Below are 55,237 nucleotides of genomic sequence, written 5' to 3'. Positions count from 1 at the left end.
TTGAGCCCTTCCCGCTCTGCATCCGGCAGCTTGCGGAACGTCGTGCCAGCGCGGTTGAGCAGCGTCTCCCAGCTGACGGCGCCCAGCCACTGCTCGAGCCGCTCGCGGCTGACGCCCGCGGCCTTGTAGTCGTGAAAGCCGTAGGCGACGCCACGCGCGTCGAGCCAGGCCCGCGCCTTCTTCATCGTGTCGCAGTTCTTGATGCCGTAGATCGTGACCGCTTCGGCCATGTCGCGTCTGCCCTTCCGTTGGTCCGCCAGCCTTGTAGCGGAGCCCATTCATGGCGCCAAGGGCGGCGGGCAAAGCCGATCCGTCAGTGCGTGGCCGCCGCCGCGCCGAGCCGCTTCCAATAGATGAGCGTACCGGTGAGGCCGCCGTGCGGCTTCAGCGCATAATCCGGGATCTCGCCGGCGAGCGTGAAGCCCAGCCCCTCGTAAAGCGGCGCCGCACCGCCATCGGTCGCCGTGTCGAGCACCAGAAGCGTACGCGCCCGCTCGATAGCCAGGCGCTCGGCCGCTTGCATCAGCATCCTTGCGATGCCGCGGCCGCGATGGCTCGGCCGGGTCATGAGCTTGGCGATCTCCGCCCGGTGCGGCTGGTTGGGCGGGCATTGCAGCAGCAGCGTTACCGTGCCGACCAACTCGTCGCCGTCGAAGGCGCCGAGCACGATCCGCTCGCCCCGGCCGGCCGCCTCGAGTGATCCGTTCCAGAAGCCGTCGGCCGCCGCCGGCGCCAGCGGGTGCATGAAGCTGACCGAGCCGCCATCCGCCACGACCTCGATCAGGATCCGGCTCAAGGCCGCGCGCACCTCGGGCGATGCACCCAGTTCCGCGATCTTCAATTCCGCCATGTGCTAGCTCCGCGCCAGGAAAACGACATAGGTGCAGGGTTCGGCCGCCTCGTTGGCGAAAGTCACTTCCGACGGCGGGCCGAAGCCCAGGCAGTCGCCGGCCGAGAGCTCGTGCCGGTCGCTGCCTTCGATGAGGACGAGCGCGCCGGCCTTGACCCAGAGCGCCTGGCGGATATGGGCGTATGAGGAGGCCGGCAGCACGACACGCTCGCCGGCCGGCAGCTCGACCTCGACGATCTCGAGCGGATGGTCGGGCCGGCTGAACACCTGCCGGCGCCGATAGCCCGTCGCCGGGTCACGCCAGACCGGCTGCTCATGGGCGCGCGACAGGCGCCGTCCCTCGCCTTCCGCGCGGAGCAGCAAGCCCGCGAGCGTCAGGTCGAAGGCACCGGCGAGCCGGACCAGCACGACCGCGGTCGGGCTCACCTCCTCGCGCTCGATCTTGCTGATCGTCGCCTTGGAGACGCCGGACCGTTCCGCAAGCTCGGCCAGCGACCAGCCGCGCATGTCCCGCTCTAGCCGCAGGCGACGGGCGATCTGCGCGCCGGAATCGTCTACTAAAGTATCCATACGTTTCTTTTAGTAGACGACGCTGCCGGGCGCAAGTGCCAGCTATCAGTCCGTGGCGCCTCCTCGCAACGACCAGCGGCCGAGCGGGATATGGACCGTCTTGCCGAGCCGGCTGCGGATCAGCACGAACTCATGGACCGTCCAGCGCACAGGCTCGACGGCGCTCGTGTCGACATAGCGCGCATCGTAGAGCAGGGTCAGGTGCGGCGTGAATGAGCGCTGAACCCAGCGGCCGAGGCCGTGACGCGCCAGCGCCTCGCCCAGCGTCTGGTAAAACGCCATCAGCGGCAGCAGCGGCTCGTCGCTGCGCAACACGAACGGCAGCTTGGCCTTTCGGCCGATGAAGCTGCCGGCCCGATCGAAGAGGACGCCGAACGGCTCAGCCACGACGCTGGCGGCAGCCGCGCACGCCCGCGCGACCACCTCTTCCGGCGGCGGCCCGGCATAGGCGCCGAGGTTATGCAGCGAGACATGGAATCGGTCGGCCGCAAGCGGCGAGCCTTTCAAGCCATGAAGCCCACGCAGGCGATCGGCAATCTCTGTCGTTCGGCGAGCGGCCGATGGCTCAGGCAGGAGCGCGAAGAACAGCCCGTCGGTCGGGTCCCCGCCGAGGCCGGGCAACCAGAGTTGTTCAGGACGATGTTTGACAGCCAACATGTCATAGAACATATCATGAACATAGCGACTCGGGAAGCATCCCCGGTCGCTCAGTCGCCGCTCAGCACTCCGGCACGTTGACCGCGAGGCCGCCGGTCGAGGTTTCCTTGTACTTCCGCTTCATGTCGCGCCCGGTCTGGCGCATGGTCTCGATCGCCTGGTCGAGCGACACCCGGTGCGTGCCGTCGCCGTGCAGCGCCAGCCGCGCCGCGTTCACCGCCTTGACCGAGGCGACGGCGTTCCGCTCGATGCACGGGATTTGTACGAGGCCGCCGATCGGGTCGCAGGTCAGGCCGAGATTATGCTCGAGCGCGATCTCGGCCGCGTTCTCGACCTGCCGCGGCGAGCCGCCGAGCGCCGCCGCCAGGCCGGCGGCTGCCATCGCCGAGGCGGAGCCGACCTCACCTTGGCAGCCGACATCGGCGCCGGAGATGGACGCGTTGCGCTTGATGATCGAGCCGATCGCTGCCGCGGTCAGCAGGAACGTGTGGATGCCGGCCTGCGACGCGCCGGTCACGAACCGGTCGTAGTAATGCAGCACGGCCGGAATGATGCCGGCCGCCCCGTTGGTCGGCGCGGTCACCACCCGCCCGCCGGCAGCGTTCTCCTCGTTGACCGCGAGCGCATAGAGATTGACCCATTCCATGGCGCGCAGCGGATCGCCCTGGTCGACGCTGTCGCGCTCGATGAGCGCGGCATGGAGCCCGGCCGCCCGGCGCTTGACCGCAAGGCCGCCCGGCAGGGTGCCGCTGCCGCGCAACCCGCGCTCGACGCATTGCCGCATGGCGGTCCAGATCCGGTTCAAGCCGTCCTCGATCTCGGCCGCCGACCGGAGTGCGGCCTCGTTGGCGCGGGCAAGCTCGGCGATCGACCGTTGCTCCCGCTCGCTGAGCGCCAGGAGCTCCTCCGACGAGCGGAACACGAACGGCACGGCCGGCCCCGCCGTCGCATCGGCCGCCTCATCACCCTCGGCGCGGATGAAGCCCCCGCCGACGGAATAGTAGGTGCGGCTGAGCACAGGTTCGCCGTGCCGCCACAGATGGAACGTGAGCCCGTTCGGGTGGCCCGGCAGGAATTCCAGTTTGTGGAAGATGATGGCGTTCGCAGGATCGAAGCCGATCTCGACATCGGCAACCCGAATGCGCCCGGTCGTTCTCGCCCGATCCACGAGCCGCGGCAAATCGTCCGGATCCACAGTTTCGGGCGCGGCACCCGAGAGACCGGCCGTGACCGCGACATCCGTGCCGTGCCCGACGCCGGTGAGTGCCAGCGAGCCATAGAGATCGCAGGAGACCGCATCCACGGCGCGCCAATCGATCCGCTCGCCGCTCCACCGCAGGAAATCGCCGGCGGCGCGCATCGGGCCGACCGTGTGCGAGCTCGACGGACCGATGCCGATCCGGAACAGGTCGAAAACGCTGACGAACGGCGCTGTGGTTTTATGGTTCTTCGAACTGCGCGGCATTCTGACCCAAGTCCTGCGTTACCCGACAGGGCACGCTAGGTAGCACCTTGCGATCGCGCCGGCCACCCGGGTTTCGCCCACTCGAGTTTCACCCACTCGAGTTTCACGGGGCCGGCAGCCAACTCACCAGGCGAGCGTGCGCCGGCCGACGACAGCTCCGAGGCCGGCGACGAGCGCAATCGCCGTAGTGTACCAGATGGCGACGAACAGGCCGCCGTCGTTCTTGCAGGCGAGCGCATAGGCCGCGGCCCCAAGCGCACCGGCCAGCAGGCCGGCGGCAGCCCCGGCCCGGCCCGGCCGGGTTGCAGCACCGCTCCGGAGTGCCGCCAGGATCAGGCCCAGCGCGGGCAGCGAGACGAGCACGATCGCGCCGACGCAGATCGGCACCGAAACGTCCGATCGCCCGAACGACGACAGCCCCGACTCGTCCGTGACGCCACCGATGAGCAGCAGCGCCGCACCGGGCAGCAGTGCCGGCAGCCAGCGCCCCGAGCCCCACCCGTTGCCCCACTCCTCGCCCCCGGGCCGCACCGCGTCGCGCGCCAGCAGGAAGCCGCCGGCAGCCAGCGCGAGTGCGCTTGCGACCTTGTGCAAGAACGGTGCGCCCTGCACCGTCCCCGGCAGCTGGGCGCTGACGCCGAACAGCAGGAAGACCAGGGCGATCGCAACGCCGAGCGACAGCACAGCGATCGGCAGCAGCCAGCGCATCGACAAGAACCGCGCCCGCGGCGGCGCACCGGCCTCGCGGGCGAGGTCGCGGATCAGGCGATCCGTCTCAGGCCGGCTCATGCTTTCCCCCTGATCGGCACGGCCTGTTCGAGGTTCGCCGCGGCGGCGAGACGCCGCAGCGCGCGATGGAGTGTGACGCGGATCGCGCCCTCGCTGGTGCCGAGCCGCTCCGCCGTCGCACGCACCGTTGCCCCCTCGATCGCGAGCGCCTGCACGACCGCGCGCTGGCCCATCGGCAGCGCCGCCACATGGCGGTCGACGTCGACGAGCGCGCGATCGGGATCTTCCGCCGGGGCGGCAAGCAGGTCGGACCATTCCTCGATCGGCAGGTCGCTCAGATAGCGCGCTTCGCGCCGCGACCGGCGCCCGGCATCCATCAGCTTGTAGCGGACGATCGCGTGCAGCCACGGCAAGAACGGCCGCTCCGGATCCCAGGTATGCCGCTTGGTGTGAAGGCCGATCAGCACTTCCTGCACCAGGTCCTCCGCCTCGTGCACGCCCATCCCGCGCCGGGCAAGCCGGCCGCGGATCAGGCGGCGCAAGACGTCGGCCACCTCTTCCAGCAGGCGCCCGTAGGCCGCGGCGTCGCCACGACGCTCGGCGCGCATGGCCTCGGCCCAGATCTGTTCGCGCGTATCCATGAACCCTCGTTCGCCCAAAGCGGGACGGTCGTTACATGGGGCGGCGAAATTTTTCGGGCTGCCCCCGGCCGATCACATCACCGTGAGCGCTGTTTCAATCGGCCGCACTGCACCGAAAACCATCAGGAGAGCGACGTGCTCCGATGCAATCGACTGATGATGAGGTTCGCTGACATGAAGAGTTTTGGCATTCTGGCCGCCGCCGCCATGACCATGGTTTCGGCACACGCCTTCGCGGCTGACGCCTCGACGGCGGCCGCCGCGAAGCCGCCGATGGTGCGCAACGTCGTGCTGGTGCACGGCGCCTGGGCCGACGGCTCGAGCTGGGGCGACGTGATTGCCCGGCTGCAGGCCGCGGGCCTGCATGTCACGTCCGTGCAGAACCCGCTGATCTCGCTCGCCGACGCGGTCAAAGCGACCAAATGGGCTCTGGCGCAGCAGGACGGCCCGACCGTGCTGGTCGGCCATTCCTGGTCGGGCACGCTCGTGAGCGAAGTCGGCACCGACCCGAAGGTGACGTCGCTCGTCTATGTCGCGGCGCGGGCACCCGACGCCGGCGAGGACTTCCCGGCGCTGCAGGCCAAGTTCCCGAACACGCCGGCGCGCGCCGGGGTCGAGAATCACGACGGCCTGACGGTGCTGAGCGAGGACGCCTACCTCAAGTACTTCGCCGGCGACGTCCCGGCCAAGCGGGCGCTCGCGCTCTACGCGACGCAGCAGCCGACCGCGGCCAGCTTGTTCGCCGAGCGGACGGACGCCGCCGCGTGGCACGACAAGCCGACGTTCTACGCGGTCTCGACCCAGGACCAGACGATTTCGCCCGAGTTCGAGCGGTTCCTGGCCAAGCGCATGCACGCCAAGACCATCGAGGTGCCGGCGAGCCATCTCTCGATGATCTCGCACCCGAAGGAGATCGCCGACCTGATCCTGGCCGCGGCCGGCCGGGGCTAGCAGGGCCTCGATGCCGTGCGAGGGCATCACGCGTGCCCTCGCACAAGCCTTCAAGACCGCCCCTGCCGCCGGGCCTAGCATCGCGACGCACGGCAAGGGAGGTTCCCATGACCATCGGCTTCATCGGGCTCGGCAACATGGGCGAGGCCATGGCGCTCAATCTCGCCAGGGATCTGGCCAAGGCCGGCACGCCGCTCCTCGTCTGGAACCGGTCGGCCGGCAAGACCGAGCCCGTCCGTGCCGCCGGGGCCGAGGTGGCGGCGACCAAGGCAGCACTGTTCGAGCGGGCGCGCACCGTTATCCTGATGCTGGCGGACGGGGCCGCGATCGACGCCGTCCTCAGCCGCGGCACGGACGCGTTCGAGCCGACCGTCGCGGACCGCACGATCGTCCACATGGGCACGACCGAGCCTGCTTATTCGCGTGCGCTCGAGGCCGACATTGTCGCGGCCGGCGGCCGCTATGTGGAGGCGCCGGTCTCCGGCTCGCGCAAGCCCGCCGAGGCGGGCGAGCTCGTCGCCATGCTGGCGGGCGATCCGGCGGCGGTCGAGGCCGTGCGGCCGCTGCTGGCACCCATGTGCCGGGAGACGGTCGTGTGCGGGCCGGTGCCGACGGCGCTCACCATGAAGCTCGCGGTCAACCTGTTCCTCATCACCATGGTGACGGGCCTGGCCGAGGCGTTTCATTTCGCCGACCGGCACGGGCTCGACCTCGCCCGCTTCACGGCCGTGCTCGATGCCGGCCCGATGGCGAGCGCCGTGTCGCGCGTGAAGCTCGGCAAGCTCGTCGCCCACGACTTCTCGGTCCAGGCGGCGATCACCGACGTGCTGAAGAACAGCCGGCTGGTCGCCGAGGCAGCCCGGACGGCGCACATCGCCTCACCGCTGCTCGACGTGAGCCACGCCCTCTACGGCGAGACCCTGGCCTTGGGCCACGGCGCGCTCGACATGGCCGCCGTCGTGCACGCGATCGAGACACGGACGGAGCGCGGCGCCGCGTGAGCAATCGGTTGAAAATCGCCGATCCGATCAGCCTGCACTTGTCAAACCGGCCGCTTTGCTGGTTCCGTAGCAGCGGAGCAGCTGGTCGGCAAAAGGCAACGGCATGTCGAACATTCTTGCGAGCATCGTCGCGGGCGCGCTGGCGGGCGTTGCGTCTTGTCTCATCCTGCTTCGCCTGAAGCTCGGCTCGCCATCTCGCTTCGAGATCGGCGACACGGCGGCGCCCGCCCCTGAGCCGCCACCGCAACCGCCTGTAATAAGCGCGCAGATCGACACCGCAGATCCGCCTCCCGCGCCGGCCCCGCTCGCCATCGCGCTGCCCGCGCTCAGTCGAACGCTGTCGCCGCTTGCTGAGGAGGTTGGCCATCCGCGCGAGTTGCTGGATATGCCGGAATTCCAGGCCGTCGTCGCGGCCTTCCGGCGTCCCGACGCCACGGTGGCGCTCTTGAGCCAGCATGCGCTGGGCGCGAACTGGCCGCTCGCCTGTGCCGCCTTTCTGGCGCTGGCCGAACGGCCCGAGCGGCAATCACTTGCAGACCCGGTCGTTCGCCATCTGCCGGCCGCTCGGCCTTATGTGCTGATGTATGCCTTTCAGTTCCTGACCTCGCTCGACCGGCGGCCGCCGGTCGGCGCTGCGGTATTCAGCGCGCCACCCTGGTGGCAGGGCAACGTCGTGGTCTCGGCCTTCATCCACGACTATTTCGCGCGCAGTGCCGAACTGGGCGACCGCGCCGCCTTCGGCGACCTTCTCGACAAGAAGCCGGACCTGGATGTTGCCGCGGTCGTGGGCATTCTCCAGAAAATCCAGCACCCGTTCGCGGCCCAGCTGCTTGTGGCCTTGAGCCACTGGCGGGACACGCGGATCGACCGGGACTTTCTCAGCACCGTCGGTGCGCTTTGGGATCCGGCCGAACACGATCCGCTATTGGTGCTGCCGCCCGCCTGGCAGGAGCCGCTCGCGGCCGCCTCAGCGGCCGTGCATCAGCCTCGTCCGCGCTCGATACTGGTCTGCGGCGATCCGCGCACCGGCAAGACCGCTTTCGTCAAATTGCTGGCCCACCAGCTGCAGCAGGACGGCTGGACCGTCTTCGCCGCCGGCGGCAACGAGCTGATGGCGGACCAGATCTATATCGGCCAGCTGGAAGGCCGCATCCGCAAGGTCATCGAATCCCTGCATGCCCGCCGGAAGCTGGCGTGGTACGTGCAGGACCTCGGCCAGATGGCGGACAGCGGGACCCACAAGGGCCAATCGGCCAGCATTCTCGACCAGATCCTGCCCGCGATCGCCGCCAGCAATCTTGTCATCATCGGCGAAAGCAGCCAGGCGGCGGCAACCCGCCTGTTCCAGGCGCGACCTTCATTGAGGTCGCTGATGGAGATCCTGCCGCTTGAGCCGATGGATGAGGCCGAGACGGCAGCGCTCGCCATGGAAGTCGGCGGCCGCATCACTGAGGAGAGCGGTCTCACAGTGCCTGAACCGGCTGTGGCGGCGGCAATGGATCTGGCACAGCATTATCTCGGGAGCAGCCAGTTGCCGGGCGTTGTGCTGGAATTGCTGAAGCGTGCCGCCAACCGGTCGCTTACCGCCGGCGAGACCGTGCTCACCGCCGGCAGCGTCGTTGCGACCCTGTCGCAGATTTCCGGACTGCCGACCGTCATTCTCGATAACGGCCAGCGCGCCGATCTGGCCGAGATCCATGAGTTCTTCGGTCGCCGCGTCATGGGCCAGGCCGAAGCGGTCCAGGCGATGGTCGACCGCATCGCGATGTTGAAAGCCGGCCTTACCGACCCGGGCCGCCCGATTGGCGTCTTTCTGTTCGCCGGGCCAACCGGCACCGGCAAGACGGAACTGGCCAAGACGCTTGCAGAGTTCCTGTTCGGATCGCCCGACCGCATGGTTCGCCTCGACATGAGCGAGTTCCAGGCCGTCGAGGCGACATCGAAGATCCTCGGCCGGCGCGGCGAGGTTGGCGGCGAGTCGCTGATCGACCGCATCCGCAAGCAGCCCTTCTCCGTGGTCCTGCTCGACGAGTTCGAGAAGGCGCACCCGAATTGCTGGGACCTGTTCCTGCAGATCTTCGACGACGGCCGGCTGAGCGACGCCAACGGGTCCGTGGCGGATTTCCGCCACTGCATCATCATCCTGACCTCCAACCTGGGCGGGACGGCCCATCGCGGCAGCGGGCTCGGGTTCCGCCCCGATCCGGGCACGTTCACCGATGACCAGGTGCTCCGCACCGTCGGCCAGACGTTCCGGCCGGAATTCGTCAACCGGCTGGACAAGGTCATCGTCTTCCAACCGCTGTCGCGCGACTTGATGCGCGGCATCCTGCACAAGGAACTCGCCCGCATTCAGGAGCGGCGCGGCCTGCGTGAGCGGGCATGGGCGGTCGAATGGGAGGCCTCGGCCATCGAATTCCTGCTCGACCGAGGCTTCTCACCCGAGATGGGCGCCCGCCCACTGAAGCGCGCGATCGATCAGCAGCTGTTGGCGCCGCTTGCCGCGACCCTGGTCGAGCATCGTTTCCCGGCGGGCGACCAGTTCCTCTTCGTCCGCTCCAACGGCAAGGCGATCGAGGTCGAGTTCGTCGATCCGGATGCCGAGCCGCCGGCGAGCAGCGCCACGGAGCCCGAGGCCGATGGCAGCCTAGCGCTGCCGTCGATCGTGCTGCGCCCGACCGGCTCCGGCGCCGAACGTGCCTCTCTGACCGCGTACTGGCGGGAGATCGATGACGAGCTTGCCGGCGATCCATGGAGGGCGAAGGTCGATGCGCTCCGCCTGGCACTCGCGGACCCGGAGATCTGGTCGCGCGATGATCGTCATCACGTCTTTTCCGGCTTGGAACTGGCGGACCGCATCGGCGAGGCCGCACGCACAGCCGACCGCCTGTTCCAGCGCTATGCCGCAGCCAGCGGACACCCGGACCGGGCCTCGCGCGAGCTGGCGGGACGGCTGGCGCTGCAGCTCTACAATCTGCGCCAGGGCATGGACGACTTGGCCGCCGATGCCCCGATCGACGCGCTGCTGCGCGCCGATCCGGCACTCGACATCGGCGGCGAAAGCGGCGACGCGTCCGAATGGTCCAGCCGGCTCACCGACATGTATCGCCAATGGGCGGAAAAGCGCCGCATGCAGCTGCAGGAACTCGGGCCCCGCACCGGCAAGGCTGCACCGATCCTGCTCGTCACGGGCTTCGGCGCCTTCCGGACGCTCTCGGCCGAAAGCGGCCTGCATGTGCTGGAGGATGATCAGGGGGCGGACAGCGCGCGCCGCATCACCGCCCGGGTAACCGTGGTCGCCGGGCCGGACCAGGATCTGCCGGCGACGGATGCGTTCGCCGCGGCAGCTCAACTGCTCGCGACCTCGCCGGCGACGAGCACCATCGTGCGACGTTACCGCGAGGATCCGGCGCCGCTGGTCCGCGACATCGCCAGCGGCTGGCGATCGGGCCGGCTTGCGGCGGTGCTCGGCGGAGACTTCGACCTGATTGGCGCCATCAAGCGCCGGCAATCGGCGGCGTGATGCGCCGCCTGGCTCACTCGCTCGGTCGATGGAGGCGGCACAGGGCTGAATTCCTGACGATTCTGCGAGCGTGCCTTGCAGGAGGCTCATCGCGCCGGTCTTGACCGTTTTAGACGTCGCGAGCCTCATAGCAATTGGTCAGCCCCTGCCCCAGGCAGCTATCGCGTTCCGGCAGCTACTCACGACCATCTCGAAATCCGGACCTCACCAAAGATATGCGGAGGAGAAAGCATCCCGTGATCATTCGTTCCTGGCGGGCCGTCGCTGGCTCAGACGAGGTGCTGGCCGCCTATGCGGACCATCTCCGGAGAACCACCTTCGCCGAGATGGCCGAGTTGCCAGGCCATCTGGGCGCCACCCTGGCTCGAAAGGTGAAGGGGATCGATAATGAACTCGTCGTCATGAGCTTCTGGGAAGACATTGCGTCGGCCGGCCATTTCATGAAGGGCGATTTCGACGACGCGGTCGTGAAGCCGAGCACCCAGAAGCTGCTCAAGTCCTTCGACCTGAAGGTCGAGTATTTCGAAACCTTGGTCTCCACGGGCATTGTCGGCGGGCACGACATCGCGATCGGGGCAGCAGACGGGGCCCGATCGCCAGTCGAATGAGAAAGCTAAGGGTCGTGAGCTGCGATCATCCCTGACCCGACCTGAGATTCCATCTCAAGGATTTCCGCAGAATCGCCACACGCTACGGCCGGCTCGTGCAAAACTTTCACGCCGCCGTCTGCATCGCTGCCGTCATCTGCTGCTAGTTGTAAGTCCCAGCTCTAGCTCTCTTCTGCCTCGTCGGGGTTCTGCCGGCGCTTAATTTTAACAGTGTCGCCTTTGCACAAAATTTTGACGATCGCGTCTTTGTCGATAATTTTCACCTCAGTAAATTGATTTCCCTCTCCAACCACAAACGCCACGGAAGATGCGGAAAGGTATCTGCGCAGTTCGAGCGGAATAATTGCTCGTAGTCTGGGGTGAAAATCATTGGGATTGGCGTGAAAAAAAATCAATGCCTTTAGCACACCCGATTCAGCAAGATTATTTGTTTCGAACAACTGCAAGGCAAGCTTTCCCACAACCACCTCTCAGTCTTGATCAATCAACCGTTGAAAGTGCAGTACTTACTAGCAATACTACCTAAAGATGTCAATGAATCCGAGGCATTCTTTTGATTGGGCAGAGTCGTTCAGAGGATTTCCGGATCGGCCGCTTTCATCGACGATGCGACCGCGCGCTGCCGCGCAGATCGCAGCGATGCTCGTCGACGGCAAGGCGGCGGTACATCCCAGCTAAATAGAGAGGCCTATGTCGACACCAGACCTTCATCCGGACGTCATCAAGCTGATCGACCGGATGACCGGCCCGCCGCCCAGCCATCACCGTTTTTCGGGCGAGCCGATCGATCTGACAACGCTCGATGCGCTCGCTCTGGGCGATTTGTGGGCTGTCGCCCATTCGGTGTCGCTGTGGGAGAATAACCGGCGTGTGGAGAGTCTCGCCGCCAGCACCGCCTGGGCCGTGCTGGGCCGCGGCAGAGAAATGAAGCCTGCCTTTCGCGGCGCGGCCTGCCGGGACTATCTCGACCTCCTCGCCCGCGAGGCCGAGGCGGCGCCGGAAAAAGCTTTCGGCACTCTCGCGATCTATACTTGGCGGAAGGTCTGCTTCGCGCTCAGGCGCTGCACCGATCTCGCCTTCGATGGCCTCGGCCCGGCCGCCAAGCGCTTTCTGGCCGCGGCCGACTGGCGAGCCATGCCGCACCTCGCCGTGGCTTTGGCGCGGCTGGTTGGGGGAGAATTCGAAGCACAAGCGCTCGAAAAGCTCGCCGGCGACCTGGCGGGCTCGCCGCTCCTCGTCGATGAGCTGCGCGCAGTCGCTGCCCTCGATCTTCCGGCGATCCTCGCGGTTGCCGATGTCGCGTACCCCGACATCGGTGCAGACGCGTCGGCGACCGACGACACCCACTATTCGCTGTCCGATTATCCGAACTATGTCGCGTTCGCCGAAACCGGCCTGAAGCAGGCCGCGGCGCATGTGCGCAAGATCCACGATTCCGAGCTGCCCTATGCCCCGGACAAGGCCTTCACGCTCGAGGACTCTGCCGTCATCGCCCGGCTGGCGCGCGTAGCGCTCGACCGCGACGAACCCTGGCTGCCGTCGGTCCTGGACGAAATGTTCCGCAAGGTGAGCCTTGCGCCCACGGCCGCCAAGACGGTGCCGTCGCAATCTGTCGCCATCGCCCTCGGCCACGCCGTCGAAGCCTTTCCGACGCCCGAGGCGGTCGCGACGTTGCGCCATGTGCTGCGCGACCTTCGGCATGCCGGCGTGGAGAAGAAGCTGCAACGCAATCTGCGCGGCGCCGAACGCGGCCTGGCCGAGCGGCCGGAGATCGCGCTGCGTTTGCCGTTCGATCAGCCGATCTCGAAATCGCAGCTGACCACATTGACGCGCTGCCTCGAAGCCGGCCTCGCCTTGTCCATGGTGCTCGACTACGACGATTGGCGCGTGCGCCTGGCTGAGCACGCTTCCCTGAAGGCCCTGACCGGAACCCTGGTGTGGCGCATTCTCGGCGCGACCAGTGGCAGCACCGCCGTGCTGCCCGTCTTGGAGCGTGACCGTCTGACGCTTCGGGATGTCGCCGGCACGATCGTCCAAGCCGGGCCGGGCTCTCGCGTGACGCTCTGGCACCCCTCGGATGCCAGCGCGGAAGAGCGCAGCGCCTGGCGCGACCGCTTGGCGGCGCTGCGGATCAAGCAGCCGTTCAAACAAGTCTTCCGCGAGCATTATCCTGTGCCGCCCGATGATCTCGGGGAAACGACGACCGCGATGTTCTCCGGTCATATCGTTTCGATCGTGCCCTTTCTTGGCCTGGCGCGACGGGAGCGCTGGCGCCTCAAGTATGATTGCCTCGCTCGCTCCTTCGGGCGATGGACGGCGCAGCTCACTCTCGCCGACCCTATCTATCCCGGCTGCGTCGGGGCGACGACCACCGGAAATCTCAGCGTGTCGACATCAGGCGGCATGAAATCCTTGCCGGCCCGGCCCGGGGATCTGCCGGCAGCGACGTTTTCCGAAATCTTGCGCGCCGTGGACCTGCTGGTCAGTACAAGCGGCTTCGCCGTGACGGCGGAAGACGAGGAGCGACATCGCGAAGCTCGGCTGCTGCATCTGGCCATGAGTCCGCCCAGCGCAATGACGGAGGTGCGCAAACAGGCTCTCGAATGCGCGCTCTGCGGCCTGGACGGCATGGCCGGCCTGGAATTCGACGCGCGTCACTTGCGGCTCGGTGCCTATGCCATTCACTTGACGACCGGCCGGGTGACTTGTGCGGGCGAGCCTGTCACGATTGACGTGCCCAAGCGCTCGAATCTGGTCGCGGTCCCTTGGCTGCCTCACGACGAGAAGCTCCTGGAGATGATCTGCTACACGGCGATCGAGATCGCGCGCCGCGGCAAAAGCTAGCTATCGGGTTTCATTGGCGCTCAATATACTACTGCTCCGAGAAGTGCTGCCGGGATGGAAACGTGGCGATTGATCTGAAGGCAATTGAACAGCTTGCCACCGATCAATCCTCGCTCAAGGCAGCGGCGGGACTCGCCAAGCCCGGCAAATGGTCCGGCGTGGGCATGAGCCGGGACGGGGCACTCGTCTGGGGCGAATGTTCGGGCTCCGGCGCCAATCCCTATCGCGTGATGGCGGACCTGCGCAACCTGGGCAACAAATGCACCTGCCCGTCGCGCAAGTTCCCGTGCAAGCACGTGCTCGGCCTGTTGTGGCTCCATGCCGAAGCAATCGTGCCGTTCGCCCCGGCCGACACGCCCGAGTGGGTGAGCGACTGGCTCGGCCGGCGGCGCACGAGCGCAAGCGCTCCCAAGACGGCGAGCAGCGATGCGCCGGTCGAGGCCAAGGACGTGCGGGCGGCCCAGGTCGCCGAACCGGAAGTGCCCGAGGACCCGAAAGCGGCGGCGCGGCGCGAAGCGGCGGCCGCGAAGCGGTCGGAGGATACCGAGCGCGCGATTCTGGATGCGCTCGACGCTCTCGAGCAATGGGTCGGTGACCAGCTGCGCCTGGGGCTTGCTGCCTTCATCGACGACGCGACCGCGCGATGCCGGCGGATCGCGGCAAGGCTGGTCGACGGCAAGGCGGCCGTGCTGGCCGGCCGGATCGACGAGCTGCCGGGCCGGCTGCTCGCCCTTCCAACAGGCGATCGGCCGCGCGGCGCAGTGGTCGAGTTGGGCAAGCTGGTGCTGCTGGCGCGCGCCTTCCGCGCGGCACCGCGCGACGCCGAAATCCGGCGTGCCGTCGCAACGTCGGAATCGCGTGAGACGGTGCTGGCCAACCCGGATACGTCCCGGGTGAACGCGTGCTGGGAAGTACTGGCCGAGCAGGCCCAGACGCGCCGCGACGGGCTCGTGTCGCAGACGACCTGGCTGCTCAACCTCGGTGAGGCCGGTCCGCGTTTCGCGACGCTGCTCGACTATTTCCCAGCGAGCGCCGGGCGGCGCGGATCGGTATTCACGCCGGGCGAACGGTTCCGGGGCGAGCTCGCCTTCTATCCGTCGCAGCAGCCGCTACGCGCGCTGCTCGTGGAGCGGGACACGGCGGAGGAAGCGGCTGCACCGGATTGGTCAACGCCAGCGTGGCCGACGACGGAGGCAGCGGTCGTCGATGCCCTCAACAGGCCGCTCATCGCCGAGCCCTGGACGCTTGAGGTGCCGGTGCTGCTGCCGGCCGGACGGATCGCGCTCGACGACACGGGCCAGGCCTGGTGGCGCGCGGCGGACGGTGCCGCCATCCTGCCGGTCGCGGGTGATGCCGAGGGGCTGCTCCGCGGTACCGATCTCATGCAGACAGCCGCTCTCTGGTCCGGCAACCGGCTCGCGATCCTGGCCGCGCAGACACGCTGGGGGCGGATCGGCTGCCATGGCTGAGGCGATCTATGACGCCATGGGTGCGGTGCTGACGCGCTGGACGATGGGGGCAGCGGCGGCCCCCGCTGCGTCCCCATGGCGTGCCGAGCTTGGCGCCGAGCCGGCCGAGGCCGAGTTGCGGCTGCTGGCGCTCACCGGTCAGTTCCTCGGCGTCGCGGTAACAGCCGATCCGCCCGTAGGCCTGCGCACGCTGCCCGATGTTCCGGGGCTGGCGCTACCGACCGTGCCCGAGGCGTTGCGCCCGCTCGTGCGCCGCATCCTGGCGGCGACGAAAGCGACTGAGCTGCTCCCGTTCCTCGCCGCGCGCGGCTGGACGGCCCATCCGGCCGACTGGATGCCGGCGCCAAACGACGAGGACATCCCCGACGTCTACGCGCCGTGGCGCGACTGGGTGGCCGCAGCGGCGGCCGGCTCGGCGCGACGCCGGGTCGAAGACGGGCTCACCGCGGAGAATTGGGACGACTATTGGCCGGCGGCGCGCAAGGCGGCGCTCACCGAGCTCCGGCGGCGCGATCCGGGCGCGGCGCGGGCGCTGCTGGCGGTGAAGTTGGCCAATGAGGGCGCCGATGTGCGGCTGCGCCTTGTCGGCCTGTTGGCGGTCGGCCTGTCGGACGCCGATATCCCCTACCTCGAGGACATCACGGCGACCGACCGCGCGCCCAAGGTCAAGGCGCTTGGCGAGTCCCTGCTCGCCCGGCTCGGCCGCGGTCCGGCAGCCGGCGCGGAGGCCGCCGAGCTCGCCGGCTTCTTCCCGGTGCAGGTGAAGGGCCTGCTGCGGCGCTCGCGCGTGATCCAGTTCGAGACCTTGAAAACCCCCGCGCAGCGGGTGCGCCGGACAGCGCTGTTCGAGGTCGTCGATATTGCCGCCTTTGCGCGGGCGCTCAAGATATCCCCCGAAGAGCTGATCGCGGCCTGGACCTGGGATGTCGACCGCCAGGCCGACGCCGCGTTGGTGGCCCTGGTCGCGCGGACCGGAACGGACGCACTCGTGACGCGCGCCGCCGATGCGGTGAGCCAGTGCGACGCGGTCGGCCTTCAAAACCTGGCGGCCCTGGCGCCGAGACTCACGGCCGGCCAGCGATCGGCACTTGCCGCCAAGGTCTTGCACGCGAGCAGCTGCAGCTTCGATATGGCGAAGGCCATCGCGGGTGCCATGGCGCGGCTGGACGATCCCCTGGCCGCACCCGCCGGCGCGGCACTGCTCGAGGCGCTTGGACACGGCGACGCGGGGCCGGCCGATCAGGTTGCGGAGCTCTATGGGCTGGGCCTCGTCGCCTCCCGCATGGGGGCACGACGGGCCCTGGAGCGCCTCAACGGCGCGGGGCTGCTCCAGGGCGACCCACGCCTCGACATGCTGCGGCTCAACGCCGCGTTGGATGATAACGGAGCGAGGGAATGAGCGAAAAACTGCGGTTGCCCGCCGAGGACAGCTATGCGGCCGAGCTGAAGGCGCTCGCCGCCGGCGACAGCGGGCATCGCCCACCGGGCTGGGCGCTCTCCCCGCGGCTGGTCGTAACCTATCTCATGGGCGGCCGGGCGGCCGACGGCACGGTGATCACGCCCAAATATGTCGGCGACCGGCGGCTGATCGAGACCGCCGTCGCGACGCTTGCCACCGATCGCGCGTTGCTGCTGCTGGGCGTGCCGGGCACGGCCAAGTCCTGGGTGTCCGAGCACCTTGCGGCGGCGGTCACGGGCGATTCGACGCTCATCATCCAATGCACGGCGGGCACCGACGAGAACCAGGTCCGCTATGGCTGGAACTATGCCCAGCTGCTGGCAAACGGGCCGAGCCGCGCCGCACTCGTCCCGACCCCGCTGATGCGCGCCATGGAGGACGGCAAGCTCTGCCGCTTCGAGGAGCTGACGCGTATGGGCAGCGACGTGCAGGACACGCTCATCACCGTGCTCTCCGAAAAGATGATGCCGATCCCGGAGCTCAATAGCGCGGTCTATGCGCAGCGCGGGTTCAACGTCATCGCCACCGCCAACAACCGCGACAAGGGCGTGAACGAGCTGTCCTCGGCGCTGAAGCGCCGCTTCAACGTCGTCGTCCTGCCCCTGCCCGACAGCGCCGATCAGGAAGTGGCCATCATCGTCAAACGCGTGGGCGAGATGGCGCAGAGCCTCGACCTGCCGGCGCCGAAGAATGTCGCGGACGAGGTGGCGCGGGTCGTGGCGATCTTCCGCGAATTGCGCTCGGGCTCGACCGAGGACGGCAAGGTGGCGCTAAAATCGCCCTCGGGCGGGCTGTCGACGGCGGAGGCGATCGCGGTGATGGTCGGCGGGATCAGCCAGGCGACCTTCTTCAACGACGGCAAGCTCACGCCCGAAACGCTCGCCGCCAACGTGATCGGCGCCGTGGTGAAGGACCCGGTGCAGGATGTCGCCGTGCTGGGCGAATATCTCGAGACGGTGCTCAAGAAGCGGCGCGGGTTCGAAGGCTATTACGCTTCGCTGACCGACCTGATCTGAAAAGATGGCCGGCCAAGTCTTCCTGTTCGGTATCCGCCACCATGGGCCCGGATCGGCGCGGCGGCTGGTGGAAGCGCTCGATGCGCTCAAGCCGACAACCGTGCTGATCGAGGGGCCGGCAGATGCGTCGGACCTGCTGCCGATGCTCGCCGATCCGGACATGGCGACGCCGGTGGCGCTCCTGACATATGCCGAGGACGATCCGGCCAACGCCAGCTTCTTCCCCTTCGCCGATTATTCGCCGGAATACCAGGCCGCGCGCTGGGCCGTCCGGCATGGCTGCGCACTCCGCTTCATCGATCTGCCGGCGTCGGACCGGCTGGGTGCCGTCGGCGGCGGGATCGAGAACGAGCGGGCGGCCAGTGCCGACGACGATCCGATCAGCCGCGACCCGATTGGGGCGCTGGCGACGGCGGCCGGGTATGACGACGGCGAATCCTGGTGGTCCGACGTGATCGAGGAAAATCCCGCGTCCGGTCCTGTGTTCGCGGCGGTCGCCGACGCGATGGCGGCGCTCAGGGCGGAAGCCGGGCCGCTCTCCGCCCGCGAGGCGGCGCGCGAAGCGCATATGCGGATCGAGATCGGGAAGGCCGCGAAGGAGCACGAGGGCGCGATCGCGGTGGTCTGCGGCGCCTGGCATGTGCCGGCGCTCGCCGAGCGGCGCAGCCTCGCGACCGATCGCGAGCTCATCAAGGGACGGCCGAAAACCAAGATCAAGGCGACCTGGGCACCCTGGACCGCGCCGCGGCTGGCGCGGGCCAGCGGCTATGGCGCCGGCGTTACCGCACCCGGCTGGTGCGCGCACCTGTGGGAAACGCGCAACGACGCCGATCGCGCTGCGGTGTGGCTCGCCAAGGTGGCGCGCGTGCTGCGCGATCGCGGGCATTTCGTGTCGACCGCGTCGGTGATCGAGGCACAGCGGCTGGGCGTCGGACTTGCCGCGCTCCGCGACCGCCCCGCGCCGGGCTTCGAGGAGCTGCGTGAGGCGGCGATCGCTTGCCTGTGCCACGGCGAGCGCGCGGTCTGGGACGATGTCGCGGCCGAGCTGCTGATCGGCGCGGGTGTCGGATCGATCCCTGCCACGACGCCGCTGGCCCCGCTGCTCGAGGATCTGCAGCGCCAGCAGAAGGCGGCGCGGCTCAAACCGGAGGCGCTCGATCGGCCGCTGACGCTCGACCTGCGCAGCGAAAGCGGCCTCATGCGCTCCACCCTGCTGCATCGGCTGAACGCGCTCGACGTCGCCTGGGGCGAGCTGACGGATGCCGGGCGCAGCCGCGGCACCTTCCGCGAGAATTGGCAGCTCCGCTGGGAGCCGGAATTCGCGGTCCGGCTGGTCGAGAATCTCATCTACGGCTCGACCATCGCCGAGGCCGCCGCCGGGCGCGTGATCGAGGCGATGCGCAAGGAGCCTGAACTGGGAGCGCTCGCAACGCTGGTGCGGACCGCGATGATCGCCGACCTGCCGCGCGCGGCCGAGTTCGGCATCGCGGCGCTGGAAGCGAAAGCGGCGCTGACCGGCGACTGCCAAGCCCTGCTGTCAGCGCTCCCACCGATGGCCGAGATCCTGCGCTACGGTGAGGCCCGCGCCGGGACGGCCGACCATCTGACCGCCTTGATGCCGCGCATCGTCGTGCAGGCGGCGCTGGCATTGCCCTATGCCGCACGCAACCTCGATGCGGAGGCCGCGGGCAAGCTGCGCGCCGCGCTGCTCGCCGCGGATGGCGCGGTCCAGCTCGCCCAGCTCGAGACGGACGTCGTGGCGAACTGGCGCCATACGCTTGAGGTACTGGTGCGCGACGATCAGGCGACCCGGCTGATCGCCGGCACGGCGGCGCGGCTGCTCTACGAGGTCGAGCTGCTCACCGCCGATGACGCGGCGGACCTGCTGTCGCGGATGCTGTCGCCAGGCACGCCGGTCGCCGAGGCGGCGGGCTTCTTCGAGGGTTTCTTCGAGGGCGCCGGCCGGCGGCTGATCCATGATGCGCCGTTGCGCGCAGCGGTCGACGCCTGGCTGATGACGCTGGAGGAAGCAGCCTTCACCGGCAACCTGCCGCTGTTCCGCCGCGTCTTCGCGGTGCTGGACCGGGCCGAGCGACGGCGGCTGATGGACGCGCTGTTCGACCGGAGCGGCGGCGGCGCCAAGGGCTATCGATTGATGCCCGGGGCGGCGGAGTTCTGGCCGAAGCATCAAGCGCGCGTGCTCGAACTGCTCAACGCCGGAGCCCCGCAATGAACGAGGTCGACGAACGCCGCCGCCGCTGGGCGCTGGCCCTCGGCACCGATGCCGAGGGTGCTGACGGTGGGCCTGCCCTCACCGACAGCGACCGGCGCATGTCCGACGCGCTCACCGCGCTCTATGGCTACGGCGACGAGGCGCCGAAGAAGGGCCGCGGCGGCCTCGGCGGATCGGCGCCGCGCGTTGCGAAATGGCTGGGCGACATTCGCGAATTCTTCCCGGCCCCCGTGGTGCAGGTGATCCAGAAAGACGCGTTCGAGCGCAAGGGTCTGCGCCAGATGCTGCTCGAACCCGAGTTCCTCGCGACGGTCGAGGCGGATGTGAACCTGATCGCCGATCTCATGGCACTCCGCGGCGTGATGCCGGAGAAGACCAAAGAGACCGCACGGATCGTGATCGCCAAGGTGGTCGCCCAACTGATGGAGCGGCTCGAGCGGCGCACGGCCGACGCGATCCGCGGCGCGCTCGACCGTTCGCGCCGCACGAACCGCCCGCGCTTTGCCGATATCGACTGGCCGCGCACCATCCGGGCCAATCTCCGCCATTACCAGGCCGAGCATCGCACCGTGGTGCCGGAGCGGCTGATCGGCTTCCAGCGCCAGCAGCGGCGCATCGTCGACCTCGACGAGGTGATCCTGTGCGTCGACCAGTCGGGGTCGATGGCGACCTCGGTCGTCTATGCCTCGATCTTCGCGGCGGTCATGGCGTCACTGCCGGTCGTCGCGACCAAGCTCGTGTGTTTCGACACGTCGATCGTCGACTTGACGGCGGAGCTCGCCGATCCGGTCGAGGTGCTGTTCGGCGTTCAGCTGGGCGGCGGCACCGACATCAACCGGGCGATCGCCTATTGCGCAGACCGGATCGAGCGGCCTGCCAAGGCGCATCTGATCCTGATTTCCGACCTCTTCGAAGGCGGCGACGCGGTGGCGCTGGTCGATCGGCTGGCGCGGCTTTCACTGATCGGCGTCAATGTGATCGTGCTGCTGGCGCTGACCGATACCGGCCGTCCGGCCTATAACCCCACACTGTCGGCGACGGTTGCAGCCCTTGGCATCCCGGTCTTCGCCTGCACGCCCGACCAGTTCCCGGATCTCATGGCGACGGCACTCCGGCGCGGCGACATCTCCGGCTGGGCCGCGGAGCAGGACATCAAGCTGATCCGCTCCGAGGCATGACGTCACCGCCCATTGCGCCGCCACGGCACGGGGGTCAGTGAACGGTGCAGCATGTCGACGAAGCGCTCCAGGCGCGCGGTACGACCGGCCCGCGGGCCGAGCAAGGCAACGACGTCGGCATCGGGCAATCGCCAATCCGGCATGATCTCGACCAGACGCCCTGCCGAGATATCGTCCGCGACGTCCCATTCCGAGCGCTGAACGATGCCGAGACCGGCGACCGCCCAGGTCTTGATCACCTCGCCGTCGTTGCTGGCGAAGTCGGGGCGCATGCGGATCGTGACGGTTTCGCCGCCCAGGTGCGTAAACCCCCAGAGCGTCACGTCGGCCCGATCTTCCCGGATCACGCCGCACGCATGGCGATCGAGCTCCCCGGGGCTGCGCGGAATGCCGCGTGCGGCGAGATAAGACGGCGCTGCGCAGAGGATGCGCCGATTGGGCGCAAGGTGCCGGAGCGCCAGCGCCGAGTCCGCAAGCGGTCCGACCTGCACCAGCACGTCCCAGCCGTCCGAGCGGATGCGTCCGGCCGGATCCTCGCTGAGGATCAAGTCCAGTTCCACAGCCGGGTGGTCCTGCCGCATCCGCGCCATCACCGGCGCTACATGGGCGCGGCCGAATCCGAGCGGCGCCACGACGCGCAACGGGCCCGCAATCTCGCCCCGCCGCGCGGCGAGCGAGGCGGCGAGGACTTTCATCTCTTCCAGAATGGCGGCACTCCTGGCGGCCAAGGCGGTCCCTTCGGGCGTGAGATGCAGCCGTCGGCTCGACCGGTCGATCAGCCGGACGCCGAGCCGCTGCTCAAGGCTTTTGAGCCGCTGGGTCACAGCCGGCGGCGTCACGTCCAAGGCGCGTGCCGCTCCGGCCAGCGATGGCGCCGCCGCGACCACCGCGAAAAATTCGAGGTCCTGCGAGGTCAACATTAAGATTGATCTTAATCTAAGATACGTCCTCCGTAAATTCACGCTGCACGTGGATCAGGGTAAGGTCGGATCGCAAAAAGATTCGAGGAACCCGCCATGTCCGCGACCTCTTCGCTCTCCGCTCTGCCCACGCCATCGCTGCTGCTCGACGAGCGCAAGATGCTGGCCAATATCGCCCGGCTGCGCGACCGCCCGGCGCTGGCCGGGGTCGCGCTGCGGCCGCACCTCAAAACTGCGAAATCGGTCGAGGTGGCACGCCGGGTCCTCGCCGGCGGCAACGGGCCGGCGACCGTCTCGACCCTGCGCGAGGCCGAAGTGTTCTTCGCCGCCGGCATCAGGGACATTCTCTATGCGGTCGGCATCGCGCCGCAGAAGCTGCCACGCGTCGCCGCCCTGCGCGCGGCGGGCTGCGATCTGACGGTGCTGCTCGATTCAATTGAGCAGGCCGACGCCGTTGTCGCCGCCTCCGCAGCGGCCGGGGCACCGATCCCCGCCCTGATCGAGATCGATTGCGACGGTCACCGCGGCGGTCTTCCGGCCGACGATCCGCAGATCATCGAGATCGGGCGCCGGCTGCATACCGGCGCGTTGCTGCACGGCGTCCTCACCCACGCCGGCGAAAGCTATGGCGTCCTCGGCGCCGCGGCGCACGCGGCCTTCGCCGAGCGCGAACGCCACGCGGCGGTCAGTGCCGCCACCCGGCTGCGCGAGCACGGGCTCCCCTGCCCGATCGTCAGCGTCGGGTCGACCCCGACGGCCTTTGCCGCAACCGACCTCGACGGCGTGACCGAGGTGCGGGCCGGCGTCTATATGTTCTTCGACCTCGTCATGGCCGGCATCGAGGCTTGCCGGGTCGAGGACATCGCGCTCTCGGTGCTCACGACCGTCATCGGCCATCAGCGGGATCGCGGTTGGATCCTGGTCGACGCCGGCTGGATGGCGCTCTCGCGCGACCGGGGCACCGCCGCCCAGACCGTCGATCAGGGCTATGGCGTCGTCTCAGATATCGACGGAAACGTGCTGCCGGATTTGATCGTGACGGCGGCCAACCAGGAGCACGGCGTGATCGCGCTACGGGCCGGCAGCACGGCGGGGCTTCCGGCGATGCCGGTCGGCACGCGCCTCAGGATCCTGCCGAACCACGCCTGTGCCACGGCCGGCCAGCACGGCGCCTACGAGGTCATTCCGGCCGAACCAGGCGCCCCGCTCGTGCACTGGCCCCGCTTCGGCGGCTGGTGAGCGCCGCTATCGCGCCACGAGGGCGGCGATGAAAAGCATGCAAGCGGCGGCCAACGCCACCGTCCGCACGTGGTTCCAGGCGGTCCAGTCCTTGAGGTAGCGCGCCCAGAGGGCGGCGCCTTCGCCGCCTGATGGATCGACTGCGGCGAGCGCGTCATTGAGCGGCGCGTTGAACATGATCGTGACGACGAACATGCCAAGCACATAGACGACGCCGCCCGTCAGCATCGCGCTCGATCCGAGCTCGCCCCAGCGGAAAGAGCTGAGAAGCTGCTCCCCAAGGACCTTTCCGCGCTCGACGCGTAGGCGCTAGCCGAGCCCGGCGGCTTGCACAAGCAAGACCACCCCTGCCCCGACGATGACCGCACCGATGGCACGCGCGACGCGCTCCCCGGCCGGTGCCAGGCGTTCGGCGGTGATGGCGGTCGCCACGAAAGCCATGGCCCACAGGTTCATGATCCCGGTGACGAGCAGGATCGCCGTCAGCCCGGCACAGCAATAGCTGCAGTGGAGGCCGAGCCGCAGGCCATATCGCCAGGCCGTGCCGGCGTCCGCCGGCAACAGACGGGCGCACCCCGGCGCCTGCCGGCAGCAGGCCAGGCGGCGGGCCTTCCACCGGGTGAGCTGGAGCGCGCCTGCCATCAGGACGAGGGCACCGACCGCAAGCGGGACGGCGCGCGCCAGTGCCGGCTGCTGCATCGCGACCGCCGCCAGGACTGCGCCGAGCGGAAAGGTGGCGAGACCCAGCACGGCCCACACGAAGAAATACCCCACGCCGACCAACGCCGTCAGCAGGCCGAGCCGCGTCTCGCCCGTCAGCCCCACGGCCCGGCGGTAGCGCCACAACATGGGCGCCAGAGACGGCAGCATCATTGCGGCCATCATCACGATCCACATGCCGAGGAACGACGCGGCAGCACCAGGCCATGTCTGGCCACACATCAGCAGCCACGCCATCGACAGCGTCCAGCCGCCCGGCATCGGCATCTCGCCCATCGCCGACATCGACACGCTGCCGGCGATCGTCGCGGCCACACTGGCGGCGAAGAGCAGCGCCGAAATGCCGAAAAGGGCTTGCTCGGAAGCTCGGTCGGAGGCCGTCCGGGCGGCACGCCTGAGATGATGGGTGCCGCATATCGCGTTCGTCATGATGCTGCCTCGGTTTCCTGCAATGCGTGCGGGATCTCCGGAGCACGTCAGTACTGATCGTGCCGGCGTACCCACGTCATCGGGAATTTGAAACCGTCCTCGTCGCGGCCTTTGGGTACGAGATCGAGGTAGTGGTAGGCGCCGTTCAGCATGTCGACGCCGCGCGAGTAGCAGGAATAGGTGTGAAACAGCTCGCCGCTCTCATTCCTGCAGAAGACGCTGATGCCAACCTCGTCCGACAGAGTATTCGGCCGGACTTCATAGTTGTAATAGGCCTTGCCGGCGGCGATCTGTTCGGGCGCGAAGGACGCGTGATAGTCGAAATTGAAATCGCTGCCATGGGACGAGACCCAGGGAAAGCGCCAGCCCATGCGCTTCTTGTAGGCGACGATCTTGGCGAATGGCGCGCGCGAAATGGCCGTCAATGTCACGTCGCGATGATTGAGGTGGATCGGGATGCCATTGAAATTGTCGGCCCAGAAGGAACACGACTTGCACCCCTCCTCCCAATCGGGGCCGAACATGAAGTGATAGACGATCAGCTGGGAGCGCCCGTCGAAGAGATCGGCGAGCGAGAGAGCGCCATTCGGCCCCTCGAACCGGTAGGGCTTTGCCACGCGCTCCCAGGGCATCGCCATCCGGCGGCGCGTCAGCTGATCACGCTCGCGCGTGAATGCCTTCTCGGCCGCGAGCAGCTCGAGGCGGGCCTTCAGCCATTCCTCGTGAAAGACGACTTGATGCGGCATAGCTAGCCTCCTGTTTGTCGGGATCGGCTGCGCGTGGGGGCGGCCGGCCCGTACCGACGCCCCCACGGCCTGACTTAGCGCTGGGGGCTCAGCGCTGGCCGTACTCGTCGTGGCGACGCCACCAGACACCCATCTCGTTGCGTCCCTTGGGCGCGCGGTCGAGCCACTGGTAGGCGCCCCAGAGCCCGTCCAGTCCGCGCGCATAGGTCGAATAGGTGTGGTAGATGACGCCGTCCTCACGCACGAACGCGCTCAGGCCCGGCCGATCGCGCGTATAGGTCGGCGCGTCGGTACCGCAGGTCGCCGCGAACTGGCGGACGGGCTCGGGGACCGATGCCTCGTCCATCTTGTGGCCGCCGCGGCGGTAGTTGTATTCGATGCGCCCTTCGCGCTGCTCTTCCTCGGTGAACGAGACGTTGAAGTCGAAGTTGAAGTCGCCGCCGCTCGACGACGCCCAGGGAAACGTCCAGCCCATCCGCCGCTTGTATTCATTCAACTTCGCAAGCGGCGCCCGCGACACCGCCAGGAGCATCACGTCGTGGTTCGCCAGATGGACGGCGAAGCCGTTGAACCCGTCGGCGATCATCGAGCAGGACGGGCAGCCGGCCTTGTAATCGGGTCCGAACATGAAATGGTAGACGAGGAGCTGCGAACGCCCCTGGAAGAGGTCCGCCAGCGAGGCGCTCCCCGTGTCGGTCTCGAACCGGTATTCCTTGTCGACCCGGACCCACGGCAGCGCCTGCCGCCGCTGCGCCAGCTCATCGCTATGCCGAGTCAGCTCCTTCTCCGCCTCGAGCAGCTCGAGCCGTGCTGCCAGCCAGTCTTCCCGTGTCCCGGTCATATGTGTCGTCATTGCTCTTCCCTCCTTCAATGCCGTTCGTCGTGCGCACCGTTTCGCGACGACAAACTGGTTGGTGGTCGTGCAATAGATTGGGGATCGGGCGTCGGACGGTGGGAGTGACAAGTGTGACGGGATTCCGATGGACTCGCTGATCACGGCCGCGGCGCGAGCCCTCGCGGCGGGCGACCCGTTGGGCGCGCTCAACCGGGTGGCGCTCCGCGATGACGCGCCGGCGCTGGCACTCCGCGGCATCGCGATGGCGCAGCTCGGCGATCTCGTTCGCGCGAAGGCGCTGCTGCGCAGTGCGGCGCGTGCCTTCGGTCCGAGAGAGGCTGTGGCCCGTGCGCGCTGCGTCGTCGCCGAGGCCGAGATCGCGCTCGTCTCGCGCGACCTTACATGGCCCGCGAAAGCGCTCGACGCGGCGCGGGCGACGCTCGAGGCGCACGGCGACCGGGTCAATGCCGCGCATGCACGCTATCTCGAGGTCCGGCGCCTCCTCCTGATCGGACGCCTCGACCAGGCCGAGCACCTGCTCGCCGATCTCGATCCCACGCCCTTCCCGCCCGCATTGCGGACCGCCCATGAGCTGGTCGTAGCCGGGATTGCGATGCGCCGCCTTCGGACGGAGACGGCGCGCGCGGCCCTCACCCGAGCCGAGGATGCCGCGCGCCGCGCGGGGATCCCCGGGCTGACAGCGGAGGTCGAAAGCGCCGCCCGTATCCTGGCGACGCCGGCGGCGCGCCTGATGGCGCGCGGCATGGAGCGCCCTCTTCTGCTCGAAGAGGTCGAGGCATTGCAGACGACGAGCGTGCTCGTCGTCGACGCGTGCCGTCATGTCGTGCGAAACGCCGGCACGGTGGTCTCGCTCGCGCGGCGCCCCGTGTTGTTCGCGCTCGCCCGCGCGCTGGCCGAAGCCTGGCCCGGCGACGTGCCGCGAGGTACGCTCGTCGCGCGGGCGTTCCGCGCGAAGCATGCCGATGAATCGCATCGCGCGCGGTTGCGCGTCGAGGTCGGGCGATTGCGCGCGACGCTGCGGACGTTGGCCGGCGTCAGCGCCACGAAGCGCGGCTTTGTGCTGGTGCCGCGTCACGCGGGCGAAATCGTCGTGCTGGCGCGGCCGGTCGAAGAACCGCATGCGGCCGTGCTCGCCTTCCTTGCCGACGGGGAGTCATGGTCGAGCTCGGCACTGGCCCTGGCACTCGGCGCCAGCCAGCGCACTGTGCAGCGGGCCCTCGACGCGCTGGCAGCCGCCGACAAGGTGCAGTCGTTCGGCCGCGGGCGCGCACGGCGCTGGATGACCCCGCCGGTGCCGGGTTTCACGACGACCTTGTTACTCCCCGCCCCCCTGCCGGGTGACTAGGGTGCAAGCATGCAGCGATAGGGAGAAACCCATGAAACGCTCAGCAGCCGAGATCCTCCGTGAGTATGGCCCCTTTCCGGGTGTCGACCGCGTGCATGGCGTAACCTACGACGGTCAGAACGTCTGGTTTGCCGCCGGGGACACGCTGAACGCGCTCGATCCGGAGAGCGGCAAAACGCTGCGCACGATCGACGTCGCAGCCCATGCCGGCACGGCCTTCGACGGCCAGCACCTGTTCCAGATCGCCGAAGATCGCATCCAGAAGATCGATCCCGAAACCGGCCGCGTGCTGACCACGATCCCGGCGCCCGGCGGCGGCGGCGACTCGGGCCTCGCGTGGGCCGAGGGGACACTCTGGGTGGGCGTCTATCGGGACCGGAAGATCCACCAGGTCGATCCCGAGACGGGGGCGATCCTGCGCACCATCGAAACCAGCCGCTTCGTCACCGGCGTCACCTGGGTCGACGGCGAACTCTGGCACGGCACCTGGGAAGGTGACGAGAGCGATCTCAGGCACATCGATCCGCGGACGGGCGAGGTCCTGGAGCGGCTCGAGATGCCGCTCGGCGTCGGCGTGTCGGGGCTCGAGTCCGACGGCCACGATCAATTCTTCTGCGGCGACGGCAGCAGGAGCAAGGTTAGAGCGGTCCGCCGGCCCAAGCGCGCCAGCACCGGGTCATCGCGATAGCCGGAGCCCTCGTCGGTCCCGGCGGCATCTTGTTCCGAAGAACCTCATGATATACATTTGGCCAACTGTATATCCGAGAGGCACGCCATGCAGGTCGCGAAATGGGGCAACAGCCTCGCCGTCCGCCTTCCGGCCGCCGTGGTCGAGGCGCTCGACCTCAGGGAAGGCGACGAGATCGAAGTCCATGTCGCCGACGCGCGGCATTTCGGCATCGCGCGCAAACCCGGGCGCGAAGAACTGCTGCAGCGGCTGCATGCCTTCCGCGGCCGCTTACCGGCCGACTTCAAGTTCGACCGGGACGAGGCGAATGCCCGGTAGCTTCTTCGATACCAATGTCCTGGTCTATCTCGCCTCTGCCGATCCGGTGAAAGCCGACCGGGCGGAGCAGGTGATCGCCGTCGGCGGTGCCATCAGCGTGCAGGTGCTGAACGAACTCACCCAGCTCGCGCGGCGCAAGATGCAGATGCCGTGGGCCGACACGCGCATGTTCCTCGCGATCCTGCGCCGCCTGCTGACGGTCCATCCCCTGACGCCCGGAACGCACGACACGGGGCTGGCGCTGGCCGAGCGATACGGTTTTTCCGTCTACGACGCCATGATCGTCGCGTCAGCCCTGCATGCCGGCTGCGACACGCTATGGTCCGAGGACATGCAGCACGGCATGGCGCTCGACGAGGGCTTGCGGATCGTCAATCCATTCGCGGGCGCAGCATAGCGTCTACTGGGCTGACCGATCGTCCTCTTCCACCACCGCGATCACCGGCTGGCCTTGAACACCTCCCACCGTGCTTCGCGCTCGGCCTTATAGGCGGGATTGAGCTCGGCGATCAGATCCGCGCGACTGAGCGGCTCGCCGCAGCTTTCACAGACGGGGCCGAGCCCTGCCGCCCCACCGCAGGTTCGGTGGGTGTAGTGGACGGCGCGGCCTTCCTCCGGCGCCTTGCACCAGGTCTCGCCCCAGGCGCGCAGCGCCAGTACCACGGGATAGAAGGCCTCGCCCTTCGCCGTCAGGTGATACTCGTGCCGCGGCGGCCGCTTGCTGTAGGCGCGCCGCTCGACGAGCCCGTCCGCCTCCAGCCTTTTGAGGCGCGTCGCGATCATTTGCGGCGTGGCCCCGGTCTGGGCCTGGATCTCCTCGAAGCGATGATTGCGCATGAACAGCTCGCGCAGGATCAGCACTGTCCAGCGGTCGCCCACGATCGTCTCGGCGCGGAAGACCGGGCACAGGGTGTCGGCAACAGAATCGTTCTCGCTCATCGTCACTTTCTTTTTCATAGGTACTTGATACTATGATTTTCATAGCAAATATGGAGTGCCGCTGACGCCGACGCAACGGCCCGCGTTGCGGCTCTAGGAGATGACCGATGACCGAGACCACCTACCCCCGTGAAGGAACCGCCTTCCTCCTGGTCGACCCGTACAACGACTTCCTGTCCGAGGGCGGGAAGGTCTTCCCGCTGATCAAGCCGGTCGCCGACGACATCGGGCTGATCGACAACCTGCGCCGGCTGGACGCAGCCGTCCGCGCGGCGGGCATCCAGGTGGCCATCGTCCCGCACCATCGGTGGGAACCGGGCGACTACGAGCATTGGGACCATCCGAGCCCGTCGCAGCGGCGCATCATGCAGACCCACGCCTTCGCGCGCGGCGAATGGGGCGGCGACTGGCACCCCGACTTCGCACCGAAGCCGGGTGACATCGTTGCCCAGGAACACTGGGGGCAAAGCGGCTTCGCCAACACCGACCTCGATATGCGCCTCAAGCAGCAGGGCATCACTCACGTGATCGTGGTCGGACTGCTCGCCAACACCTGCATCGAATCGACCGCCCGCTTCGCCATGGAGCTGGGATATCACGTGACCCTGGTGCGCGACGCCACGGCAGCCCTCAAGCCGGAAATGATGCATGCCGCGCATGAGCTGAACGGCCCCACTTTCGCCCACGCCATCCTGACGACCGCCGAACTGATTGCGGCCCTGCCGCAGGGCTGATGCCCGGCACGGCGTGAGAAGCACGCCGTGCCGCTCATTTGTATCCGACTGTATTGGCCGGGTTGCAACGGCACTTCGATACAATTTCGGCCGATCGGGACACGTGCGGAATACGTCGGGCGCGCCATATGCAGCTACCGACATTTCCCGCCTCGAAAGAGAAAACGCCATGCTTATCGGATCAACGTCCTTCACCCGACGCAGCGTGCTCGCCGGCATGGCGGCCGTGGGCGCCTCGAGCCTCATTCCGGCGGGCGTGCGCGCCGCGACCGACGGCAGCGCCATCCGCCCCTTTCACGTCCACGTTCCGCAGGCCGCACTCGACGATCTGCGCCGGCGCCTGGCCGCGACCCGCTGGCCCGACCGGGAAACGGTCCCGGATGATTCGCAGGGCGTCCAGCTCAAGGTGATGCAGGACCTCACGCACTATTGGGCGACCCAATACGACTGGCGCAAGGCCGAGGCGCGGCTGAACGCGCTCCCGCAGTTCATCACCGAGATCAACGGGCTCGATATCCATTTCATCCACGTCCGCTCGAAGCACGAGAACGCGCTGCCGCTCATCGTGACGCACGGCTGGCCCGGCTCGGTCATCGAGCAACTGAAGATCATCGATCCGCTGACCAACCCCACGGCCCACGGCGGTAGCGCCGCGGACGCGTTCCACCTGGTAATACCGTCGATCCCGGGCTTCGGCTTCTCGGGCAAGCCGACCACGACCGGCTGGGACCCGGCCCGCACGGCAAAGGCTTGGGTCGTGCTGATGAAGCGTCTCGGCTATACGCGCTTTGCCGCCCAGGGTGGCGATCTGGGGGCCATCATCACGGAAGTGATGGCGCTGCAGGCCCCACCGGAGCTGCTGGGCATCCACGTCAATCTGCCCGGAACCATTCCTCCTGACGTTGCCAAGGCGCTCCAGGCCGGCGATCCGCCACGCGCCGACTTTTCGCCGGATGAAAAGCGCGCATATGAGGAGCTCCAGCTCGCGTTCGGCAAGCGGCGCGCCTATGCGCAGATGATGGCGACGCGCCCGCAGACGCTTTACGGGCTCGCAGACTCCCCCGTCGGCCTCGCGGCCTGGATCATCGACCACGGCGACGGCTACGCCCAGCCGGCGGCCTCGTTCACCTCGGCGCTCGCCGGCCACACGGTGAACGGACACACCGCAGGCGCCTTGACGCGCGACGACGTGCTCGACGACATCACGCTCTACTGGCTGACGAACACGGCCGTCTCTTCGGCTCGCTTCTATTGGGAAAACAAGTTCAGCATCTACAACGCCCAGAACATCGACATTCCGGCGGCCGTGAGCGTGTTTCCCGGCGAGAACTACCAGGCGCCGAAGAGCTGGGCCGAGAAGTCGTACCACAAGCTCGTCTATTACAACGAGGTCGCCGAAGGCGGGCACTATGCCGCCTGGGAACAGCCGAAGCTCTTTGCCGAAGAGGTCCGCGCGGGCCTGAGGTCGCTCCGCACGTAGCGAAAAGCTGGGATTGGGCGAAAAGCGGGGATTGGGTCGGCTCGCCGCCCTCTCATAGGGTCGCGGTGAGCGGCTGCAGGCGTCCCGACCACCGCTTGGCTTCGCGCTCGGGGTTCACGAACGCCATGGCGATGGCGCCGCCCACCAGCATGATGACGCCGCACATGAAGAAGCCGGTATTGAACCCGTCAAGCGGCGTCGCAGCGCTCTCGACAACACTACCCATGATATAGGGTGCGAGCAGACCGGCTGTGCTCGCGACGGCGGTGCCGATCGCGAGCAACGCGCCGCGTTGCGCCGGCGGGGTGATTTCACCGACGACGGCGTTGCCGATGACGTAGATCACCGAAGGCAGCGCCACCCCGAGCGTCGTCAGGGCAATCTTGGCGGGGGTGCCCGGAACGTACGGCAACATCGTGAGGGCGGCGCCGCCAAGGACGACGCTCAAGCCGCCGAGGATGCCGCGCGCCAGTCTGCTCGATACGCCGCGCGACAGCAGACGTTGCGAATACCAGCCGGCTGCAAGCATCGCGACCGCGCTGCTGCTGGCCGGCAGCGCTCCCAGGAACCCGATCGAGCCTTGTGCAAAGCCAAGCCCCTTGATCAGGTAGGCGCCTTGCCACGAGAGCGCCAGCGACAGGACCCAGTTGGCGCCGAACGCCGCCGCCCAGCAAGCCAGGATCGTGGGGCTCAGCAGCAATTGGGCATAGCCGACCCGTGAGGGTGATTGTGCCGCCTCCTCTGCCTCTCCGTTCCCCAACGCCCCTTCGCGGCCGAAGACGAGCCACAACGCGCACCAAACGAGGCCGGCTAGCCCGAGAGAGCCGAAGGCCCAATGCCAGGTCCAACGCACGACGACCCAGTTGAGCAGCGGCAGCGCCACCAGGACGCCGACCGCACCGCCTTGCACGATGACGGCGGTCGGAAGGGTGCGAAGTTCGTTCGGAAACCATTTGTAGATGGCATGCAGCGCCACCGGTCCTGCGGGACCTTCGCCGGTCCCGAGCGCGATACGACAGGCCACGAGGGTTTCGAACCCGACCGAGCCGATCATCGGAAACTGGGTCAGCGCCCAGATGCAGCCCATCGCCAGCAGCACCCAGCGCGTCTCTACCCGGTTGACTAGGAAGCCGGTCGCGACCGACGAGACCGCGAACAGCAGGAAGAAGCTGGACCCGACCAGCCCGAACTGGCGCGGGCCGAGTCCCAGCTCCTGCATGATTGGGACGGCGGCAATCCCGATCACCGCCTTGTCGGCGAAATTGATCACCATGAAAATGAACAGCAGCACGACCATGATCCAAGCGCGGTTGCGGTCGTTTGCGTGCATCGGACCAGCCTCCATCCGCCCTCGGATCAGCCTGAGATACCGTCGGCAGCAGCCGTACCACCGGGGAGAGTGCGAGCCGCCTGGGTCTCTCGACGGACCAGTAGATAGAACGCGGCGACGTGCGTGATCATCAGCAGGGGCACATAGACGATCGGGATCGCGTAGGTGGCGCCCAGCTCCCCCGCCAGCGCCGGAAGGCCCGCTTGGCTGCCGTGATAATAGTCGACGATGATGTCGACCGCGCCTGCGAGATTGAAGGCGACGACCAACGGCCAAAAGAGCGAACGTGTCCGTACCGTCAGCAGCGCCAGCATGGCCAGCAATCCGGTTGCGAAGTCAGCGTAGGCGGCGAATGCGGCGAAGTCGGTCGGCAGATTGGGGCCGACGACGCCCGGAATGATGAAGACGAGCCCGAAGAAGCGGAAGCTGTGCAGCGTGGCGATGGCGCGTTGCGCCTCGACCCGATCCATCGCCTTGAGCCTCGGCCAGATATATGCGCCGAAGCAAAGCAGCCACGGGACGTAGCCCAGAACGAGATGGATCTGGAAGATGAGTGCCGGGGACATCTTGACCTCCTATCCGATGTTGGCCGAGCCGGCCTCGAACACGGCGGTCAGAATGCCGAGCCGTCCTTCCAGGAGATTTCGCCCCAGATTGGCAGCGAGCTGCGGAAAGTCCGGACCCATCACCACGCCGAGATTGGGCGACGGCGGCGGCCCTGATGCCCGCAGCGCGGAGAACCAGGTTTTGCCGGTCTCGGTGTCGTCCTGCGAGGCCAGCGTGCGGAAACCGGCAGCTTCGATCGCTTCGCGCGTGGCGTCGGCGGTCAAGAGAAAGCTCGTCGCCGGCGTGCGCGCCCAGGGGACGGGATAATGCGGCTCGCCGCCGTTCATCACGACGTCGAAAGTGGCAAACCGGCCACCTGACGTCAGCACGCGCCGGATCTCGCGATAGAGCCGCGCCCGGTCGGCGATGTTCATCGCGACATGCTGCAGCAACACGATGTCGAAGCGACCATCGTCGAAGGGCAGCTCCAGCGCACTGCCGGTCTCGAACGACACCTGCCCGCTCTGTCCCGTGCGCTCGGTCAGGTAGCGCGCGGCATCGACGAACGGCTCGCTGAGGTCGACTCCCGTCACCCGGCAGCCATAGGTCGCCGCCAGAAAGCGGGCCGGCCCGCCGACGCCGGAGCCGACATCCAGCACCGACATGGCGGCGGTGATCCCGGCGAGCTTGGCAAGGTCGGCAGTCGCGGCGAGCCCGCGGGTGTGAAACTGGTCGAGAGTGCCCAGTTGCTCCGGCGTGAGCCGCTGGTCCTCCGCGCCAAACGTCGCGAGCGCCGCCTTCAGCCGCTCGGTCAGGCCTGTCGCTCGGTAGTGGTCGCGCACGCCAGCAAGAACATCAGTCATGCCTCGGTTCCTCTCAAGGGTTCGGGTGATCGTCGCGGGTTTCGGGGCGTCAGATCGATGATACTTCTAATATGAAAGCCACATATAGGCCCGCTTCCGGCGCACGGCTATCCGCGATAATGTCGATAGGCTATGAAGCAGAACTTCACAGTCCGACAGGGCGCGCTCGAGGGCGTCGAGACGTTTCTCGTGGTGGCCAAGCACCGCAGCTTCCGCCGTGCCGCGGCGGCGCTCGGCGTGACGCCATCGGCCGTCAGCCAGGCCGTGCGGGCGCTCGAAGCACGGATCGGCGCGGCACTGCTCACGCGCACCACGCGCAGCGTCGGCCTGACCGAGGCGGGCCAGCGCTTCCTCGAACGTGCCGCCCCTGCCTTTGACGAGCTCGTCGCCGCCAGCGAGGTCGCACGCGACCTCGGGCAACGCCCCGCCGGGCTCCTGCGCCTCGCCGTTCCCAGAGCGGTCGTCCCGCTGGTGCTGGAGCCGGTGATCGCCTCCTTCTGCCAGGCCTATCCCGAGATCGAGCTGGAGATCGCCGCGAGCGACGAGATGGTGGATCTTGCGGCAGGCGGCTTCGACGCCGGCATCCGCTTGGGCCAGTTCATCGCGCCCGACATGGTCGTCGTGCGGCTGACGCCGCCGTTCCCGCTCCTGGTCGTCGGCAGCCCCGATTATCTCCGTCGGCGGCAGCGGCCGGAGCGCATCGACGATCTGCGCAGCCACGCCTGCCTGCGCCGGCGCCGCTCAGACGGGTCGATCGCACCCTGGCACTTTATCGACGGCAACAAGACGGTCGAGGCGATCGTCTCGGGGCCGCTGATCGCTCACGACTATCCGACACTGCTCGGGGCCACGATGCAGGGCCTGGGGCTGGCCCAGGTGCCGTGCCCCCTCGCCCAAGCGCCGATCGCCGACGGCCGGCTGCAAGTGCTGCTGGCCCCCTTCGCCGTCACGACGCCGGGGGTTTTTCTATACCACCCAGGCAAGCCCCAAGTGCTGCCGAAGCTCCGGGCGTTCATCGAGCACATCAAATATCGGGGCGATGACGTGCCGCGCCATGAGACAATTGCGCGGAGGTCGGGCGACGTCGATCGTGTGGAAAGCGCCGACCCGCTGTATCCGCCCGCTGGTGATCCGCACGGCCATTGACGCATGCGGCGGGACGGTAGAAGCTCTGAGCCGTGGGCACCATCACGAATGGAGCGTATCCATGCGCATCCTTGTTCTGATCGCGGCTCTGCTCTTGGCCATCGGCCCCGCACTTGCTTGCGGCAATAACTCGCAATCGGCAGCTTCCGGTTCCGATCAAACGGCGGCTTCCGGATCCCAGCCGAGCCCGACAGCCGCGCCGCAGAGCGGACAGCCCAAGACTGCAAACCCGCAGTCCAAAGGCTGATCTCACAGCAAGTCATTTCTGTCGGCCGCCGCCTGCAGATCGGACGGCGGCCATTTATTTGCCGAATGCTGCGCTTCGCAGGGCCGCGCGCTGCCCGGAGCACCACCTGAGCGGCCTGCGTCCCGCCACCGAACCGCACCAGGGTCGCCACGGGATCACCATCGCGCCGGTTCACTCTCTGCTCCAGAACGATGGCGCGTGGGGTCAAGAAGACTCCAATCGAACGACAAAACCCATCGCGACATCCCTGCCGCCCAGGGCATAGTCGAGCGATGACGAAGACTAGCCACGGCCCCCTCGCTTGGCCCGGCGCGCCGTTGGCGCTCGGCTCGGCGGTCCTGTTCGGCGCCAGCACGCCGCTCGCAAAGCTGCTGCTCGGCGCGGTCGATCCGTGGCTGCTGGCCGGACTGCTCTATCTCGGGTCCGGGGCCGGGCTCGCGTTCGTGCATTTCGGACGACGCTCGCTCGGCATCGCCCCGCCGGAAACATCTCTCACCCGGGCAGACCTGCCCTGGCTCGCAGCCGTGGTCGTCGCCGGCGGCGCCATCGGCCCCGTGTTGCTGATGGTCGGCCTCAGCACCACGCCGGCGTCGAGCGCGGCCCTGCTGCTCAATCTCGAAGGCCTTGCGACCATGGGCATCGCCTGGCTCGCATTCCACGAGAACGCCGACCGCCGCATTCTTATGGGCGCTGCAGCGATTCTCGTGGGCGCCCTGCTGCTATCCTGGCAAGGGGCCCCAAGCGGCAGTGGCTCAAGTGGTATCGGCTGGGGCGCGCTCGCGATCATGGGCGCCTGCCTCGCCTGGGGCATCGACAACAACCTGACCCGGCGGCTGAGCTCGGCCGACCCGGTGCAGATCGCCATGACCAAGGGGCTGGCCGCCGGCGCGGCCAATCTCGCCCTGGCGCTCTGGCATGGTGCCGCATTGCCGCCAGCCGGCCCGGCGCTAAGCGCGGCCGTGGTTGGCTTCTTCGGCTACGGCGTGAGCCTGGTCATGTTCGTGCTCGGCCTCCGCCACTTGGGAGCCGCCCGGACCGGCGCCTATTTCTCGCTGGCGCCGTTCGTCGGTGCCGTCCTGGGCCTGGTTCTGTTCGGCGAACCGCTGACCGCCCGTCTCCTCGGCGCCGCTGTGCTGATGGGCTTCGGACTCTACCTGCATCTGGTCGAACACCACGACCATGAGCATGAGCATGCGGAGCTGGTGCACGACCACGTCCATGTGCATGACGAGCATCATCAGCACGCGCATGAACCCGGCACGCCGGCCGGCGAACCGCACGCCCATATGCATCGGCATGCCCCGATGATCCACCGGCATCCGCACTATCCGGACCTGCACCATCGGCACGCCCATCCGCACTGACGGCACAAGCGTTGGAAACGCCGATCGCGGTCTATCGTCCGAAGCGCGGGATCTTCTCCTGCACGATCCTGATCACCGTGTCCCTGCGGATGCGCGTGCCGTCGACAGCCGCCCGCTTCACCGTGTCGACCGCGATCGCCTTCAGGCGCAGCGCGTGCAGCAGGGCCAGCATGGTGACGGGATCGCCGTCACAGACCCGGCGGTAGACATGGCCGATCGCAGGGCCGACGAGGCCGGTCGCCTCCAGGATCAAGAGCGGCGTGAAGGGGCCAAACTCGGCATCGGGGTCGGCTGAGGCCACCGTCTTCACGAGCGCGATGCAGGCCTCGGCCGCGGCGCGATCGCCGCGCACCAGCTTGAAGACGGCGTTGGCCGGCGTGTCGGTCACGTCGATCCGGCCGGGGATCTCGTCGGGGATCCGGTCCGGATCGCCTGGTTTCGCTTCGTCCTGCGGCAGTTCGCTTCTCCTCGAATCCCGGGCGCGCTGGCCTCGCCTGCGCCGATCGCTCATAATAGCGGCACTTGCGAGCAGGACCCATCCACGGAGGCAAGCGCATGTATCCGACCGACGACGAAATGAGCGCCCGTCTGCAGGCACAATACGAGCGCACCAACGAGTTGGTCCGCGGCATGGCCGAACCGTTCCAGGATCTGTGGTCCTTCGCCGACAACCGGGCGGCGGTGAAGATGCTCGACGGCACCGTCTATGGTGTGTCGGAGATCACCGAGGCGCTGCGCGACCCGGCCGAGCAGCTGTGGCTGACCTTCGCGCTGCTCGATGCGGACGAAGGCGACATCGCATCCTTCGAACAGCTGGCCTCGCCGGGCGGCACGCTCGTCCTCAAAAGCCGGGCGCTCGGCACCATCACGCTGCGCTACGACCTGATCGCGGCCGTGCTGGTCGACGAGGACGCGCCGGAAGAGGACGACGGCGAGGAGGAGGACCTGCCGGGCGCCGAAGAGGCCGCCTGAGCCCGCTCACCGAGCTCAGGCGGTGTGGTTTCAGGCGGTGTAGTTTCGGGCTGGGAACCGTCAGCTCTTGACGAGCGGGCAGCCGCCGTCCTTCAACGGCCGGAACACCTCGTCGCCCGGCATGACCCTGAGCACCTTGTCGAGATCCCATTCGCCCTTGGATTCGGCCGGCGTCTTGGCCTGCAGCAGGTACATGTCATGCACCATGCGGCCGTCCTCGCGGATATAGCCGCCGTGGGAGAAGAAGTCGTCGACCTTGGTCGCGTGCATCTTGGCCAGGACCTTCTGGGTGTCCTTGGATTCGACCGCCTTGACCGCCTTCAGGTAATGCAGCACGGCGGAATAGACGCCGGCCTGGTAGGCTGACGGCATCAGCCCGTCCTTGGCCATGAAGCGCTTGGCGAAAGCGCGCGTCTCGTCGTTGGCGTCCCAATAGAAGCCCTCGGTGAAGATCAGGCCTTGGGCGATGTCGAGCGTCAAGGCATGCACGTCGTCGATGTTGACGAGCAGGCCTGCGAGCTTCTGCCCGCTGTTGGTCAGGCCGAACTCATGGGCCTGCTTGACCGAGGTCTTGGTGTCGCCGCCGGCGTTGGCGAGGCCGACGATCTTCGCCTTGGAGGCCTGGGCCTGCAGCAGGAAGGACGAGAAGTCCGTCGTGTTGAGCGGCGCGTTGACCGTGCCCAGGATCTTGCCGCCCTCGTGCGTGATCTCCTCGGTCGCGTCGCGCTCGAGCGCATGGCCGAAGGCATAGTCGGCGGTGATGAAGAACCAGCTGTCGCCGCCCTGCTTCACCATGGCGCCGGCCGTGCCGTGGGCCAGCGCATAGGTGTCGTAGGTCCAGTGGATGCTGTTGGGCGAGCAGGCCTTGCCGGTCAGGTCCGACGTGCCGCCGCCCGAGATCAGGAATATCTTGTTCTTGTCCCGGGTGATCTGCTGGACCGCGAGCGCCACCGCCGAGTTCGGCACGTCGGCGATGACGTCGACGCCCTGGGTGTCATACCAGTCGCGCGCGATGTTGGCGCCGATGTCGGGCTTGTTCTGGTGGTCGGCGCCGATGACCTCGATCTTCTGGCCTAGCACCGAGCCGCCGAAATCCGCGACCGCCATCTCGGCCGCGATCTGCGAGCCCTTGCCGCCGGAGTCCGAATAGAGGCTCGACATGTCGGTCAAGACGCCGATCTTGACCGGCCCCTCCGCGGCCTCCGCGAGCGACGTCGTCGCCAGCAGGCTCAGGGCGAATCCCAAGGCGAGTCCGAACTTCCCTTTCATGTGCTCTCCCCCCGTCTTTGTTGTCGTTGCGTTTCGTAGGACGCGGGAGAAATAAAATCACATGACGGCGCCCAGCTGCCAGGGCTGAAACTCGTCGTCGCCGAATCCCAGCGCCTCGCTCTTGGTGGGTTCGCCCGACGCCGCCCTCAGCACATGCTCGAAAATCCGCTGGCCCATCTCGGCAACCGTCACTTCGCCGTCGGTGATCGGGCCGCAATTGATGTCCATGTCATCGGTCATGCGACGATAGAGCGCGGAGTTGGTCGCGAGCTTCAGGCTGGGCGCCGGCTTGCAGCCGAACACCGAACCACGGCCCGTGGTGAAGCAGATCATGGTGGCGCCGCCCGCCACCTGGCCGGTGGCCGAGACCGGGTCGTAGCCCGGCGTGTCCATGAACACGAAGCCCTTGGCCGTGATCGGCTCGGCATATTTGTAGACGTCGGTCAGGTTGGTCGAGCCGCCCTTGGCGACCGCGCCCAGCGACTTCTCGAGGATCGTCGTCAAGCCGCCCGCCTTGTTGCCGGGCGACGGGTTGTTGTCCATCGAGCCCTTGTTGATGGCGGTGTAGTCTTCCCACCACTTGATGCGCTCGACCAGCTTCTCGCCCACGTCGCGGCTCTGGGCCCGGCGGGTCAGGAGATGTTCGGCACCGTAGATCTCCGGCGTCTCCGACAGCACGGCCGTGCCGCCGTGGCGGACAAGCAAGTCGACCGCCGCGCCCAGCGCCGGGTTGGCCGTGATGCCGGAATAGCCGTCGGAGCCGCCGCACTGCAGCGCCAAGGTCAGGTGGCTCGCCGGCACCGGCACGCGCTTCGCCTTCGCCGCCTCGGGCAGCATGGCCTTGAGCCGTGCCAGGCCCGCCTCGATCGTCTTCTGCGTACCGCCGCTTTCCTGGATCGTCATGGTTTCGAGGAGCGCCCCGGTCTTAAGCCCGCCCGACTGCACCATGCCGGCGATCTGGTTCGCCTCGCAGCCGAGGCCCAGGAGCAGCACTCCAGCGAAATTCGGATGGCGCGCATAGCCGGCCAAGGTCCGGCGCAGCACGTCGACCGGCTCGCCCTGGGCCGCCATGCCGCAGCCCGTGCCATGGGTGATGGCGACGGCACCGTCGATGCCGGGCCAATTCTCCTTGATCTCGCGGTCGAGCAGTGCGGCGATGCGGCGCGCAACCGTGGCCGAGCAATTGACGGAGGTCACGACGCCCAGATAGTTGCGCGTGGCGACGCGGCCGTCGGGCCGGACGATGCCGTCGAACATCGCCTGCTGGTCCGCCGGTACGAAGTCGGTCGGATGCACGTCGGCGCCGAACGCGTAGTCGCGGTCGAACGAGCCGATCGCGCAATTATGGGTGTGGACATGCTCGCCCACCTGGATCGCTTGCGTCGCGAAGCCGATGATCTGGCCGTATTTCCGGATCGGCTCGCCGACTGCGACCGGCCTCGCCGCCACCTTGTGGCCGGCCGGCACGAAGCCCGCGGTCTTGACACCCTCGCCCGGGATCTCGGTTCCGGCCATCAGGTCCACCCGCGCGACCACGACCGTGTCGTTCGGATTGAGGCGGATGGTGATGGGCGGCATGCGTATCCTCCTACATATAATTGGCCTGACCAATTTAACGCGCCTTTGCCGCGGCGGGCCAGCCTCATCTGTTCACATGGCGCGCGAAGCGGATTCGATCAATTGTCATATTACTGCAACTGACGAGTCGCCCCGCTCATGGCATTGTCATGAAACAATTCGTCGTACCAATCCTCCAAGAGCGAGAGCGACCTCCCGTGTTCAAAGCAATTTTCCCGGCGCTCACCGCCGTGGCCCTGGTGGCGGGCCTCGCCCAACCGGCCTCCGCTGGCACGATCGAGACCATCAAGCAGCGCGGCCAGCTGGTTTGCGGCGTCAATACCGGCAACCCGGGCTTCGCGCAGCCCGACAGCAAGGGCGTCTATAGCGGCTTCGAGGTCGATCAGTGCCGCGCCGTTGCGGCCGCGATCACCGGCAAGGCCGACAACGTCAAATACGTGCCGCTCACCTCGCAGAACCGCTTCACGGCGCTCCAGTCGGGCGAGATCGATATGCTGGCGCGCAGCGCTACCTGGTCCTTGACCCGGGAGTCGACGCTCAACCTCGCCTTCCCGGTCGTGACCTTCTATGACGGCCAGGCCTTCATGGTGTCGAAGAAGCTCGGCGTCAAAAGCGCCAAGGAGCTGAAGGGCGCCACGGTCTGCGCGCTCACCGGCTCGACCTCGGAGCTGAACCTCGCCGACTTCAGCCGGGCCAACAAGCTCGACATCAAGCCGGTGAGCTACGACAGCCTGGACGGCGCGCGCGACGCGTTCCTGGGCGGCCGCTGCGACGCCTACACGACCGACATGTCGGGCCTCGCCGCAACGCGCGCCGCGATCAACAATCCGGACGACTACGTGATCCTGCCGGAAGTGATCTCCAAGGAGCCGATCAGCGTCGCCGTGCGCCAGGACGACCCGGCGTTCCTCCACGCCGTGCGCTGGACCATGTATGCCATGATCGAGGCCGAGGAGCTCGGCATCACGGCCGCGACCGTCGACCAGCACATGAAGGACGAGAACCCGGAGACGAAGCGCCTCCTGGGCGCCACGCCCGGCCTCGGCACCTCCATGGGCCTGACCGACAGCTGGGCCGCCGATGTGATCCGCCAGGTCGGCAACTACGGCGAGAGCTTCGACCGCAACGTCGGCCCGAAGACCGCTCTCGGCCTGCAGCGCGGCATCAACGAGCTCTGGAGCAAGGGCGGCCTGCTCTACGCCCCGCCGTTCCGGTAAGACACCCGTTCCGGTAAGAGAACAAGGCCGGCGGTTCGCACCTCCCGCGAACTGCCGGTTGCGCCAGTTCCAGGGCGACATCGCCCATCGGCGGCGCGAATTTGCGTGCGCATCGCCGGACCGCCATGCTACCCACCACCCTGAGGTGATCTGGCGCCGCCCGACGCGCGCTCTCCGTCCGGCTTGAACATTCCCCTGCCCGTCGCCTCGCGAATGTTCCCAGCCACGACCATGGAGACCAATCTTGTCGCGTGCCGTCCGCCTGCTGCTGCCGGCGTTCCTTCTGCTGCTGCCCTCAGCTGCCGCGACCGCGGCCGATCTCGAAGGAGCCAAGGACAGCCCCGTCCTGGGCCGGTTCGCGGGGTCGGAGATCAAGAGCTACAAGCAAGCGGCCTATGACGAGGCCGAGCTGCCGAACGCGCCGATCACCGACAATTCGCCGAAGCTGATGACGGTCGAAGGCAAGATTACCCGCATCGGCTATACGATCGACGGCAGCCATTCGGTGCTCGAGGTTGCGCGCAACTACGAACAAGCGCTCGCCGCCGGCAAGTTCGAGACGGTCTTCGCCTGCAAGGGCAAGGAGTGCGGCGACCAATTCAGTAGTGTCGTCGTCAATTCCGGACGGGTGATGCCGGTCACCTTCCCGAGCTCGTTCATCGACGATCGCCAGCGCGCTTACCTGGCCAAGCGGACCGGGCCGGACGGCGACACCTGGGCGTTCGTTTATGTGATGGACGACACGGATTCCAACAAGATCAACAACATCTATCTCGAGATCGTCGAGCCGAAGCCGATGAACGGCAGCCAGGTGACGGTGCTGGACGCGAAATCGCTCGAGAGCGCGCTCGACAGCCAGGGCAAGGTCGCGCTCTACGGCATCTATTTCGATACGGACAAGGCCGACGTGAAGCCGGAGTCGAAGCCTGAGCTCGGCGAAATGGCCAAGCTCCTGACCGGCAACCCGAAGCTCACGGTCTATGTCGTCGGCCATACCGACAACGAGGGGCAGTTCGCCCATAACCTCGAGCTGTCGCAGCGCCGCGCCGATGCGATCGTGAAGGCGCTGACGACGGAGTACAAGGTGCCGGCGGCCCAGCTGACCGCCAAGGCGGTCGCCTCGCTGGCGCCGGTTGCGAGCAACGCCGACGAGGCGGGCCGCGCCAAGAACCGGCGGGTCGAACTGGTGGTGCAATAGCCGGCAGTTACGCCGGCCGCCGGTCCATCACCAGCCGGACCGCGAGGCCGGCCAGGACGCTCGCCATGACCCAGCGCTGCAGCTTGAGCCAGCTTGGCCGCGTCGCGAACCAGCGCGCGAGCGTGCCGGCGGCGAACACGATCGCAAGATTGACCGTGAAGCTGACCGCGATCTGCGTCAGGCCCAGGAGGACGCCCTGCGCCAGCACATGGCCCTTCGTCGGGTCGATGAATTGCGGCAGCAGCGAGAGATAGAGGATCGCGATCTTCGGGTTGAGCAGGTTGGTCAAGAATCCCATGGCGAACAGCCGCCCGGGCCCGTCGACCTTGAGGTCGCGCCGCGGCTCCAGCACCGAGCGAGCGCCGGGCTTGATCGCGTTCCAGGCAAGCCACAGGAGATAGAGCGCGCCCGCCCATTGCAGCACGCCATAGGCGAACGGCACCGCGAACAGCAGGGCGGTGACGCCCAGCGCCGCCGAGATCATGTAGACGACGAAGCCAAGCACCACGCCCAACAGTGAAATGAACCCGGCCAGGCGCCCCTGCATGATCGAACGGGTCAGGAGATAGATCATGTTGGGCCCGGGCGTGCAGACCATGCCGAGGGCGACCAGCGCGAACCCGGCCAGCGCGGCGGAAGCGATCATCGGCAACCTCTTTCCTTGCAGCGATGGACGGAGGCTGCCCGAGACTATTTGCCGCCACAATGCGAATATTGTCCGGGCGACAATTATTTGGAGAAGCAGCATGGCGTTCGCGATCAAGGTCGAGATCCGCGATCCGCAGTCGGAGACGTTCGCCTTCACCGCGCAGAAGACGATGTATGGCGGCAAGCATATCGCCGAAGGCGACAAGGTCTTCATGTTCGCGAGCGAGAACGACGGCGGCCAAGGCCTCGTCGCGCACGGCGTCGTCACCGCCACCGAGGCGACCCCCAGGCTGCCCGGTATCGCCCGGCAAACGCCGCGCGTCAGCATCACCGTCAGGCGCACCGCGCTCGCCAAGCGGCCGCTCGGACGGCGCGAGCTCAAGCCTTTCAACGCTTGGAACGACGGCCGACCCGAGACCGAGCTCAACTTCAAATTCTATCGCCAGGCAACCAACAAGATCGTCGGCCTCTCGGACGAGACGGCCGCGTTCCTCGGCGAGTTCTTCTAGCGCCCTGCCCTACTGCAGCGTATGCCGCTCCGGCCGCTCGAGCGCGGCGTGGGCCGGCCAGGCGGGGCCGCCGCCAGCTTGCCGTCGGTCGCGGCCGCGTCGATCGCGATCTCGCGTCACACCTTCTCGGCTTCTCGAAAGTTCGTGCTTCGAGTGAGGTCCTCCCATGTGTCGAGGTCCCGCCGCAGGTCGACAAGCTTCTGTCGGACGAGATCGAGGGCATCCCCGCCGATCACGAGGTGCAGCGGAGGATTATCGGCTTCCAGCGCGGTGATGATCGCCTTGCTGCCGAGCACCGGATCCCCCTGCTGTTTACCGTGTCCGGCGAGCACATTGTCGCGGGCCTTGCCGGCCGTATCCGCATAGGCAGGAAGCCGGACTCCGGACTGCCTCATGGACGAACCCCGGAAGTCGGTTCGAAAGGCGCCTGGCTCAACGACCGTAACGCCGAGGCCGAAGGGAGCGACCTCCTTGGCGAGCGTTTCGGACAGACCCTCCACCGCGAATTTCGCCATATGGTAGAAGCCGACAGCCGGAAAGGTCGTGAGACCGCCGACCGAGCTGATGTTGACGATGTGGCCGCGCCTACGCTCGCGCATGCCCGGCAAGACAGCCTTGATCATGTTCCAGGTGCCGAAGATGTTGGTCTCGAACATCGCGCGGACGTCGGCATCCTCGCCTTCCTCGATGGCACCGACATATCCATACCCCGCATTGTTGACGAGCACGTCGACCGCGCCGAATCGTGCTTCGGCCACTTCGATCACGGCGACCGCCTGATTGGGTTTGGTGACGTCGAGCGCTACAGGGAGGGCGGCGTCGCCATATTCCGTGACGAGGCCGCCGACGGCGGACGGGTCCCGAGCCGTCACGACGACGCGATAACCCGACTTCAAGGCCTGCTGAGCGAGCGCTCGGCCCAAGCCTTTCGAACATCCGGTGATGAGCCAGACAGCGTCCGTTCCAATCATTGTTCACCCCTTCATCCTTAGAGCCAGGTGCCGCTCGGCCGGCCCAGAGCGGCCAGACCCGCACCTTGACTCCAAGGTAGGGAAAGCCATCCTTCTCATCATGTTGGATAAATAGGATGGAGCATGCGAACTGATCGAACGATGTCGAGGGGCAGCCTCGATGATCTGTCGGCCTTCGCCACTGTCGCACGGACACGAAGTTTCACGCGGGCAGCGACCGAACTCGGGCTCTCCAATTCGATGCTCAGCTACACGATCAAGCGGCTGGAGAAGCGTCTTGGCATGGCGCTGCTGCAGCGAACCAGCCGCAGCGTTGCCCCCACGGAAGCGGGCGAGAAGCTGCTGCTGACGCTGGAACCGGCCCTCGACGCCATCGATGAGACCTTAAGCGAGCTCGATCACGACCGTGATCGCGTCTCGGGCACACTTCGCATCACGGCCACCCGGCAGGCCTACGAGGCTGTCGTCCGCCCGATGCTCGGAGAGTTTTGTGCCACGCATCCGGAAGCAACGGTCGAAGTCATCATCGACTATGGCTTTCGCGATATCGTCTCCGACCGGTTCGACGCAGGCATTCGGCTGGGGGAAAAGTTACAACAGGATATGATTGCGCTCCGGGTCGGGCCGGAACTCAGAATGGCGGTCGTCGCCTCGCCGGACTATCTCGCACAGCACCCTGTTCCCGCCGTGCCGCAGGATCTTCAGGCGCACCGGTGCATCAACTATCGGATGGTGACGGCGAACAGCATCTATTCCTGGGAATTCGAGAAGGACGGGAGACAGCTGGAGGTAGGACTTTCCGGGCCGCTAACCTTCAATGAGCCTGATCTCATGCTTCAGGCTGCGATTGACGGCCTCGGTGTTGCCTATGTGCTCGAAAACGAGGCCGCGCAGCACGTCGACTGCGGGCACCTGGTCAGGATGCTCGATGACTGGACTGCGCCCTTTCCCGGTTTCTTCCTGTATTACCCCTCGCGCCATCAAGTCTCGCCGGTGTTCGCTGCCTTTCTGGCCCTGCTGCGAGCGCGGCGCGGCAGAAGCTTTGCACGCTGAGGCATGAACAGCTGCCAGAGCCTCCTTCCGCAGACACAATTCAAGCCGAGCTTGCGCAGCGCGAGAATCGTCTGCCTCGAAATTCCCGATCGCTACGAATTCATGGACCCGACTTGGTGGCGCTGCGACGCACAAAGGTCGTGCGGTATCTTTGAGCATCCCACCCCCCCCTACTGCAGCGTATGCCGCTCCGGCCGCCTCATCGCGGGGGCGGCCGGCTCCGGCAAGGCGCCGCTCGCTTGCAGGCTCAGGTACCGCATGCAGCTGACACGCAGGAACGAGGCGAGGTTCGGCACCTCGCCCCGGTGCTCCATCAGCTCGTCATAGAGCTTCGCGATCAGCTGGTTCGTCGTCATGCCGTCGCGCGCGGCGATCTGGGCCAGCACGTCCCAGAACAGGTTTTCCAGGCGCAGGCTCGTCACGACGCCATGGATGCGGACCGAGCGCGAGCGGGCCTCGTAGAGGATCGGGTCGGCCTTGACGTAGATCTCGCACATCGGTCCGGCGTCCTTTGGTTCAGAGTGTGATCTCAGTGCCCAGCACTTTGAGGAACTGGCCGATCCAGGCCGGATGGGCCGGCCAGGCCGGCGCCGTCACGAGCTTGCCGTCGGTCACCGCCGCGTCGATCGCGATCTCGGCATAGCGCCCGCCGGCGAGCTCGACCTCGGGCCGGCAGGCCGGATAGGCCGAGACCGCGCGCCCCTCGATGACTTTGGCGGCCGCCAGGATCTGCGCGCCGTGGCAGATGGCCGCGACCGGCTTGTCGGCACGCATGAATTCCTTCACCAGGCGAACGAGCTTCTCGTCGAGCCGGAGATATTCCGGCGCCCGGCCGCCCGGGATGACGAGCGCGTCGTAGGCCGCGGCCTCGACCGAGGCGAAATCGGCATTGAGCGCGAAGTCATGGCCGCGCTTCTCGCTGTAGGTCTGCGCGCCTTCGAAATCATGGATCGCGGTCGCGACCTTGTCGCCCGGCTTCTTGCCCGGGCAGACGGCGTGAACCTGATGGCCGACGGCGGCCAGCGCCTGGAAGGGCACCATCACCTCGTAGTCTTCGACATAGTCGCCGACCAGGAACAGGATCTTTGCAGGTTCGCCGGGTTTTCTCAGGCTGGCCATGGGTTTTTCCTCTCTGGAGCGCGCCGCATCGAGCGTCGTGTGGGTATCCGTGTGGCCGTTCGGGCTCGATCGGTCGAGCAGGATGCTCGCACAGATCGGCGGCCAGCGGGTAGCAGCCGGCTATTGCGGTGTGTCGCTCGGACAAGGGTGTGACGAGGCCGGATAGGAAAATGGTGCGGCCGTGAATCGACCGAATGGGAGCGCTTCGTCGCCGAACTGCAGGTACGCGTGCCACCGCACGAGTTTCGTGGCTGGCACCAGCCTCTGACCTGGCTTGATCTCCGCGACGGGATCGGGAGTGGAGCCGCGGACCGGCTCCTCCCCGCTTCGAATATTCAGATCACGGTCAGGCGCCGATTTTTGCGTGGGTCTGGATCTTCTTCTGCAGCAGGCCGAAGTCTGCGAGGTTCGAGACGTCCTCCGGCAGATCCAATTCATGGAGCTTCTGGCCCGGGCCGGCGCGCAGCCCGCCCATCGGCTGGCTCCCGCCGCCGGTCTTCCGGACGCTGGCCTCGCTCAGATGGCCGTGGCCGATGACGGCGATTTTGCCGTCGGCGCCCGTGATAACGGTGACCTTGCTCATGATAGGCCTCCGCCGTTCAGGTTGTGGAAACAGGGCTGCGGCCCGTTGTTGTGGAAATTGACGAAGTAGGTCACATGACCATCGTCTTCGCGGCGGTCGCCCTCGGCGGTGGTGACCATCTGCCCGTCGGGGGTCTTGCAATTTGCCATTGCATATTGCGCGCCGCGATCATCGTAAAACGTATACCACCAGTAGACGTCATTGCCCGGAGCGACCCAAGTTGGGTTCAGAAAATTATTGAACGACATATCGATTCTCCATTTCTGGGGCCAATTTGTGCGCAGGCAGGTGTGCCTGCAATCGATATATTGCTTATAATCGATCATTAATGCTTGTGAACACGCTCACATGAACAGTAAGTATTTTGTTTACATTATCGATTATATTATTGTGAAGCACATACTTAAAGCTTATTGCTGCGTCGTGCCATTCAAGTACGACTACAAATGGTTGTATTTCCGAATGAAACTGGCCCAAAGGAACGAGTTGCACATGCGCGAGAGGCGGATGCTCACAAGGATCAAGGTGCCGCGGGTAACAGCGGTCTGTTGCGGGCGGGGTTGAGCCCCGCCCGCGTCCGTATCAGCTCTTCAGGCTCGCCAGCACGTCCTGGCCGGGTGCCACGCGGCCGCCCAGGTAATGGCCGAAGAACTGCTCCATCGCCCGGTAGAAGTCGAAGCGGTTCTCCTCGTTGTGGAAGCCGTGACCCTCGTTGTCCTTGACCATGTAGGGCACGTCGACGCCGCGGGCCCTGAGCGCCTTCACCATCTGGTCGGACTCGTTCTTGTTGACGCGCGGGTCGTGCAAGCCCTGCGCGACCAGGAGCGGCGTCTTGATCTTGTCGGCGCTGTTGATCGGCGACTGCGATTCAAGCTTCGCCTTCTGCGCCGGATCCTCCGGATTGCCGACCATCTCGTAGAGCATCTTGCGGCCCTGCTCCCAATAGGGCGGCAGCGTGTTCATGAAGGTGAGCAGGTTGGCGACGCCGACATAGTCGACGGCAGCGGCATAGAGGTCGGGCGTGAAGGTGACGCCGGCGAGCGTCGCATAGCCGCCGTAGGAGCCGCCGTAGATGCCGAGGCGCTTCGGATCGGCAATGCCGCGCTTCACCATCTCGTTGGCGCCGTCGGTCAGGTCGTCCTGCATGGTGCGGCCCCACTGGCCGAAGCCCGCTTCCCAGAACTTGCGACCGTAGCCGGTCGAGCCGCGATAGTTGACCTGCAGCACGGCATAGCCGCGGTTCGCCAGGAACTGCACCTCCGGATCGAAGCCCCAGCTGTCGCGCACCCATGGCCCGCCGTGCGGGTTGACGATGAGCGGCAGGTTCTTGGCCTCGACGCCGGCCGGCAGCGTCAGATAGGCGTGGATCGTCAGGCCATCGCGCGACTGGTAGGTGACGGGCGTCATCTCGGCCATCTGGTTCTGGTCGAGCCAGGGCGTCACCGACGCCAGATGGTCGAGCTGCTTGGTCTTGCCGTCATAGAGGTAATAGTCGCCGCGCGTGCGGTCGCCCCAGGTCTTGACCAGCCAGACCTTCTCGTCGAGGTCGGTGCCGGCGACCGCGACGTTGACGCCCGGCAGCTTCGCCTCGAGATCCTTCTGCAGCTGCTCGCGCTGGTCGTCGAAGAACACGTAATGCTGCTTGTCGGTCTCGTAGACCGCACCCGTCAGCTTCTTGCGCGCGTCAGACGCGATGGCGCCGTCGACGTCGACCTCCGGGTTCTCGTAGATCACCTTCAGTTCCTTGCCGGTCGCCGGATCGAGCTCGACCAGCGCCTGCTTGTCGCGCCCGATGTTCGAGGTCGCGACCAGGTTCTTGTTGTCATAGGTGAACTGCTGCGGGCTCACCTGCTCGCGGAAGTTCGTCGTGATGACCGTCTTGAACTTCGACTTCGCGTCAGGCCGGTAAAGGATCTTGGCATTGACACCGTCGGTCACGGTCTCGACCCGGATGATGCCGTTGTGGTCGGTGACGTAGCCGGAGACGTCGCCCGGGTTCTTGATGAGCAGGGTCGCCTTGCCGGTCTCGACGTCGACGCGGAACACGTCGAACACCTTGGCGTCGCGATGGTTGTGCTGGATCAGGATGTGGCGCCGGTCGTTGCGCGGCACATCGACCACGTCCGCCTTCACCTTGTCCCACGGCGTCAGGTTGATGATGCCGGTGCCGTCGCGCTTGATCGAGAACAGCTTGAAATTCTCGTCGCCGGCCGTGTCCTGGCCATAGACGAGGCGGTCGTCGGTCGTCCAGGTGAAGGAGCGGATGTCGCGGTCCTGGTCATTGGTGATGCGCACCGGCTCGCCGCCGCCGATCTTCTTGACCCAGACGTTCAAGCGATTGTTCCAGGGTGCCAGGTAGGCGAGATACTCGCCGTGCGGCGACAGCTGATAGCCGGCCGACTGCGGGTTCTTGAAGAAGTCCTTCACGTCGATGAGCGGCGGCAGGTCAGCCCTGGCCGGCGCCGGCACGATTGCGGCGCCCACGGCCAAGGCCGCAGCCCCGAGAGCGGAAAGACGAAGCGATTTCTGCACGAGTGATCCTCCTGGTGGTCCCGTGACGGAGCCCTGAAGGACGAAGCTAGTGCGCGAAAAGCCGCGGACAAGTTAAATCGGCGTTAGGTCAAGTCATATTCTTTCGTCATTCCCGCGAGAGGCGGGGGATGACCGAGAGAGGCGAGCCATCTTGCTCCGCCCGCTCGAACCTCTTAGAGACAAACGATCGCCGAACCCGAAGGAGTGCCCGCCCCATGAAGAACGCCATCGTGCTGGTCAGCGGGGGCCTGGATTCGGCCACCGTCGCGGCGATCGCCAAATCCCAGGGCTTCGAGGTCCATGCGCTGTCGTTCGACTACGGCCAGCGGCACAAGATCGAGCTCGACGCGGCGCGGCGCGTGGTGGCCTCGCTCGGCATCCGGCATCACGCGGTCACGGCCATCGACCTTCGCCAGTTCGGCGGCTCGGCGCTGACGGCCGACATCGTCGTGCCGAAGGATCGCGACCTCTCGTCCGCGCACGACATCCCGGTGACCTATGTGCCGGCGCGCAACACGATCTTCCTGTCCTTCGCGTTGGCCTATGCCGAGGTCGTGGGGGCGGAAGATGTCTTCATCGGCGTCAATGCGCTCGATTATTCAGGCTATCCCGACTGCCGGCCGGAATTCATCGCCGCGTTCGAGACGCTCGCCAATCTTGCGACCAAGGCCGGCGTCGAGGGCAAGCAGCACTTGAAGATCCACGCGCCGCTGATGCAGCTCGACAAGGCAGCGATCATCCGGCGCGGCACCGAGCTCGGCGTCGATTACGCCCTGACGCTGAGCTGCTACGATCCGCAACCGCCCAACATCGCCTGCGGCACCTGCGATTCCTGCCAGCTGCGCGCCAAGGGCTTCGCCGAGGCCGGCATTCCAGACCCGACCATCTATCGCCCGACTGCCTAACGACAAGCTTGACGCCTCGCCGGCCAGGCGACAGGTTTGACCAAACGAACGTTTGAATCAGAACGTCAACCTGGGAGGGTACGGCCGATGGACCTGAAATATTCCGAGGAGGAGCGCGCGTTCGCCGAGGAAGTGCGCGCCTTCGTCCGGGCCGAGCTCGACCCGGCGGTGCGCGACCGGGTGCTGAACCACAAGCGCTTGAGCAAGGAGGATTACCTCTCCTGGCACCGCAAGCTCGCCCAGCGCGGCTGGGTCGCCCCCAACTGGCCCAAGGAACATGGCGGCTGCGGCTGGAACGCGGTCTATCGCTTTATCCATGAAGAGGTGATGGCCGAGGAAGGTGCGCCGCCGATCGTCGCCTTCGGCATCAGCATGATCGGCCCGGTGCTGATCGCCTTCGGCAACGACGCCCAGAAGCGGCATTACCTGCCGCGCATTCTCTCGGGCGAGGACTGGTGGTGCCAAGGCTTCTCGGAGCCGGGCTCCGGCTCCGACCTCGCCTCGCTCCGCACCAAGGCCGTGCTCGACGGCGACCATTGGGTCGTGAACGGGCAGAAGACCTGGACCACCCTCGCCCAGCACGCCAACCTGATCTTCTGCCTCGTGCGCACCGACCCGACCGTGAAGAAGCAGGAGGGCATTTCGATGCTGCTGATCGACATGGCGACGCCGGGCATCACGGTCAGGCCGATCATCACCATCGACGGCGAGCACGAGGTGAACGAGGTCTTCTTCGATGACGTGCGCGTGCCGAAGGAGAACATCGTCGGCGAGCCCGGCAAGGGCTGGACCTATGCCAAGTTCCTGCTGTCGCACGAGCGCTCCGGCATCGCGCGCGTCGGCCAGTCCAAGCGCGAGCTGAAGCGCTTGAAGGCCATCGCTGCGGCCGAAGAGGTCGACGGCGTGCCGCTGATCGAGACCAAGGCGTTCCGCGAGAAGCTGGCGGCGCTCGAGATCGAGCTGATGGCGCTCGAGCTCACCAACCTGCGCATGATCGCGGCCGAAAAGAGCGGCCAGGCGCCGGGCGCCGAAGCCAACATGCTGAAGATCAAGGGCTCCGAGGTGCAGCAGGGCCTGACCGAGCTGATGATGGAGGCGGTCGGCCCCTACGCGCTCCCCTTCAACCCGGAAGCGCTCGAGCCCGGCTGGAACGGCGAGCCGATCGGCCCGGACTATGCGGCGCCGCTCGCCGGCACCTACTTCAACTATCGCAAGGTCTCGATCTACGGCGGCTCGAACGAGATCCAGCGCAACATCCTGAGCAAGTCGCTCTTGGGCCTTTGAGAGGAGCGACCCGATCATGGATTTCACGCTGAGCGAGACCCAGCGCATGCTGGCCGAGACGACCGACCGGCTGATGCGCGAGCGCTACGGCTTCGAGGAGCGCAAGAAGATCCTGGCCGGCCCGGACGGTTTCTCCCGCGCGCTCTGGGCGACCTTCGCCGAGCTGGGCGTGACCGGCCTCGGCATCGACGAGGAATATGGCGGCCTCAACGGCACCATGGGCGACCTCGCCGTGGTGGCGGAGGCATTCGGCCGCGCGCTCGTGGTCGAGCCCTACATGCCGACGATCGTGCTCGGCGCCGGTACGCTCAGCCTGGCCGGCAGCGACGCCCAGCGCACGGAGCTGCTGCCGCAGGTCGCGGCCGGCGACCTGTTCCTGGCGCTGGCCCACGGCGAACCCAAGTCGCGCTACACGCTCTGCCATGTCGACACACGCGCCGAGCCCGACGGCGCCGACCATCTGCTGACCGGCGCCAAGGCCGTGGTGCTGGGCGGCGACGCCGCCGACCAGTTCCTGGTCTCGGCCCGCACCGCCGGAACCGCGACCGACCCGCATGGCATTTCGCTGTTCCTGGTGCCGAAGAATGCGCCGGGCCTGACCATCCGCGCCTATCCGAACATCGACGGCACGCGCGCGGCGGACTTGCGGCTTGACCGGGTTCGCGTGCCGGCCTCGGCCCGGATCGGCGAGCCGGGCCAGGCGCTGCCGATCGTGGCCCATGCGGTCGACCGCGCCATTGCCTATCTGTGCGCCGAGGCAGTCGGCGCCATGCAGGCGCTGAACGCGCTGACGCTCGACTATCTCAAGACCCGGACCCAGTTCGGCGTGCCGATCGGCTCGTTCCAGGTGCTGCAGCACCGCATGGTCGACATGGAAGTGGCACTCGAGCAGGCCCGCTCCATGGCGATCCTGGCGGCCGACCGGGCGGACGACCCGCATCCGCACGAGCGCAGCCGCGCGGTCTCGGCTGCCAAAGTGCAGATCGGCCGCTCGGGCCGCCTCATCGGCCAGTCCGCGGTGCAGATGCACGGCGGCATCGGCATTACCGAGGAATATGCCGGCGGCCATTACTTCAAGCGCCTGACCTTGATCGACCGCACCTTCGGCGACGCCGACCATCACCTGGCCCGCTTCGCCGCTGCGAACTGACCGTCTGGTCCTCTGACCGCTACCCGCGCATGGTAGCGGTCAGGCTTGCTCATCGCCCTCTCCGTCTGCTTCCAGTTTCCGGCGGAGCGCCGTCATGACGCGGTGCGTCGTCGCTATCTCCTCGATCTGAAGCCCGTCCGCGAGCCTGTTGATCCATGGGGCCTGCAGGCGCATGGCGGCGTCGAACGTCAGTTTCCCCTTGTCCGTCAGCACGACGAGCTGCGCCCTCCGGTGATGCGGGTTGGTCGCAAAGGCAATGAGCCCGCCCCTCTCCAGATCGTTGACGATACGCTGGACGTTCTGGCGGTTGGCCCCCATGTCGCGCGCGAGCCACGCGACCGGTTGCGGCCGATCCGACGCAGCAATGGTGCCGAGCACCTGCCAGCGGGCGCTCGTCAGGCCCAGGCCGGCGACCAGCCTGTCCCCCGCCGTGAGAATTCGGCTGTTGAGCCTGAACAGATCGAGCATGAGATCGGTCAAGGCAGTCCCGGCTGACGTTCGTGCGGCCTCTCGCATTTGTCACCATAGAATTACATTGACATCATGATGTCAAATTGACATGACTCTATAATATCAAAATGACATCATGCAACCATATCGTACGGAGCCCGCCATGCCACTCATGCGCCCCCTGGACCCAGCGTTTCCGATCGAACGTCAGATCGCGCTCGAAGCCACCGCGATCGTGCTGGTGAATGTTTTCACGCTGGATAGGGCCGACGAAGAGACGTTCCTCCGGGCCTGGCAGAACGATGCGGACTTCATGAAGCGGCAGCCGGGCTTCATCTCGACCCAGCTGCATCGCGCGATCGGCGATAGCCCGACTTACCTGAACTATGCCGTCTGGGAATCGACCGCCGACTTCCGGGCCGCCTTCGGGCATCCGGAATTCAGGGCCAAGCTCTCCACCTATCCCGCCTCGGCCGTCGCCTCTCCGCACCTGTTCCAGAAGGTGGCCGTGCCGGGCATCTGCGTCGCGTAGCGGCGGCCAATCGGTATCCCCTCAAGCAAAAACGGGCGGCCCTGGTGAGGACCGCCCGTTTCGTTTGCGGCGGATGACCGGCGTCAGCTCTGCTGCATCTGCCAGGTGCCGTCCGGCTGGCGGCAGGCGGTGCCGTAGGCCTGCTGGCTCTGGCCGCCGATCA

At 67.0% G+C, this 55,237-nt stretch carries 56 protein-coding genes and 2 pseudogenes (2 of these 58 cut by a window edge); 29 read left to right on the top strand and 29 right to left on the bottom strand.

Annotation, left to right across the window (positions count from 1 at the left end; genetic code table 11):
• The 7 genes from IEY58_RS16725 to IEY58_RS16695 all read right to left on the bottom strand — a co-directional run.
• A protein-coding gene (locus IEY58_RS16725; protein WP_189047786.1) for an ArsC family reductase crosses the window boundary here: on the bottom strand, nt 1-230 show its 5' portion. It extends 121 nt beyond the left edge of the window; only the first 230 of its 351 coding nucleotides appear in the window; its start codon is at nt 228-230; the stop codon falls past the left edge of the window.
• Nucleotides 231-313: 83 nt separating this feature from the next.
• On the bottom strand, nt 314-850 hold the full coding sequence (locus IEY58_RS16720) for a GNAT family N-acetyltransferase (RefSeq protein ID WP_189047784.1): 537 nt from the start codon (nt 848-850) through the stop codon (nt 314-316).
• A 3-nt stretch (nt 851-853) separates the two neighbouring features.
• Nucleotides 854-1,420 carry a helix-turn-helix domain-containing protein gene (locus tag IEY58_RS16715; RefSeq protein ID WP_189047783.1) on the bottom strand — a complete coding sequence of 189 codons (567 nt, stop codon included), beginning with the start codon at nt 1,418-1,420 and terminating at the stop codon, nt 854-856.
• A 45-nt stretch (nt 1,421-1,465) separates the two neighbouring features.
• Nucleotides 1,466-2,077 (bottom strand): 2'-5' RNA ligase family protein, encoded by a 612-nt coding sequence (locus IEY58_RS16710; RefSeq protein WP_189047781.1) that lies wholly within the window; start codon nt 2,075-2,077, stop codon nt 1,466-1,468.
• Nucleotides 2,078-2,138: 61 nt separating this feature from the next.
• A complete protein-coding gene (locus tag IEY58_RS16705) occupies nt 2,139-3,542 on the bottom strand; it encodes an L-serine ammonia-lyase (RefSeq protein WP_189047779.1) in 1,404 nt (467 codons plus the stop codon).
• Between the two features lie 123 nt (nt 3,543-3,665).
• Complete coding sequence (locus IEY58_RS16700) at nt 3,666-4,331, bottom strand: NrsF family protein (RefSeq protein WP_189047777.1); 666 nt, start codon at nt 4,329-4,331, stop codon at nt 3,666-3,668.
• Entirely contained in the window at nt 4,328-4,912 is a 585-nt protein-coding gene (locus tag IEY58_RS16695; RefSeq protein ID WP_189047775.1) for a sigma-70 family RNA polymerase sigma factor, read from the bottom strand. The genes IEY58_RS16700 and IEY58_RS16695 overlap by 4 nt, the downstream gene beginning before the upstream one ends.
• 174 nt (nt 4,913-5,086) lie before the next feature.
• Here IEY58_RS16695 and IEY58_RS16690 point away from each other — a divergent pair, with 174 nt between their 5' ends.
• The 5 genes and pseudogenes from IEY58_RS16690 to IEY58_RS16670 form a co-directional block, all read left to right on the top strand.
• Nucleotides 5,087-5,863, top strand: a complete 777-nt coding sequence (locus tag IEY58_RS16690) for an alpha/beta fold hydrolase (protein WP_229743767.1) — start codon at nt 5,087-5,089, stop codon at nt 5,861-5,863.
• A gap of 107 nt (nt 5,864-5,970) precedes the next feature.
• Nucleotides 5,971-6,864, top strand: coding sequence for an NAD(P)-dependent oxidoreductase (locus IEY58_RS16685; protein WP_189047773.1), 894 nt, complete (start codon nt 5,971-5,973; stop codon nt 6,862-6,864).
• Nucleotides 6,865-6,967: 103 nt separating this feature from the next.
• Nucleotides 6,968-10,387 (top strand): AAA family ATPase, encoded by a 3,420-nt coding sequence (locus IEY58_RS16680; RefSeq protein WP_189047772.1) that lies wholly within the window; start codon nt 6,968-6,970, stop codon nt 10,385-10,387.
• Between the two features lie 278 nt (nt 10,388-10,665).
• Complete coding sequence (locus IEY58_RS16675) at nt 10,666-10,995, top strand: hypothetical protein (protein WP_229743766.1); 330 nt, start codon at nt 10,666-10,668, stop codon at nt 10,993-10,995.
• 53 nt (nt 10,996-11,048) lie between these two features.
• Nucleotides 11,049-11,141 (top strand): annotated as a pseudogene (locus IEY58_RS16670) (IS5/IS1182 family transposase); the annotation flags it as partial.
• Between the two features lie 15 nt (nt 11,142-11,156).
• Here the strand turns inward: IEY58_RS16670 and IEY58_RS16665 are convergent.
• Nucleotides 11,157-11,441 carry a hypothetical protein gene (locus IEY58_RS16665; RefSeq protein WP_189047768.1) on the bottom strand — a complete coding sequence of 95 codons (285 nt, stop codon included), beginning with the start codon at nt 11,439-11,441 and terminating at the stop codon, nt 11,157-11,159.
• A gap of 292 nt (nt 11,442-11,733) precedes the next feature.
• Between IEY58_RS16665 and IEY58_RS16660 the strand changes: the two genes are divergently transcribed.
• From IEY58_RS16660 to IEY58_RS16635, 6 genes are all read left to right on the top strand, one after another.
• On the top strand, nt 11,734-13,839 hold the full coding sequence (locus tag IEY58_RS16660) for a DUF4132 domain-containing protein (protein WP_189047765.1): 2,106 nt from the start codon (nt 11,734-11,736) through the stop codon (nt 13,837-13,839).
• Between the two features lie 62 nt (nt 13,840-13,901).
• Complete coding sequence (locus tag IEY58_RS16655; protein ID WP_189047763.1) at nt 13,902-15,308, top strand: SWIM zinc finger family protein; 1,407 nt, start codon at nt 13,902-13,904, stop codon at nt 15,306-15,308.
• On the top strand, nt 15,301-16,707 hold the full coding sequence (locus tag IEY58_RS16650) for a DUF5691 domain-containing protein (protein WP_189047761.1): 1,407 nt from the start codon (nt 15,301-15,303) through the stop codon (nt 16,705-16,707). The genes IEY58_RS16655 and IEY58_RS16650 overlap by 8 nt, the downstream gene beginning before the upstream one ends.
• Complete coding sequence (locus IEY58_RS16645; RefSeq protein ID WP_189047759.1) at nt 16,704-17,783, top strand: ATP-binding protein; 1,080 nt, start codon at nt 16,704-16,706, stop codon at nt 17,781-17,783. The genes IEY58_RS16650 and IEY58_RS16645 overlap by 4 nt, the downstream gene beginning before the upstream one ends.
• Nucleotides 17,784-17,787: 4 nt before the next feature.
• Entirely contained in the window at nt 17,788-20,016 is a 2,229-nt protein-coding gene (locus IEY58_RS16640) for a DUF5682 family protein (RefSeq protein WP_189047757.1), read from the top strand.
• Nucleotides 20,013-21,194 (top strand): VWA domain-containing protein, encoded by a 1,182-nt coding sequence (locus tag IEY58_RS16635; protein WP_189047755.1) that lies wholly within the window; start codon nt 20,013-20,015, stop codon nt 21,192-21,194. The genes IEY58_RS16640 and IEY58_RS16635 overlap by 4 nt, the downstream gene beginning before the upstream one ends.
• A 2-nt stretch (nt 21,195-21,196) precedes the next feature.
• Here IEY58_RS16635 and IEY58_RS16630 read toward each other — a convergent pair whose 3' ends face one another.
• Complete coding sequence (locus tag IEY58_RS16630) at nt 21,197-22,114, bottom strand: LysR substrate-binding domain-containing protein (protein ID WP_189047753.1); 918 nt, start codon at nt 22,112-22,114, stop codon at nt 21,197-21,199.
• Between the two features lie 96 nt (nt 22,115-22,210).
• Here IEY58_RS16630 and IEY58_RS16625 point away from each other — a divergent pair, with 96 nt between their 5' ends.
• Complete coding sequence (locus tag IEY58_RS16625; RefSeq protein ID WP_189047752.1) at nt 22,211-23,353, top strand: alanine racemase; 1,143 nt, start codon at nt 22,211-22,213, stop codon at nt 23,351-23,353.
• Nucleotides 23,354-23,359: 6 nt separating this feature from the next.
• Here IEY58_RS16625 and IEY58_RS16620 read toward each other — a convergent pair.
• From IEY58_RS16620 to IEY58_RS16605, 4 genes and pseudogenes are all read right to left on the bottom strand, one after another.
• Nucleotides 23,360-23,599 (bottom strand): annotated as a pseudogene (locus IEY58_RS16620) (anthrone oxygenase family protein); the annotation flags it as partial.
• 63 nt (nt 23,600-23,662) lie between these two features.
• Nucleotides 23,663-24,502 carry a DUF2182 domain-containing protein gene (locus IEY58_RS16615; protein ID WP_189047748.1) on the bottom strand — a complete coding sequence of 280 codons (840 nt, stop codon included), beginning with the start codon at nt 24,500-24,502 and terminating at the stop codon, nt 23,663-23,665.
• 47 nt (nt 24,503-24,549) lie between these two features.
• The gene (locus IEY58_RS16610) at nt 24,550-25,248 is read right to left on the bottom strand and encodes a DUF899 domain-containing protein (RefSeq protein WP_189047746.1); all 699 of its coding nucleotides are present in this window, start codon (nt 25,246-25,248) and stop codon (nt 24,550-24,552) included.
• Nucleotides 25,249-25,336: 88 nt separating this feature from the next.
• Nucleotides 25,337-26,101, bottom strand: coding sequence for a DUF899 domain-containing protein (locus IEY58_RS16605; RefSeq protein ID WP_189047744.1), 765 nt, complete (start codon nt 26,099-26,101; stop codon nt 25,337-25,339).
• Nucleotides 26,102-26,228: 127 nt separating this feature from the next.
• On the opposite strand from IEY58_RS16605, the gene IEY58_RS16600 reads away from it, so the two are divergent.
• From IEY58_RS16600 to IEY58_RS16585, 4 genes are all read left to right on the top strand, one after another.
• Nucleotides 26,229-27,449 carry a helix-turn-helix domain-containing protein gene (locus tag IEY58_RS16600; RefSeq protein ID WP_189047742.1) on the top strand — a complete coding sequence of 407 codons (1,221 nt, stop codon included), beginning with the start codon at nt 26,229-26,231 and terminating at the stop codon, nt 27,447-27,449.
• Nucleotides 27,450-27,480: 31 nt separating this feature from the next.
• On the top strand, nt 27,481-28,137 hold the full coding sequence (locus IEY58_RS16595) for a Vgb family protein (protein ID WP_189047740.1): 657 nt from the start codon (nt 27,481-27,483) through the stop codon (nt 28,135-28,137).
• 87 nt (nt 28,138-28,224) lie between these two features.
• On the top strand, nt 28,225-28,455 hold the full coding sequence (locus IEY58_RS16590; protein ID WP_189047738.1) for an AbrB/MazE/SpoVT family DNA-binding domain-containing protein: 231 nt from the start codon (nt 28,225-28,227) through the stop codon (nt 28,453-28,455).
• The gene (locus tag IEY58_RS16585; protein WP_189047736.1) at nt 28,445-28,852 is read left to right on the top strand and encodes a PIN domain-containing protein; all 408 of its coding nucleotides are present in this window, start codon (nt 28,445-28,447) and stop codon (nt 28,850-28,852) included. The genes IEY58_RS16590 and IEY58_RS16585 overlap by 11 nt, the downstream gene beginning before the upstream one ends.
• A gap of 41 nt (nt 28,853-28,893) precedes the next feature.
• On the opposite strand, the gene IEY58_RS16580 is transcribed toward IEY58_RS16585, so the two are convergent.
• Nucleotides 28,894-29,394, bottom strand: coding sequence for a winged helix-turn-helix transcriptional regulator (locus IEY58_RS16580; protein ID WP_189047734.1), 501 nt, complete (start codon nt 29,392-29,394; stop codon nt 28,894-28,896).
• Between the two features lie 107 nt (nt 29,395-29,501).
• Here IEY58_RS16580 and IEY58_RS16575 point away from each other — a divergent pair, with 107 nt between their 5' ends.
• Both IEY58_RS16575 and IEY58_RS16570 read left to right on the top strand, forming a co-directional pair.
• A complete protein-coding gene (locus IEY58_RS16575) occupies nt 29,502-30,128 on the top strand; it encodes an isochorismatase family cysteine hydrolase (RefSeq protein WP_189047732.1) in 627 nt (208 codons plus the stop codon).
• Nucleotides 30,129-30,297: 169 nt separating this feature from the next.
• The gene (locus tag IEY58_RS16570) at nt 30,298-31,608 is read left to right on the top strand and encodes an epoxide hydrolase family protein (RefSeq protein WP_189047730.1); all 1,311 of its coding nucleotides are present in this window, start codon (nt 30,298-30,300) and stop codon (nt 31,606-31,608) included.
• Between the two features lie 52 nt (nt 31,609-31,660).
• Here IEY58_RS16570 and IEY58_RS16565 read toward each other — a convergent pair whose 3' ends face one another.
• Genes IEY58_RS16565 through IEY58_RS16555 form a run of 3 tightly spaced genes read right to left on the bottom strand, consistent with a single transcriptional unit; the run spans nt 31,661 to nt 34,347 of the window.
• Nucleotides 31,661-32,938, bottom strand: a complete 1,278-nt coding sequence (locus IEY58_RS16565) for an MFS transporter (RefSeq protein ID WP_229743765.1) — start codon at nt 32,936-32,938, stop codon at nt 31,661-31,663.
• A 26-nt stretch (nt 32,939-32,964) separates the two neighbouring features.
• Nucleotides 32,965-33,504 (bottom strand): hypothetical protein, encoded by a 540-nt coding sequence (locus IEY58_RS16560; RefSeq protein ID WP_189047726.1) that lies wholly within the window; start codon nt 33,502-33,504, stop codon nt 32,965-32,967.
• Nucleotides 33,505-33,513: 9 nt separating this feature from the next.
• A complete protein-coding gene (locus IEY58_RS16555) occupies nt 33,514-34,347 on the bottom strand; it encodes a class I SAM-dependent methyltransferase (protein ID WP_189047724.1) in 834 nt (277 codons plus the stop codon).
• A 132-nt stretch (nt 34,348-34,479) separates the two neighbouring features.
• Between IEY58_RS16555 and IEY58_RS16550 the strand changes: the two genes are divergently transcribed.
• Nucleotides 34,480-35,493 (top strand): LysR family transcriptional regulator, encoded by a 1,014-nt coding sequence (locus IEY58_RS16550; RefSeq protein ID WP_189047722.1) that lies wholly within the window; start codon nt 34,480-34,482, stop codon nt 35,491-35,493.
• Nucleotides 35,494-36,012: 519 nt separating this feature from the next.
• Nucleotides 36,013-37,104 carry a DMT family transporter gene (locus IEY58_RS16545; protein WP_189047720.1) on the top strand — a complete coding sequence of 364 codons (1,092 nt, stop codon included), beginning with the start codon at nt 36,013-36,015 and terminating at the stop codon, nt 37,102-37,104.
• 31 nt (nt 37,105-37,135) lie between these two features.
• Here the strand turns inward: IEY58_RS16545 and IEY58_RS16540 are convergent, their stop codons facing one another.
• Nucleotides 37,136-37,615 (bottom strand): hypothetical protein, encoded by a 480-nt coding sequence (locus IEY58_RS16540; RefSeq protein WP_189047719.1) that lies wholly within the window; start codon nt 37,613-37,615, stop codon nt 37,136-37,138.
• A 44-nt stretch (nt 37,616-37,659) separates the two neighbouring features.
• On the opposite strand from IEY58_RS16540, the gene IEY58_RS16535 reads away from it, so the two are divergent.
• Complete coding sequence (locus tag IEY58_RS16535; protein WP_189047717.1) at nt 37,660-38,076, top strand: hypothetical protein; 417 nt, start codon at nt 37,660-37,662, stop codon at nt 38,074-38,076.
• Between the two features lie 60 nt (nt 38,077-38,136).
• Here IEY58_RS16535 and IEY58_RS16530 read toward each other — a convergent pair whose 3' ends face one another.
• Together IEY58_RS16530 and IEY58_RS16525 are read right to left on the bottom strand one after the other, a co-directional pair.
• A complete protein-coding gene (locus tag IEY58_RS16530; RefSeq protein WP_189047715.1) occupies nt 38,137-39,345 on the bottom strand; it encodes an ABC transporter substrate-binding protein in 1,209 nt (402 codons plus the stop codon).
• A gap of 57 nt (nt 39,346-39,402) precedes the next feature.
• The gene (locus IEY58_RS16525; RefSeq protein ID WP_189047713.1) at nt 39,403-40,923 is read right to left on the bottom strand and encodes a UxaA family hydrolase; all 1,521 of its coding nucleotides are present in this window, start codon (nt 40,921-40,923) and stop codon (nt 39,403-39,405) included.
• A gap of 197 nt (nt 40,924-41,120) precedes the next feature.
• On the opposite strand from IEY58_RS16525, the gene IEY58_RS16520 reads away from it, so the two are divergent.
• A complete protein-coding gene (locus IEY58_RS16520; RefSeq protein ID WP_229743764.1) occupies nt 41,121-42,140 on the top strand; it encodes an amino acid ABC transporter substrate-binding protein in 1,020 nt (339 codons plus the stop codon).
• A gap of 244 nt (nt 42,141-42,384) precedes the next feature.
• Complete coding sequence (locus IEY58_RS16515; protein WP_189047709.1) at nt 42,385-43,338, top strand: OmpA family protein; 954 nt, start codon at nt 42,385-42,387, stop codon at nt 43,336-43,338.
• A 7-nt stretch (nt 43,339-43,345) separates the two neighbouring features.
• Here IEY58_RS16515 and IEY58_RS16510 read toward each other — a convergent pair whose 3' ends face one another.
• Nucleotides 43,346-43,984 carry a LysE family translocator gene (locus IEY58_RS16510; RefSeq protein ID WP_189047707.1) on the bottom strand — a complete coding sequence of 213 codons (639 nt, stop codon included), beginning with the start codon at nt 43,982-43,984 and terminating at the stop codon, nt 43,346-43,348.
• 100 nt (nt 43,985-44,084) lie between these two features.
• On the opposite strand from IEY58_RS16510, the gene IEY58_RS16505 reads away from it, so the two are divergent.
• Nucleotides 44,085-44,495, top strand: a complete 411-nt coding sequence (locus IEY58_RS16505; protein ID WP_189047705.1) for a hypothetical protein — start codon at nt 44,085-44,087, stop codon at nt 44,493-44,495.
• Between the two features lie 116 nt (nt 44,496-44,611).
• On the opposite strand, the gene IEY58_RS16500 is transcribed toward IEY58_RS16505, so the two are convergent.
• The gene (locus IEY58_RS16500; RefSeq protein ID WP_189047703.1) at nt 44,612-45,466 is read right to left on the bottom strand and encodes an oxidoreductase; all 855 of its coding nucleotides are present in this window, start codon (nt 45,464-45,466) and stop codon (nt 44,612-44,614) included.
• A gap of 123 nt (nt 45,467-45,589) precedes the next feature.
• Between IEY58_RS16500 and IEY58_RS16495 the strand changes: the two genes are divergently transcribed.
• Nucleotides 45,590-46,519, top strand: coding sequence for a LysR family transcriptional regulator (locus tag IEY58_RS16495; RefSeq protein WP_229743763.1), 930 nt, complete (start codon nt 45,590-45,592; stop codon nt 46,517-46,519).
• Between the two features lie 170 nt (nt 46,520-46,689).
• Here IEY58_RS16495 and IEY58_RS16490 read toward each other — a convergent pair whose 3' ends face one another.
• The 5 genes from IEY58_RS16490 to IEY58_RS16470 form a co-directional block, all read right to left on the bottom strand.
• Nucleotides 46,690-47,016, bottom strand: coding sequence for a ribbon-helix-helix domain-containing protein (locus IEY58_RS16490; protein WP_189047701.1), 327 nt, complete (start codon nt 47,014-47,016; stop codon nt 46,690-46,692).
• A gap of 19 nt (nt 47,017-47,035) precedes the next feature.
• Entirely contained in the window at nt 47,036-47,638 is a 603-nt protein-coding gene (locus IEY58_RS16485; protein ID WP_189047699.1) for a DJ-1/PfpI family protein, read from the bottom strand.
• Nucleotides 47,639-47,984: 346 nt separating this feature from the next.
• Nucleotides 47,985-48,221 carry a hypothetical protein gene (locus tag IEY58_RS16480; protein WP_189047697.1) on the bottom strand — a complete coding sequence of 79 codons (237 nt, stop codon included), beginning with the start codon at nt 48,219-48,221 and terminating at the stop codon, nt 47,985-47,987.
• On the bottom strand, nt 48,218-48,469 hold the full coding sequence (locus IEY58_RS16475) for a hypothetical protein (RefSeq protein WP_189047696.1): 252 nt from the start codon (nt 48,467-48,469) through the stop codon (nt 48,218-48,220). The genes IEY58_RS16480 and IEY58_RS16475 overlap by 4 nt, the downstream gene beginning before the upstream one ends.
• A gap of 334 nt (nt 48,470-48,803) precedes the next feature.
• On the bottom strand, nt 48,804-50,753 hold the full coding sequence (locus IEY58_RS16470; protein ID WP_229743762.1) for a S9 family peptidase: 1,950 nt from the start codon (nt 50,751-50,753) through the stop codon (nt 48,804-48,806).
• 215 nt (nt 50,754-50,968) lie between these two features.
• Between IEY58_RS16470 and queC the strand changes: the two genes are divergently transcribed.
• The 3 genes from queC (at nt 50,969) to IEY58_RS16455 (ending at nt 54,092) form a co-directional block, all read left to right on the top strand.
• Nucleotides 50,969-51,658, top strand: coding sequence for a 7-cyano-7-deazaguanine synthase QueC (gene queC / locus IEY58_RS16465; protein WP_189047694.1), 690 nt, complete (start codon nt 50,969-50,971; stop codon nt 51,656-51,658).
• An 87-nt stretch (nt 51,659-51,745) separates the two neighbouring features.
• The gene (locus IEY58_RS16460) at nt 51,746-52,942 is read left to right on the top strand and encodes an acyl-CoA dehydrogenase family protein (protein WP_189047692.1); all 1,197 of its coding nucleotides are present in this window, start codon (nt 51,746-51,748) and stop codon (nt 52,940-52,942) included.
• Between the two features lie 16 nt (nt 52,943-52,958).
• Nucleotides 52,959-54,092, top strand: a complete 1,134-nt coding sequence (locus tag IEY58_RS16455; RefSeq protein ID WP_189047690.1) for an acyl-CoA dehydrogenase family protein — start codon at nt 52,959-52,961, stop codon at nt 54,090-54,092.
• 39 nt (nt 54,093-54,131) lie between these two features.
• Here IEY58_RS16455 and IEY58_RS16450 read toward each other — a convergent pair whose 3' ends face one another.
• A complete protein-coding gene (locus IEY58_RS16450) occupies nt 54,132-54,572 on the bottom strand; it encodes a MarR family winged helix-turn-helix transcriptional regulator (protein ID WP_229743761.1) in 441 nt (146 codons plus the stop codon).
• Between the two features lie 133 nt (nt 54,573-54,705).
• Between IEY58_RS16450 and IEY58_RS16445 the strand changes: the two genes are divergently transcribed.
• Nucleotides 54,706-55,074 (top strand): antibiotic biosynthesis monooxygenase family protein, encoded by a 369-nt coding sequence (locus IEY58_RS16445; RefSeq protein WP_189047686.1) that lies wholly within the window; start codon nt 54,706-54,708, stop codon nt 55,072-55,074.
• An 83-nt stretch (nt 55,075-55,157) separates the two neighbouring features.
• Here IEY58_RS16445 and IEY58_RS16440 read toward each other — a convergent pair whose 3' ends face one another.
• On the bottom strand, nt 55,158-55,237 hold the final stretch of the coding sequence (locus tag IEY58_RS16440) for an RT0821/Lpp0805 family surface protein (protein ID WP_189047684.1). It continues 424 nt past the right edge of the window; only the last 80 of its 504 coding nucleotides appear in the window; the start codon falls outside the window, past its right edge; it ends in the stop codon at nt 55,158-55,160.

Origin of the sequence: Aliidongia dinghuensis (assembly GCF_014643535.1) — a bacterium.
In the GTDB taxonomy this organism is placed as follows: Bacteria; Pseudomonadota; Alphaproteobacteria; order ATCC43930; family CGMCC-115725; genus Aliidongia; species Aliidongia dinghuensis.
The sequence above is the reverse complement of the archived record's forward strand: the minus strand, read 5'-3'. Positions and strand labels throughout refer to the sequence as shown.

Bases quoted from the DNA above. Each gene is read 5' to 3' on its own strand.
- IEY58_RS16720 (WP_189047784.1), bottom strand. From the start codon at position 850: ATGGCGGAATTGAAGATCGCGGAACTGGGTGCATCGCCCGAGGTGCGC.
- IEY58_RS16715 (WP_189047783.1), bottom strand. From the start codon at position 1,420: ATGGATACTTTAGTAGACGATTCCGGCGCGCAGATCGCCCGTCGCCTG.
- IEY58_RS16710 (WP_189047781.1), bottom strand. From the start codon at position 2,077: ATGTTGGCTGTCAAACATCGTCCTGAACAACTCTGGTTGCCCGGCCTC.
- IEY58_RS16705 (WP_189047779.1), bottom strand. From the start codon at position 3,542: ATGCCGCGCAGTTCGAAGAACCATAAAACCACAGCGCCGTTCGTCAGC.
- IEY58_RS16700 (WP_189047777.1), bottom strand. From the start codon at position 4,331: ATGAGCCGGCCTGAGACGGATCGCCTGATCCGCGACCTCGCCCGCGAG.
- IEY58_RS16695 (WP_189047775.1), bottom strand. From the start codon at position 4,912: ATGGATACGCGCGAACAGATCTGGGCCGAGGCCATGCGCGCCGAGCGT.
- IEY58_RS16690 (WP_229743767.1), top strand. From the start codon at position 5,087: ATGAAGAGTTTTGGCATTCTGGCCGCCGCCGCCATGACCATGGTTTCG.
- IEY58_RS16685 (WP_189047773.1), top strand. From the start codon at position 5,971: ATGACCATCGGCTTCATCGGGCTCGGCAACATGGGCGAGGCCATGGCG.
- IEY58_RS16680 (WP_189047772.1), top strand. From the start codon at position 6,968: ATGTCGAACATTCTTGCGAGCATCGTCGCGGGCGCGCTGGCGGGCGTT.
- IEY58_RS16660 (WP_189047765.1), top strand. From the start codon at position 11,734: ATGACCGGCCCGCCGCCCAGCCATCACCGTTTTTCGGGCGAGCCGATC.
- IEY58_RS16650 (WP_189047761.1), top strand. From the start codon at position 15,301: ATGGCTGAGGCGATCTATGACGCCATGGGTGCGGTGCTGACGCGCTGG.
- IEY58_RS16645 (WP_189047759.1), top strand. From the start codon at position 16,704: ATGAGCGAAAAACTGCGGTTGCCCGCCGAGGACAGCTATGCGGCCGAG.
- IEY58_RS16640 (WP_189047757.1), top strand. From the start codon at position 17,788: ATGGCCGGCCAAGTCTTCCTGTTCGGTATCCGCCACCATGGGCCCGGA.
- IEY58_RS16635 (WP_189047755.1), top strand. From the start codon at position 20,013: ATGAACGAGGTCGACGAACGCCGCCGCCGCTGGGCGCTGGCCCTCGGC.
- IEY58_RS16630 (WP_189047753.1), bottom strand. From the start codon at position 22,114: ATGTTGACCTCGCAGGACCTCGAATTTTTCGCGGTGGTCGCGGCGGCG.
- IEY58_RS16625 (WP_189047752.1), top strand. From the start codon at position 22,211: ATGTCCGCGACCTCTTCGCTCTCCGCTCTGCCCACGCCATCGCTGCTG.
- IEY58_RS16615 (WP_189047748.1), bottom strand. From the start codon at position 24,502: ATGACGAACGCGATATGCGGCACCCATCATCTCAGGCGTGCCGCCCGG.
- IEY58_RS16610 (WP_189047746.1), bottom strand. From the start codon at position 25,248: ATGCCGCATCAAGTCGTCTTTCACGAGGAATGGCTGAAGGCCCGCCTC.
- IEY58_RS16605 (WP_189047744.1), bottom strand. From the start codon at position 26,101: ATGACGACACATATGACCGGGACACGGGAAGACTGGCTGGCAGCACGG.
- IEY58_RS16600 (WP_189047742.1), top strand. From the start codon at position 26,229: ATGGACTCGCTGATCACGGCCGCGGCGCGAGCCCTCGCGGCGGGCGAC.
- IEY58_RS16595 (WP_189047740.1), top strand. From the start codon at position 27,481: ATGAAACGCTCAGCAGCCGAGATCCTCCGTGAGTATGGCCCCTTTCCG.
- IEY58_RS16590 (WP_189047738.1), top strand. From the start codon at position 28,225: ATGCAGGTCGCGAAATGGGGCAACAGCCTCGCCGTCCGCCTTCCGGCC.
- IEY58_RS16585 (WP_189047736.1), top strand. From the start codon at position 28,445: ATGCCCGGTAGCTTCTTCGATACCAATGTCCTGGTCTATCTCGCCTCT.
- IEY58_RS16580 (WP_189047734.1), bottom strand. From the start codon at position 29,394: ATGAGCGAGAACGATTCTGTTGCCGACACCCTGTGCCCGGTCTTCCGC.
- IEY58_RS16575 (WP_189047732.1), top strand. From the start codon at position 29,502: ATGACCGAGACCACCTACCCCCGTGAAGGAACCGCCTTCCTCCTGGTC.
- IEY58_RS16570 (WP_189047730.1), top strand. From the start codon at position 30,298: ATGCTTATCGGATCAACGTCCTTCACCCGACGCAGCGTGCTCGCCGGC.
- IEY58_RS16565 (WP_229743765.1), bottom strand. From the start codon at position 32,938: ATGCACGCAAACGACCGCAACCGCGCTTGGATCATGGTCGTGCTGCTG.
- IEY58_RS16560 (WP_189047726.1), bottom strand. From the start codon at position 33,504: ATGTCCCCGGCACTCATCTTCCAGATCCATCTCGTTCTGGGCTACGTC.
- IEY58_RS16555 (WP_189047724.1), bottom strand. From the start codon at position 34,347: ATGACTGATGTTCTTGCTGGCGTGCGCGACCACTACCGAGCGACAGGC.
- IEY58_RS16550 (WP_189047722.1), top strand. From the start codon at position 34,480: ATGAAGCAGAACTTCACAGTCCGACAGGGCGCGCTCGAGGGCGTCGAG.
- IEY58_RS16545 (WP_189047720.1), top strand. From the start codon at position 36,013: ATGACGAAGACTAGCCACGGCCCCCTCGCTTGGCCCGGCGCGCCGTTG.
- IEY58_RS16540 (WP_189047719.1), bottom strand. From the start codon at position 37,615: ATGAGCGATCGGCGCAGGCGAGGCCAGCGCGCCCGGGATTCGAGGAGA.
- IEY58_RS16535 (WP_189047717.1), top strand. From the start codon at position 37,660: ATGTATCCGACCGACGACGAAATGAGCGCCCGTCTGCAGGCACAATAC.
- IEY58_RS16530 (WP_189047715.1), bottom strand. From the start codon at position 39,345: ATGAAAGGGAAGTTCGGACTCGCCTTGGGATTCGCCCTGAGCCTGCTG.
- IEY58_RS16525 (WP_189047713.1), bottom strand. From the start codon at position 40,923: ATGCCGCCCATCACCATCCGCCTCAATCCGAACGACACGGTCGTGGTC.
- IEY58_RS16510 (WP_189047707.1), bottom strand. From the start codon at position 43,984: ATGATCGCTTCCGCCGCGCTGGCCGGGTTCGCGCTGGTCGCCCTCGGC.
- IEY58_RS16505 (WP_189047705.1), top strand. From the start codon at position 44,085: ATGGCGTTCGCGATCAAGGTCGAGATCCGCGATCCGCAGTCGGAGACG.
- IEY58_RS16500 (WP_189047703.1), bottom strand. From the start codon at position 45,466: ATGATTGGAACGGACGCTGTCTGGCTCATCACCGGATGTTCGAAAGGC.
- IEY58_RS16495 (WP_229743763.1), top strand. From the start codon at position 45,590: ATGCGAACTGATCGAACGATGTCGAGGGGCAGCCTCGATGATCTGTCG.
- IEY58_RS16490 (WP_189047701.1), bottom strand. From the start codon at position 47,016: ATGTGCGAGATCTACGTCAAGGCCGACCCGATCCTCTACGAGGCCCGC.
- IEY58_RS16485 (WP_189047699.1), bottom strand. From the start codon at position 47,638: ATGGCCAGCCTGAGAAAACCCGGCGAACCTGCAAAGATCCTGTTCCTG.
- IEY58_RS16480 (WP_189047697.1), bottom strand. From the start codon at position 48,221: ATGAGCAAGGTCACCGTTATCACGGGCGCCGACGGCAAAATCGCCGTC.
- IEY58_RS16475 (WP_189047696.1), bottom strand. From the start codon at position 48,469: ATGTCGTTCAATAATTTTCTGAACCCAACTTGGGTCGCTCCGGGCAAT.
- queC (WP_189047694.1), top strand. From the start codon at position 50,969: ATGAAGAACGCCATCGTGCTGGTCAGCGGGGGCCTGGATTCGGCCACC.
- IEY58_RS16460 (WP_189047692.1), top strand. From the start codon at position 51,746: ATGGACCTGAAATATTCCGAGGAGGAGCGCGCGTTCGCCGAGGAAGTG.
- IEY58_RS16455 (WP_189047690.1), top strand. From the start codon at position 52,959: ATGGATTTCACGCTGAGCGAGACCCAGCGCATGCTGGCCGAGACGACC.
- IEY58_RS16445 (WP_189047686.1), top strand. From the start codon at position 54,706: ATGCCACTCATGCGCCCCCTGGACCCAGCGTTTCCGATCGAACGTCAG.